At 71.1% G+C, this 54,448-nt stretch carries 58 protein-coding genes (1 of these 58 only partly in view); 29 read left to right on the forward strand and 29 right to left on the reverse strand.

Annotated elements, in window-relative coordinates; translation table 11 throughout:
- Positions 1 to 33 precede the first annotated feature (33 nt).
- Complete coding sequence (locus LCH29_RS09005; protein ID WP_184503541.1) at positions 34 to 564, forward strand: NUDIX hydrolase; 531 nt, start codon at positions 34 to 36, stop codon at positions 562 to 564.
- 49 nt (positions 565 to 613) lie between these two features.
- Here the strand turns inward: LCH29_RS09005 and LCH29_RS09010 are convergent, their stop codons facing one another.
- Positions 614 to 871 (reverse strand): hypothetical protein, encoded by a 258-nt coding sequence (locus tag LCH29_RS09010; RefSeq protein WP_446461164.1) that lies wholly within the window; start codon positions 869 to 871, stop codon positions 614 to 616.
- A 255-nt stretch (positions 872 to 1,126) separates the two neighbouring features.
- On the opposite strand from LCH29_RS09010, the gene LCH29_RS09015 reads away from it, so the two are divergent.
- The gene (locus tag LCH29_RS09015; protein WP_446461165.1) at positions 1,127 to 1,912 is read left to right on the forward strand and encodes an MgtC/SapB family protein; all 786 of its coding nucleotides are present in this window, start codon (positions 1,127 to 1,129) and stop codon (positions 1,910 to 1,912) included.
- A 1-nt stretch (position 1,913) separates the two neighbouring features.
- Here LCH29_RS09015 and LCH29_RS09020 read toward each other — a convergent pair whose 3' ends face one another.
- Together LCH29_RS09020 and LCH29_RS09025 are read right to left on the reverse strand one after the other, a co-directional pair.
- Complete coding sequence (locus LCH29_RS09020) at positions 1,914 to 2,774, reverse strand: 3-hydroxybutyryl-CoA dehydrogenase (protein ID WP_446461166.1); 861 nt, start codon at positions 2,772 to 2,774, stop codon at positions 1,914 to 1,916.
- Between the two features lie 142 nt (positions 2,775 to 2,916).
- Entirely contained in the window at positions 2,917 to 5,232 is a 2,316-nt protein-coding gene (locus LCH29_RS09025; RefSeq protein WP_446461167.1) for a xyloglucanase, read from the reverse strand.
- Between the two features lie 178 nt (positions 5,233 to 5,410).
- Between LCH29_RS09025 and LCH29_RS09030 the strand changes: the two genes are divergently transcribed.
- Positions 5,411 to 6,670 (forward strand): glycoside hydrolase family 10 protein, encoded by a 1,260-nt coding sequence (locus LCH29_RS09030; protein ID WP_446461168.1) that lies wholly within the window; start codon positions 5,411 to 5,413, stop codon positions 6,668 to 6,670.
- A 21-nt stretch (positions 6,671 to 6,691) separates the two neighbouring features.
- Here the strand turns inward: LCH29_RS09030 and LCH29_RS09035 are convergent, their stop codons facing one another.
- Complete coding sequence (locus LCH29_RS09035) at positions 6,692 to 6,898, reverse strand: DUF1918 domain-containing protein (protein ID WP_009713813.1); 207 nt, start codon at positions 6,896 to 6,898, stop codon at positions 6,692 to 6,694.
- 115 nt (positions 6,899 to 7,013) lie between these two features.
- Positions 7,014 to 8,009 carry a DMT family transporter gene (locus LCH29_RS09040; RefSeq protein ID WP_446461169.1) on the reverse strand — a complete coding sequence of 332 codons (996 nt, stop codon included), beginning with the start codon at positions 8,007 to 8,009 and terminating at the stop codon, positions 7,014 to 7,016.
- On the opposite strand from LCH29_RS09040, the gene LCH29_RS09045 reads away from it, so the two are divergent.
- From LCH29_RS09045 to LCH29_RS09055, 3 genes are all read left to right on the forward strand, one after another.
- A complete protein-coding gene (locus LCH29_RS09045; RefSeq protein ID WP_446461170.1) occupies positions 8,008 to 9,453 on the forward strand; it encodes an aminotransferase-like domain-containing protein in 1,446 nt (481 codons plus the stop codon). The genes LCH29_RS09040 and LCH29_RS09045 overlap by 2 nt on opposite strands.
- Before the next feature lie 60 nt (positions 9,454 to 9,513).
- Positions 9,514 to 10,095 carry a histidine phosphatase family protein gene (locus LCH29_RS09050; RefSeq protein ID WP_446461171.1) on the forward strand — a complete coding sequence of 194 codons (582 nt, stop codon included), beginning with the start codon at positions 9,514 to 9,516 and terminating at the stop codon, positions 10,093 to 10,095.
- Between the two features lie 100 nt (positions 10,096 to 10,195).
- Complete coding sequence (locus LCH29_RS09055) at positions 10,196 to 10,720, forward strand: allene oxide cyclase barrel-like domain-containing protein (protein ID WP_446461172.1); 525 nt, start codon at positions 10,196 to 10,198, stop codon at positions 10,718 to 10,720.
- 19 nt (positions 10,721 to 10,739) lie between these two features.
- On the opposite strand, the gene LCH29_RS09060 is transcribed toward LCH29_RS09055, so the two are convergent.
- The 5 genes from LCH29_RS09060 to LCH29_RS09080 form a co-directional block, all read right to left on the reverse strand.
- Positions 10,740 to 11,228 (reverse strand): nucleoside deaminase, encoded by a 489-nt coding sequence (locus LCH29_RS09060; RefSeq protein WP_446461173.1) that lies wholly within the window; start codon positions 11,226 to 11,228, stop codon positions 10,740 to 10,742.
- A 229-nt stretch (positions 11,229 to 11,457) separates the two neighbouring features.
- Positions 11,458 to 12,303, reverse strand: a complete 846-nt coding sequence (gene pheA, locus LCH29_RS09065; RefSeq protein WP_446461174.1) for a prephenate dehydratase — start codon at positions 12,301 to 12,303, stop codon at positions 11,458 to 11,460.
- Positions 12,304 to 12,374: 71 nt separating this feature from the next.
- Positions 12,375 to 12,815, reverse strand: a complete 441-nt coding sequence (locus LCH29_RS09070; protein ID WP_446461175.1) for a nuclear transport factor 2 family protein — start codon at positions 12,813 to 12,815, stop codon at positions 12,375 to 12,377.
- Positions 12,812 to 13,750, reverse strand: coding sequence for an NAD-dependent epimerase/dehydratase family protein (locus LCH29_RS09075; protein WP_446461176.1), 939 nt, complete (start codon positions 13,748 to 13,750; stop codon positions 12,812 to 12,814). The genes LCH29_RS09070 and LCH29_RS09075 overlap by 4 nt, the downstream gene beginning before the upstream one ends.
- Before the next feature lie 16 nt (positions 13,751 to 13,766).
- Positions 13,767 to 16,577, reverse strand: coding sequence for an AMP-binding protein (locus LCH29_RS09080; protein ID WP_446461296.1), 2,811 nt, complete (start codon positions 16,575 to 16,577; stop codon positions 13,767 to 13,769).
- A gap of 428 nt (positions 16,578 to 17,005) precedes the next feature.
- On the opposite strand from LCH29_RS09080, the gene LCH29_RS09085 reads away from it, so the two are divergent.
- Positions 17,006 to 17,299 (forward strand): hypothetical protein, encoded by a 294-nt coding sequence (locus LCH29_RS09085; protein ID WP_154685911.1) that lies wholly within the window; start codon positions 17,006 to 17,008, stop codon positions 17,297 to 17,299.
- 172 nt (positions 17,300 to 17,471) lie between these two features.
- Here the strand turns inward: LCH29_RS09085 and LCH29_RS09090 are convergent, their stop codons facing one another.
- The 3 genes from LCH29_RS09090 to LCH29_RS09100 form a co-directional block, all read right to left on the reverse strand.
- Complete coding sequence (locus tag LCH29_RS09090; protein WP_446461177.1) at positions 17,472 to 18,698, reverse strand: RNA polymerase sigma factor; 1,227 nt, start codon at positions 18,696 to 18,698, stop codon at positions 17,472 to 17,474.
- Positions 18,699 to 18,746: 48 nt separating this feature from the next.
- The gene (locus LCH29_RS09095; protein WP_446461178.1) at positions 18,747 to 19,103 is read right to left on the reverse strand and encodes a YciI family protein; all 357 of its coding nucleotides are present in this window, start codon (positions 19,101 to 19,103) and stop codon (positions 18,747 to 18,749) included.
- Positions 19,104 to 19,371: 268 nt separating this feature from the next.
- Positions 19,372 to 20,469: a hypothetical protein gene (locus LCH29_RS09100; protein ID WP_446461179.1), complete on the reverse strand. Its 1,098-nt coding sequence runs from the start codon at positions 20,467 to 20,469 to the stop codon at positions 19,372 to 19,374.
- A 214-nt stretch (positions 20,470 to 20,683) separates the two neighbouring features.
- Between LCH29_RS09100 and LCH29_RS09105 the strand changes: the two genes are divergently transcribed.
- The 6 genes from LCH29_RS09105 (at position 20,684) to LCH29_RS09130 (ending at position 26,829) form a co-directional block, all read left to right on the forward strand.
- A complete protein-coding gene (locus LCH29_RS09105) occupies positions 20,684 to 21,784 on the forward strand; it encodes a hypothetical protein (RefSeq protein WP_446461180.1) in 1,101 nt (366 codons plus the stop codon).
- A gap of 112 nt (positions 21,785 to 21,896) precedes the next feature.
- Complete coding sequence (gene argC / locus LCH29_RS09110) at positions 21,897 to 22,925, forward strand: N-acetyl-gamma-glutamyl-phosphate reductase (protein WP_446461181.1); 1,029 nt, start codon at positions 21,897 to 21,899, stop codon at positions 22,923 to 22,925.
- Positions 22,922 to 24,079: a bifunctional glutamate N-acetyltransferase/amino-acid acetyltransferase ArgJ gene (gene argJ / locus LCH29_RS09115; RefSeq protein ID WP_446461182.1), complete on the forward strand. Its 1,158-nt coding sequence runs from the start codon at positions 22,922 to 22,924 to the stop codon at positions 24,077 to 24,079. Before argC ends, argJ begins: the two co-directional genes overlap by 4 nt.
- Complete coding sequence (gene argB, locus LCH29_RS09120; RefSeq protein WP_446461183.1) at positions 24,076 to 25,038, forward strand: acetylglutamate kinase; 963 nt, start codon at positions 24,076 to 24,078, stop codon at positions 25,036 to 25,038. Before argJ ends, argB begins: the two co-directional genes overlap by 4 nt.
- Entirely contained in the window at positions 25,035 to 26,237 is a 1,203-nt protein-coding gene (locus LCH29_RS09125; RefSeq protein WP_446461184.1) for an acetylornithine transaminase, read from the forward strand. The genes argB and LCH29_RS09125 overlap by 4 nt, the downstream gene beginning before the upstream one ends.
- A 19-nt stretch (positions 26,238 to 26,256) precedes the next feature.
- Complete coding sequence (locus LCH29_RS09130; RefSeq protein WP_009713772.1) at positions 26,257 to 26,829, forward strand: arginine repressor; 573 nt, start codon at positions 26,257 to 26,259, stop codon at positions 26,827 to 26,829.
- Positions 26,830 to 27,606: 777 nt separating this feature from the next.
- On the opposite strand, the gene LCH29_RS09135 is transcribed toward LCH29_RS09130, so the two are convergent.
- Together LCH29_RS09135 and LCH29_RS09140 are read right to left on the reverse strand one after the other, a co-directional pair.
- Entirely contained in the window at positions 27,607 to 28,596 is a 990-nt protein-coding gene (locus LCH29_RS09135) for a bile acid:sodium symporter family protein (RefSeq protein ID WP_446461185.1), read from the reverse strand.
- 85 nt (positions 28,597 to 28,681) lie between these two features.
- Positions 28,682 to 29,272 (reverse strand): pyridoxamine 5'-phosphate oxidase family protein, encoded by a 591-nt coding sequence (locus tag LCH29_RS09140; RefSeq protein WP_446461297.1) that lies wholly within the window; start codon positions 29,270 to 29,272, stop codon positions 28,682 to 28,684.
- 51 nt (positions 29,273 to 29,323) lie between these two features.
- Here LCH29_RS09140 and LCH29_RS09145 point away from each other — a divergent pair, with 51 nt between their 5' ends.
- Positions 29,324 to 29,710 (forward strand): DUF488 domain-containing protein, encoded by a 387-nt coding sequence (locus LCH29_RS09145; RefSeq protein ID WP_446461186.1) that lies wholly within the window; start codon positions 29,324 to 29,326, stop codon positions 29,708 to 29,710.
- Between the two features lie 15 nt (positions 29,711 to 29,725).
- On the opposite strand, the gene LCH29_RS09150 is transcribed toward LCH29_RS09145, so the two are convergent.
- The 5 genes from LCH29_RS09150 to LCH29_RS09170 all read right to left on the reverse strand — a co-directional run bounded on the left by LCH29_RS09150 (position 29,726) and on the right by LCH29_RS09170 (position 34,167).
- Positions 29,726 to 30,526 (reverse strand): FAD:protein FMN transferase, encoded by an 801-nt coding sequence (locus LCH29_RS09150; RefSeq protein ID WP_446461187.1) that lies wholly within the window; start codon positions 30,524 to 30,526, stop codon positions 29,726 to 29,728.
- Complete coding sequence (locus tag LCH29_RS09155; RefSeq protein WP_123098079.1) at positions 30,523 to 30,969, reverse strand: FMN-binding protein; 447 nt, start codon at positions 30,967 to 30,969, stop codon at positions 30,523 to 30,525. The genes LCH29_RS09150 and LCH29_RS09155 overlap by 4 nt, the downstream gene beginning before the upstream one ends.
- A 14-nt stretch (positions 30,970 to 30,983) precedes the next feature.
- The gene (locus tag LCH29_RS09160; protein WP_446461188.1) at positions 30,984 to 32,354 is read right to left on the reverse strand and encodes a ferredoxin reductase family protein; all 1,371 of its coding nucleotides are present in this window, start codon (positions 32,352 to 32,354) and stop codon (positions 30,984 to 30,986) included.
- Positions 32,355 to 32,680: 326 nt separating this feature from the next.
- Positions 32,681 to 32,998, reverse strand: a complete 318-nt coding sequence (locus tag LCH29_RS09165; protein ID WP_446461189.1) for a hypothetical protein — start codon at positions 32,996 to 32,998, stop codon at positions 32,681 to 32,683.
- A gap of 74 nt (positions 32,999 to 33,072) precedes the next feature.
- Positions 33,073 to 34,167: a hypothetical protein gene (locus LCH29_RS09170; RefSeq protein ID WP_446461190.1), complete on the reverse strand. Its 1,095-nt coding sequence runs from the start codon at positions 34,165 to 34,167 to the stop codon at positions 33,073 to 33,075.
- Positions 34,168 to 34,364: 197 nt separating this feature from the next.
- Between LCH29_RS09170 and LCH29_RS09175 the strand changes: the two genes are divergently transcribed.
- Positions 34,365 to 34,913 (forward strand): hypothetical protein, encoded by a 549-nt coding sequence (locus tag LCH29_RS09175; protein WP_446461191.1) that lies wholly within the window; start codon positions 34,365 to 34,367, stop codon positions 34,911 to 34,913.
- Here the strand turns inward: LCH29_RS09175 and LCH29_RS09180 are convergent.
- The 3 genes from LCH29_RS09180 to LCH29_RS09190 all read right to left on the reverse strand — a co-directional run bounded on the left by LCH29_RS09180 (position 34,897) and on the right by LCH29_RS09190 (position 37,255).
- The gene (locus LCH29_RS09180; RefSeq protein WP_446461192.1) at positions 34,897 to 36,054 is read right to left on the reverse strand and encodes a Cmx/CmrA family chloramphenicol efflux MFS transporter; all 1,158 of its coding nucleotides are present in this window, start codon (positions 36,052 to 36,054) and stop codon (positions 34,897 to 34,899) included. The genes LCH29_RS09175 and LCH29_RS09180 overlap by 17 nt on opposite strands.
- Before the next feature lie 125 nt (positions 36,055 to 36,179).
- Positions 36,180 to 36,425, reverse strand: a complete 246-nt coding sequence (locus tag LCH29_RS09185) for a DUF397 domain-containing protein (protein ID WP_446461193.1) — start codon at positions 36,423 to 36,425, stop codon at positions 36,180 to 36,182.
- Positions 36,422 to 37,255, reverse strand: coding sequence for a helix-turn-helix domain-containing protein (locus LCH29_RS09190; protein WP_446461194.1), 834 nt, complete (start codon positions 37,253 to 37,255; stop codon positions 36,422 to 36,424). The genes LCH29_RS09185 and LCH29_RS09190 overlap by 4 nt, the downstream gene beginning before the upstream one ends.
- 168 nt (positions 37,256 to 37,423) lie before the next feature.
- Here LCH29_RS09190 and LCH29_RS09195 point away from each other — a divergent pair, with 168 nt between their 5' ends.
- Positions 37,424 to 37,873, forward strand: coding sequence for an ATP-binding protein (locus tag LCH29_RS09195; protein WP_446461195.1), 450 nt, complete (start codon positions 37,424 to 37,426; stop codon positions 37,871 to 37,873).
- Here the strand turns inward: LCH29_RS09195 and LCH29_RS09200 are convergent.
- Complete coding sequence (locus LCH29_RS09200; RefSeq protein ID WP_446461196.1) at positions 37,854 to 38,093, reverse strand: hypothetical protein; 240 nt, start codon at positions 38,091 to 38,093, stop codon at positions 37,854 to 37,856. The genes LCH29_RS09195 and LCH29_RS09200 overlap by 20 nt on opposite strands.
- 420 nt (positions 38,094 to 38,513) lie before the next feature.
- Here LCH29_RS09200 and LCH29_RS09205 point away from each other — a divergent pair, with 420 nt between their 5' ends.
- Both LCH29_RS09205 and LCH29_RS09210 read left to right on the forward strand, forming a co-directional pair.
- A complete protein-coding gene (locus tag LCH29_RS09205) occupies positions 38,514 to 38,717 on the forward strand; it encodes a NucA/NucB deoxyribonuclease domain-containing protein (RefSeq protein WP_446461298.1) in 204 nt (67 codons plus the stop codon).
- Positions 38,718 to 38,947: 230 nt separating this feature from the next.
- Positions 38,948 to 39,685, forward strand: coding sequence for an alpha/beta hydrolase (locus LCH29_RS09210; protein ID WP_446461197.1), 738 nt, complete (start codon positions 38,948 to 38,950; stop codon positions 39,683 to 39,685).
- Between the two features lie 112 nt (positions 39,686 to 39,797).
- Here LCH29_RS09210 and LCH29_RS09215 read toward each other — a convergent pair whose 3' ends face one another.
- Entirely contained in the window at positions 39,798 to 40,340 is a 543-nt protein-coding gene (locus LCH29_RS09215; RefSeq protein ID WP_446461198.1) for a Uma2 family endonuclease, read from the reverse strand.
- 139 nt (positions 40,341 to 40,479) lie between these two features.
- Between LCH29_RS09215 and LCH29_RS09220 the strand changes: the two genes are divergently transcribed.
- The 3 genes from LCH29_RS09220 to LCH29_RS09230 all read left to right on the forward strand — a co-directional run bounded on the left by LCH29_RS09220 (position 40,480) and on the right by LCH29_RS09230 (position 44,145).
- Positions 40,480 to 41,676, forward strand: coding sequence for an argininosuccinate synthase (locus tag LCH29_RS09220; RefSeq protein WP_446461199.1), 1,197 nt, complete (start codon positions 40,480 to 40,482; stop codon positions 41,674 to 41,676).
- 85 nt (positions 41,677 to 41,761) lie between these two features.
- Complete coding sequence (gene argH, locus LCH29_RS09225) at positions 41,762 to 43,192, forward strand: argininosuccinate lyase (protein WP_446461200.1); 1,431 nt, start codon at positions 41,762 to 41,764, stop codon at positions 43,190 to 43,192.
- A complete protein-coding gene (locus LCH29_RS09230) occupies positions 43,192 to 44,145 on the forward strand; it encodes an aldo/keto reductase (protein WP_446461299.1) in 954 nt (317 codons plus the stop codon). The genes argH and LCH29_RS09230 overlap by 1 nt, the downstream gene beginning before the upstream one ends.
- Positions 44,146 to 44,664: 519 nt before the next feature.
- On the opposite strand, the gene LCH29_RS09235 is transcribed toward LCH29_RS09230, so the two are convergent.
- Together LCH29_RS09235 and LCH29_RS09240 are read right to left on the reverse strand one after the other, a co-directional pair.
- Entirely contained in the window at positions 44,665 to 45,489 is an 825-nt protein-coding gene (locus tag LCH29_RS09235; protein WP_446461300.1) for an alpha/beta fold hydrolase, read from the reverse strand.
- Between the two features lie 160 nt (positions 45,490 to 45,649).
- Positions 45,650 to 46,324 (reverse strand): lysophospholipid acyltransferase family protein, encoded by a 675-nt coding sequence (locus LCH29_RS09240; RefSeq protein WP_446461201.1) that lies wholly within the window; start codon positions 46,322 to 46,324, stop codon positions 45,650 to 45,652.
- A gap of 260 nt (positions 46,325 to 46,584) precedes the next feature.
- Here LCH29_RS09240 and LCH29_RS09245 point away from each other — a divergent pair, with 260 nt between their 5' ends.
- The 3 genes from LCH29_RS09245 to LCH29_RS09255 all read left to right on the forward strand — a co-directional run bounded on the left by LCH29_RS09245 (position 46,585) and on the right by LCH29_RS09255 (position 49,002).
- Positions 46,585 to 47,742, forward strand: a complete 1,158-nt coding sequence (locus tag LCH29_RS09245; protein ID WP_446461202.1) for a glycerophosphodiester phosphodiesterase — start codon at positions 46,585 to 46,587, stop codon at positions 47,740 to 47,742.
- Positions 47,743 to 47,859: 117 nt separating this feature from the next.
- Positions 47,860 to 48,381, forward strand: a complete 522-nt coding sequence (locus LCH29_RS09250) for a sigma-70 family RNA polymerase sigma factor (protein WP_446461203.1) — start codon at positions 47,860 to 47,862, stop codon at positions 48,379 to 48,381.
- A gap of 117 nt (positions 48,382 to 48,498) precedes the next feature.
- Positions 48,499 to 49,002, forward strand: coding sequence for a GNAT family N-acetyltransferase (locus tag LCH29_RS09255; protein ID WP_446461204.1), 504 nt, complete (start codon positions 48,499 to 48,501; stop codon positions 49,000 to 49,002).
- A 244-nt stretch (positions 49,003 to 49,246) separates the two neighbouring features.
- Here LCH29_RS09255 and LCH29_RS09260 read toward each other — a convergent pair whose 3' ends face one another.
- Entirely contained in the window at positions 49,247 to 49,663 is a 417-nt protein-coding gene (locus tag LCH29_RS09260) for a hypothetical protein (protein WP_446461205.1), read from the reverse strand.
- The gene (locus tag LCH29_RS09265; protein ID WP_446461206.1) at positions 49,656 to 50,024 is read right to left on the reverse strand and encodes a hypothetical protein; all 369 of its coding nucleotides are present in this window, start codon (positions 50,022 to 50,024) and stop codon (positions 49,656 to 49,658) included. The genes LCH29_RS09260 and LCH29_RS09265 overlap by 8 nt, the downstream gene beginning before the upstream one ends.
- Before the next feature lie 106 nt (positions 50,025 to 50,130).
- Here LCH29_RS09265 and LCH29_RS09270 point away from each other — a divergent pair, with 106 nt between their 5' ends.
- The 5 genes from LCH29_RS09270 to LCH29_RS09290 all read left to right on the forward strand — a co-directional run.
- Positions 50,131 to 50,775, forward strand: a complete 645-nt coding sequence (locus tag LCH29_RS09270) for an HAD-IA family hydrolase (RefSeq protein WP_446461207.1) — start codon at positions 50,131 to 50,133, stop codon at positions 50,773 to 50,775.
- A gap of 399 nt (positions 50,776 to 51,174) precedes the next feature.
- Complete coding sequence (locus LCH29_RS09275) at positions 51,175 to 52,218, forward strand: methionine ABC transporter ATP-binding protein (protein ID WP_446461208.1); 1,044 nt, start codon at positions 51,175 to 51,177, stop codon at positions 52,216 to 52,218.
- Positions 52,215 to 53,018 carry a methionine ABC transporter permease gene (locus LCH29_RS09280; protein ID WP_446461209.1) on the forward strand — a complete coding sequence of 268 codons (804 nt, stop codon included), beginning with the start codon at positions 52,215 to 52,217 and terminating at the stop codon, positions 53,016 to 53,018. Before LCH29_RS09275 ends, LCH29_RS09280 begins: the two co-directional genes overlap by 4 nt.
- 26 nt (positions 53,019 to 53,044) lie before the next feature.
- A complete protein-coding gene (locus tag LCH29_RS09285; protein WP_446461210.1) occupies positions 53,045 to 53,872 on the forward strand; it encodes a MetQ/NlpA family ABC transporter substrate-binding protein in 828 nt (275 codons plus the stop codon).
- 169 nt (positions 53,873 to 54,041) lie between these two features.
- Positions 54,042 to 54,448: the 5' portion of a GNAT family N-acetyltransferase gene (locus LCH29_RS09290; RefSeq protein ID WP_446461211.1), read on the forward strand. The gene runs 250 nt beyond the window's last position; 407 of the gene's 657 nt are visible here — the first part of the coding sequence; the start codon lies at positions 54,042 to 54,044; its stop codon lies off the right edge, out of view.

Here is a 54,448-nt window from a genome sequence, read left to right on the forward strand (position 1 = left end):
ATTGCCATCTCTCCGACGGAAGGTGGCCGACCAATGCGATGGAAGAATCTCACGGAGCAGACCGTGTACGAGAACCGATGGTTCCGGGTCAACCTCGCTGACGTCAGACTCCCCGACGGCCGTCATCTGGACCACTACCTGATCCGGTTGCGGCCGGTGGCCGTGGCGACGGTCGTGAACGAGGCCAACGAAGTACTGCTGCTGTGGCGGCACCGTTTCATCACCGACAACTGGGGCTGGGAACTGGCCGCGGGTGTCGTCGAGGACGGCGAGGACATCGAGGGTGCGGCGGCGCGCGAGATGGAGGAGGAGACCGGCTGGCGGCCAGGCCCGCTGCGCCATCTGCTCTCCGTGGAGCCGTCCAACGGGCTCACCGACGCCCGGCACCACATCTACTGGGCCGAGGAAGCCGAGTACGTCGGCCCCCCGGAGGACGACTTCGAGTCGGACCGCCGTGAATGGGTTCCACTGAAGCTGGTGCCCGACCTGGTCGCGCGCGGTGAGGTGCCCGCGGCGAACATGGCGGCTGCCCTGCTGTTGCTCCACCACATCCGCCTGGGCTGATCCCCACCGCGCGGGCCGCGGCGGGCGACGGGGCCCCGGCCGGGAACGGCTAGTGTCCCGCCGCCTGCCACACCGCCAGCGCCAGCGCGGATACCCCCGTCAGCGCGGCGATGGAGGGCAGCGGCCAGCGCCCGTGCTCCAGGACGCGGACGCGCCCGGCGAGTTGGCTCAGCTCTTCCTCCGTCTGCTCTCCACGGTGGTCGTGCAGGATGAGCCGGCCGTCGACGCGGGCGAAGCCCACTTCGACGGTCCGGCGGAGTTCCGCGAGCTCCACGGCTAACGCGGTCTGCTCGGGCTCGGTGGTCACGGGTTTGCTCCCCTTCCGGATGTACGTCCGTACTGCACTGTTCACGCTCCGAGTCAACCGCATCACCAAGGGGTGCGGGAGCGTGTGTGGGGATGGTGTGTGAGTCACCGGCGCACACCCCGTGCGAACAGCGCCGTGCAGCGCCGTGCACCGGAAGGCGAGAGCTTCGTGTGCCGTGCGGCCACCGGAGTGGCGCAACGGCCCGCGGGTAGCGATGGGAGCGAGGAGGACCGGGTAACCGAAGGAAGTGGACGCATGATCGCCGCTCCGATGTGGGACTTCGGTGCTGACCAGGGAGCCCGGCAGTTCGCCGCGCTCGGTATCGCACTGCTGCTGTCCACCCTGATCGGGCTCGAACGGGCCGTGCTCCAGAAGAGCGCCGGACTGCGCACCCACACCCTGGTGGGCGTGGGCAGCGCGCTCTTCATGCAGGTGTCCCAGTACGGTTTCGCCGATGTGCTGAGCCGTGAACACGTCGACCTGGACCCCTCGCGGGTGGCCGCGCAGATGGTCTCGGGCATCGGCTTCATCGGCGGCGGCCTGATCTTCGTACGGCGGGATGCCGTGCGCGGTCTGACCACCGCCGCGACCATCTGGCTGACCTGCGCGGTCGGCATGGCCTGCGGCGGTGGCCTGCCGCTGCTGGCCACCGCCGCCACCGCTGTCCACTTCCTGGTGGCGCGCGGCTATCCGCTGATCACCCGCCATATGCCGGCGATCCTGTCGGCCGAGCAGCGGGAGTTGCAGCTGTCCTACCGGGTGGGCGGCGGACTGCTGCCCCGCGTTCTGGAGTTGTGCACGGCCGCCGGTTTCCGGGTGCTGCGGGTGCGGGTGAACCGGGCCCCGTGGAAGGGCCGGGACCGGCTGACCCGGAGCGTCCGTGCCGAAGGCGAGGAGACCGGGTCCGGCGCGACGGATGTCGTCGAGGTGCTGATCACGCTCGAAGGCCGGGGCGACGTCCTGCGACTGGTCGGCCAGATCACCGAACTACGGGGCGTGCTCACCGCCGACGCGGGCGCGGAGCTGGACACCGCGGAGTGAGTCAGGCGTACTCGTAGAAGCCCGAGCCCGTCTTGCGGCCCAGCCGACCCGCGTCGACCATGCGCAGCAGCAGCGGGGGAGCGGCGTACAGCGGCTCCTTGTACTCGGAGTACATCGAGTCGGCGATCGCCGCGATGGTGTCCAGGCCGATCAGGTCGGACAGCTTGAGCGGGCCCATGGGGTGGGCGCAGCCCATCTCCATGCCGTTGTCGATGTCCTCGCGGTTCGCGACCCCGGAGGCGAACATCCGGATGGCGGACAGCAGGTACGGGATCAGCAGCGCGTTGACGACGAACCCGGCCCGGTCCAGGGCGTGGATCGCGTGCTTGCCGAGCACGCCCTCGACCAGCGCCTCGGCGCGCTTGATGGTCTCCTCGCCGGTGGTCAGCGCCGGGATCAGCTCGACCAGCGACTGCACCGGGGCCGGGTTGAAGAAGTGGATGCCGATGACCTGGTCCGGGCGGGAGGTCGCGACGGCCAGCTTGACCAGCGGGATGGACGAGGTGTTCGAGGCGAGGATCGCGTCCGGGCGGGTCACCACCTGGTCCAGGACCTGGAAGATCTCCGTCTTGATCTGCTCGCTCTCCACGACGGCCTCGATGACCAGGTCGCGGTCGGCGAACTCCCCGAGGTCGGTGGTGAAGCTCAGCCGCTCCAGCGTCGCGTCCCGCTCCTCCTCGGTGATCTTGCCGCGGGCGGCGGCCTTGTCGAGCGAGGTGGTCAGGCGGGTACGGCCGATCTCCAGGGCCTCGCCGGTGGTCTCGGCGACCATGACCTCCAGGCCGGACCGCGCACACACCTCCGCGATGCCCGCTCCCATCTGGCCGCAGCCCACTACTCCGACGCGTTCGATGTCGGTCACATCGTGCCTTTCGCTGAGCTAGCTGTCTGTGTCGATCCCCCTGTCGACCCAGACGTTACCCCCCGGTTAGGCGCGGCGGACGGGCCGGGGCGGCATTGGCACGCCCCGGCCCGACCGTCCTCACGGTGTGCTGATGGGCCCGTTACGACACGTCCCCGCGCAGGATCCCGCGGCCGTTCGTGCCGACGTAGACCCGGCCGTAGACCCGGGGGTCGCCGGTGATGGTGGCGCCGGTCCAGCCCCACTGGTGGGCGTCGTCGTTGATCCGGGTCCAGCTCTTCCCGGCGTCGGTGGAGCGGAAGATGCCGCGCACCCCGCCGATCTTGGCGCTGGTGTAGAGCGTCTGGTACGAGGCGCCCTTGGCGGCCTTGCCGAAGCCGATGGTGTCGGCCTGCTGGACGCCCGGCAGCTTGGTGAAGGTCGCGCCGGAGTCCGTGGAGTGCCACAGCCCGTACGCGCCGGTCGCGGTGCCGCCCGCGAGCCAGATGTCGCCCTCCGCGCCGGGGACGGCCTTGAAGCGCACGCTCTCGGCGGGCAGCCCGGAGGACGCCCTGGCGGTGAAGGTCGCGCCGCCGTCGCTGCTCACGTAGAACGTGCCGGACTTGTAGCCGTAGAACTTCTTCGGGTTCTTGCGGTCGGACTCGACGGTCGCCCCGGCCGGGATGCCGCTCGACGCCGTCCAGGAATTGCCGAAGCCGGTGGTGCGGTAGACGGACGACGCGCCGTCGGGGCTCCAGACGAAGCCGCTGCCGTCCGCCGCCGCGGCCACCGTGCCGCCGCCGGTGACGCCGGGTGGTTCGGTGCCCTGGAACCAGTTGGCGCCGTTGTCGGTCGAGAAGGCGATGCGCGGGGCGGAGTCGTTGTTGCCGACCCGCACCACGGTGTTCGGGCCGGTCTCGGCGTAGTCCAGGCTGGTGCTCGTGGTGAACGACGGCGAGGCGTACATCTTCGCGGGCACCGCGTCGAGGTCGGTGTGGCGGAAGCCGCCGAGGTCGCCGAGTGCGCTCAGCAGCGGGGCGCCGGACGGCGGGCTGGCCAGGTCGTTGACCGCGGTCTCCTCCAGGCCCTTCACCATCGGCGTGATCTTCGCCTGGCCGCCGGAGTCCCACGCGGTCAGGTTCTCGGTGCCGAAGATCGTCGCGCCGGTGCCGTACATCATCCGGTTGGAGTCGAACGGGTCGATCTCCAGCGCCTCCGTCATCCAGCCCAGCTTCGGGGTGACCTCGGGCGGTGTCGGGTTGGTGCCGAAGGACAGCCAGGGGACGGAGGAGATGTCCTGGGTGTAGCGGAAGGAGCGGTTCGGGTAGCTGGTGTAGTCCCAGGCCCGGGTCCAGGTGGCGCCGGAGTCGGTGGAGCGGAAGATCTGGGTGTCCGGCCACCAGGAGCTGTAGCCGGTCACCATGAGGGTGCCGGGCTTCTGGCGGTCGACGGTGAGCCCGCTGTAGCCGAAGGAGGTGTCGGCGTCCGCCAGGGGGCTGATGTTCTTCCACTCGCCGGTCGCCGTGGCGTACCGCCACACCTGGCCCTTGTCGCCGTCGTACGGGCCGCCCTTGTCGCTCGTGGTGAGGTAGAGGTAGCCGTTCTTGGTGTCGAGCACGCCCTTGTGGGAGAGGTAGCCGGTGGGCTGCCCGGGCACCCGCGACCAGGTGGCGCCCGCGTCGGTCGAGCGGTAGACCGTGTTGTCCTTGTCGGCCACGCCCACGTAGACGGTCTTGGTGGCGCTGCCGGACGAGCCGGTGCGCTCGTCGAACGTCACCCACACCACGCCCTGGTTGTCGCTCGCGTAGCCGCTGCTGTCGTTCGGGTCCTGGACGTAGTTTCCGGGGTTCGGGAAGGCGGTCACCTTCGACCAGGTGACGCCGGAGTCGGTGGAGCGCCACAGGCCGTTGCCGCTGGGCGCGCCGAGGTACAGCACGCTGTTCTTGTTCGGGTCGACCGCCAGCCGCTCGCCCATGCCGCGGCCCGGCATGTTGCCGCCGAGCTTGAAGGGGAGCGCCGTCGACTGCCAGGTGGCGCCCCGGTCGGAGGAGCGCAGGATCGCGCCGTTGCCCGGGTCCCAGCTGTTGGTGTACGTACCGGCCGCCACGTACACCTTGTCCGGCGCGACCGGATCGCTGGCCAGGCTGACCACGCCGGTCCAGCCCCAGCGGTCCCAGCCCACCGAGTCCAGCAGCGGCACCCACCGCTTGCCTGACTGGTCCCAGCGGTACGCGCCGCCGATGTCGGTGCGGGCGTAGGCGAGGTTCTTCTCCTTGCGGTTGAAGACGATGCCGGGGACGAAACCGCCGCCGTCGATGCGGACGTTCTTCCAGCCGTAGTTTTCCGCCTTGTGCTGTCGGGTGGGGGAGTCGTCGGGGCGGGCCGCGGCGGGGGCGGCGGCCGCGGTCAATAATCCGCCGACGAGTGCCAGCGCGGCCATGAGCGCGCCGAACGGTGTTCTCCTGCCTCTGCTGCGCACGGGAACTTCCTCTCCGGGCGTGGGGGTCTGGTGTTTTGGGAGCGCTCCCATGCGTGCGTGCTTTCGATGCTAACGGCCGGATGGCCCCGCGAGAAGGGTGAAGTCGAGGGGGACCCATTGCCGCCCGCCCCCAAGGCGCCCATCATCGGCGGGAGTTGCGCCTGAGTGAGGAGTGAGCATGGGTCGGATCACGGGTATCACACGGCGAAGCCTGACGGCCGCGGCCGCCGGGGGGCTGGCCGCGGCCGCCTGGCCGGGCGAGGCGGCGGCGGACCAGGCGGAGGAAGGGGCCGGGGACGGGCGGGGGAGCCGCAGACAGTTCCGCGGGATGTGGCTGGCCACGGTCGCGAACCGCGACTGGCCCGCGCGCCCCGGACTCCCCGCCGCCGAACAGCGGGCCTCGCTGCTCGCCTTCCTCGACACCGCCGTCGAGCGGAGGCTCAACGCGGTCGTCTTCCAGGTCCGCCCCACCGCCGACGCGCTGTGGCCGTCCCCGTACGAGCCCTGGTCGGAGTGGCTGACCGGGGTGCAGGGCCAGGACCCGGGCTGGGATCCGCTGGGCACCGCCGTGCGCGAGGCGCACCGGCGCGGTCTGGAGCTGCACGCCTGGTTCAATCCGTACCGCATCGCGAACCACGCCGACCCCACCAGGCTGCTCCCCACCCACCCCGCCCGGCGGCACCCCGAGTGGGTCGTGCCCTACGGCGGCAAGCTCTACTACAACCCCGGGCTGCCCGAGGTCCGCCGCTTCGTCCAGGACGCGATGCTGCACGCCGTCGCCCGCTACGACATCGACGCCGTCCACTGGGACGACTACTTCTACCCGTATCCGGTGGCGGGCCAGGTCTTCGACGACGACGCGGCGTACGCGCGCCACGGCGCGGGCTTCCCCGACCGGGCCGCGTGGCGGCGGAACAACATCGACCTGCTGGTGCGGGAGACCGGCCTACGCATCAAGCGGCTGAAGCGGAGCGTGCGGTTCGGCATCAGCCCGTTCGCGGTGTGGCGCAACCGCGCCACCGACCCGGTCGGCTCCGACACCCGGGCCGGGGTGCAGACGTACGACGACCTGTACGCGGACACCCGGCGCTGGGTGCGGGAGGGCTGGATCGACTACATCGTCCCGCAGGTGTACTGGAACATCGGCTTCGCGGCCGCCGACTACGCCAAGCTCGTGCCCTGGTGGGCGGAGCTGGTGCGGGGCACCGGGGTCGACCTCTTCATCGGCGAGGCGCTGTACAAGGCGGGCGATCCGGCGCAGCCCGCGCCCTGGCAGGACCCGGCGGAGCTGTCCCGGCACCTCACCCTGTGCGCGGACCACCCGCAGGTGCGGGGGAACGTGTACTTCTCGGCGAAGGAAGTGGCCGCCGACCGCAACGGCGCGATGGCGCGCGTGGTCGCCGACCACTATCCGTGCCGGGTACGTCCGCCCCGCTGAGCCCGGGCAGCGGCCGCGCCGCTACCGCGGCCGCTGTCCGGCGGGCAGGTGACGTACGACGGAGTCGGGTCCCGGGGAGAACAGGCATTCATGACCGTCGTCCTCGTAACGGACGCGGTACGGCGGTTCACCGTGGTCCCCGAGCACTTCGATGATTTCTGCGGTCCGGTCGTGAACTCCGACAACCCTGCCGTGCACCAGCAGCTTGTCGCCTACGGTCGCCTCCATCTGCGTGACCTCCTGTAGTGCGGCTACCCGGAGGGCAATGCGATCCCTGTGGCCAGTCTATGGCCGGTGCACCCGGATCGCGCCCGCCGGGCTCACCCCGGTTCGCGTCTGTTGTTCACCCCCGCTGCGTCACCCCGATGCACACCAGCACGGCGACGGCGGCGATCGGCGCGGCGGGGCCGATGTGTTCGCCGAGCAGCAGCACCGACCACACCAGGGTCAGCAGCGGCTGGGCCAGCTGGAGCTGGCTGGCCCGGGCCACGCCGATGGCGGCCATGCCGCGGTACCAGACCACCAGGCCCACGAACTGCGAGCCCACCGCCAGCCACAGCAGACCGGTCACGGCGTGGCCGCCGAGCTGCACGGGCTCGGCGGACAGCGCGATCGCCGCGCCCGGAACGGCCACCGGGACACACGCCACCAGCGCCCAGCCGATCACCTGCCAGCCCGGCATGGTGCGGGCCAGCCGCCCGCCCTCGGCGTAGCCCGCCGCGCACACCAGCAGCGCGCCGAACAGATACAGATCGCCGCTGGTCAGGGCGCCACCGCTCTGCTGCACCGCGAAGCCGATCACCACCGCGGCCCCGGTGAGCGCCGCCGCCCAGAACCGGCGCGAGGGCCGTGCGCCGGTGCGTACGGCGGAGAACACGGCCGTCGTGAGCGGCAGCAGCCCGACGACCACGGCGGCGTGCGAGGTGGTGGAGGTCTGGAGCGCGAGCGTGGTCAGCAGCGGAAACCCGATCACCACCCCGGCCGCGACCACCAGCAGCCCGGGCCAGTGGCGCCGCTGCGGCGGCGCCACGCGCCGCGCCGCCAGCACGCCCCCGGCCACCAGCGCCGCGAGCACCACCCGGCAGGTGGTCACCGACCAGGGGCCCAGCCCCTCCAGGGCCCAGGCGGTGCCGGGGAAGGTGAGGGAGAAGGCGACCACCCCGAGGGCGGCCAGCAGCGTCCCGCTGCGGGCGGTGCCGTGGGAATCGGCCGCGATGGTGGCGGTGGCGGCAGTGGGCTTGGTGGCGGCGGTGGCTGCGGTGGCGGCGTCCGGCCCGGGGCCGGTGGGACCGCTCACCGCTATCGTGTCGTCGGCAGTAGCGCTATCCTGTGCTCTCATGCAAGAGCGTAGCAGCGTCGCCGAACTGGTCGAATCCCTCCGCCGGGATCTGAACCGCTACTCTCCCGGTGAGAAGCTGCCGTCCAGTCGCGCCCTGGTCGAACGCCACCGGGTGAGTCCGGTCACCGTCTCCCGCGCCCTCGCCGCGCTCGCCGCCGAGGGGCTCGTCGTCACCCGGCCCGGCGCCGGTGCCTTCCGGGCCGCGCCGCGGGTCGAGGCACCACGGGCCGGGGACACCTCCTGGCAGGAGGTCGCGCTGAGCGTCGAGACGCCCGGTGAATCGGTCCCGCGCTCGGTCGACGCCTCGGGCGTCCTGGCCACCCTCGCCGTCCCGCCGCCGGGAATCCTGGAGCTGAACGCCGGCTATCTGCACCCCTCGCTCCAGCCCGAGCGCGCCATGGCCGCCGCCCTGGCCCGGGCCGGTCGGCGGCCCGGCGCCTGGGGCCGCCCGCCGATGGAGGGCCTGCCCGAGCTGCGCGCCTGGTTCGCCCGCGAGATCGGCGGCCGCGGCGGTGCCGTCGCCGCCGCCGACGTCCTGGTCACCGCGGGCGGCCAGTCCGCGCTGACCTGCGCGCTGCGCGCCCTCGCCCCGCCCGGCGCGCCCGTCCTGGTCGAATCGCCCACCTACCCCGGCATGCTCGCCGCCGCCCGCGCCTCCGGGCTGCGCCCGGTCCCCGTCCCGGCCGACGCCGACGGCATCCGCACCGATCTGCTCGCCGAGGCGCTGCGGGCGGGCGGCGCCCGCGTCGTCGTCTGCCAGCCGCTGTTCCAGAACCCGACCGGCGCGGTGCTCTCCGCCGAACGGCGCCGTGAGGTGATCCGGATCGCGCGCGAGGCGGGCGCGTTCGTGGTCGAGGACGACTTCGCGCGCCACCTCGTCCACGAGGACGCGCCCCCGCTGCCCGCGGCCCTCGCCGCGGACGACCCCGACGGGGTGGTGGTCCACGTCCGCTCCCTCACCAAGGTCACCTCGCCCAGCCTCCGGGTGGGCGCGCTCGCCGCCCGCGGCCCGGCGCTGGAGCGGCTGCGCGCGATCCAGGTCGTGGACAGCTTCTTCGTCCCGCGCCCGCTCCAGGAAACCGCGCTGGAACTGGTCGGCGCGCCCTCCTGGCCGCGCCATCTGCGGACCGTCGCCGCCGAGCTGCGCACCCGCCGCGAGGCGCTGGTCACGGCGGTGCGGCGGGAGCTTCCCGAGCTGCCCCCGCCCCATGTGCCACCCGGCGGCTACCACCTGTGGCTGCGCCTGCCGCACGGCACCGACGAGGCCGCCCTCGCGTCCGCCGCGCTGCGCGCCGGGGTCGCCGTGGCCCCCGGCCGCCCGTACTTCAGCGCGGAGCCGCCCGCACCACATGTCCGGCTGAGTTTCGCCTCCGTCGCGGGCACCGGCGAACTCGCCGAGGGTGCCCGGCGGTTGCGTACCGCATGCGACGAGGTGCTCGGATAACGGACACCCTTCTCATACAGGAGCCCACCCCGGGAGCCCGGCAAACCGTACGATGCGCCAATGACGTTTCGGCTGACGCTGGTCGCCGCCGCCGCGACCTCCGGGCGGCTCGGGGAACGCTTCGGCGACGACCGGCCGCTGGACCCGTCGGGCCGCCGCGCCGCCGAGCGCGCCGCGCCCGGCCTGCTGCCGCTGGCCGCGGCCGAGCTGCGCTACTGCTCGCCGTCGCCGCGCAGCCGGGAGACCGGCCTCGCGCTCGGCTTCACGCCGCTCGCCCAGCTCGCCCTGCGCGACTGGGACATGGGCCGCTGGAGCGGCCGTACCCTCGCCGATGTGATGGCGCGCGAGCCGCGCCAGGTCGACGCGTGGCTCGCCGACCCCCGCTCGGCGCCGCACGGCGGCGAACCGCTGGTGGCGTTCATCACCCGGGTCGGCCGCTGGCTGGACACCCGGCCGGCCGAGGAGCACGCCAAGGTGCTCGCGGTGGCGGACCCCTGGGTGGTGCGCGCCGCCCTGACGTACGCCATCAAGGCGCCGCCGCACTGCTACTGGAACGTCGACGTGGCCCCGCTGTCCACCGTCGCCCTCACCGGCCGCGCCGGGCAGTGGCGGTTGCGGGTGGAGGGGGACACGTCGGGCTGACGGCCTCGCGATCACCCAAATGATCTTGTCGAGTCGCCGTTTCCGGTGCGTGCCGCAACGCTGATGCCGAAGCCCCTACGACTTGATGGGAATTGTCATCATGCGTCTTCTCCGGTACCTCGGCCTGAGCGCCGCCACCGCCGTGACCGCTGCCCTCCTGTGCGCCGCTCCCGCCGTGGCCGCCGTCCCGGTGCCCTTCTGGGGCAACGGCCATCCGCCGTACCCCATCGGGCGCGAGCAGGTCTTCAGCCTGGTCGCGCACCAGACGCAGTTCAGCTTCGTCGACGTGGGCACGTCCGGGCCCAGCCAGGGGGACGAGTTCGTCATCAGCGGGGACCTCCTCCAGGGCAGCGCCGTGGTGGGCCACTACGGCGAGGTCTGTACGCTCACCCGGGTCGGCCCCGTCGTCGACTCCTTCGACCAGCAGTGCGTGGGCACGCTCACCCTTCCCGACGGGGACCTCACCATTCAGGGGCTGATCTCCGTCACCGCGGCCGGACCCGAGGCCGACATCAACCTCGCGATCACCGGCGGTACCGGGCGCTACCGGACGGCGCACGGATTCATCCACGCCGTTCCCGTCAACGCGACGGACACCGGCTTCACCGTGCACCTCATCCGCTGACCGCGGCTCCCGACCAGGGTCAGCCCGCGCCGTGGAAGCGGCGGTGCAGCGTACGGACCTCCTCGGCGAGCTCGGCGTACGGCCCCTGCACCACCGCGCCGGGCACGACCTCCCGGATCGGCAGGGTCCGCACCGGCGGCGCGGCCACGCCGAGTTCGGCGAGCCAGCCCGACAGCTGCTCCGACGAGCTGGCGTACACGATGCGGCCGAGCCCGACCCAGCCGTGCGCGGCCGCGCACATCGGGCAGTGCTCGCCCGAGGTGTAGACGGTCGCCGCGGCCCGCTCCGCGGGCGTCAGCCGCGCCGCCGCCCAGCGGGCCAGCGCCAACTCCGGATGACGGGTGTGGTCGCCGCCCGCCACCCGGTTGTGGTCCTCGGCGAGGACGGTCCCGTCCGCGGCGACGAGCACCGAGCCGAAGGGCTCGTCACCCGCCTCCAGCGCCTCGGCCGCCAGCTCCACACAGCGGCGCAGGTGCGGCAGATCGTCCTCGGTCGCGTTGTCGGCCACGATGCCTCCCCGGTGGTGATCAGGCCCGCATCTTAAATCGGTTCCAGTCCGTAGGCCCGGACGGATTTCTCAGAGGGGAGGGAGGCGTTGACCACGGCGGTGCCGTGCCGCATGGTCTCGTCGGCGAAGAGGTCGCGGGCGTTCGGTACGTGTGGTGCGACCCCGGAGAGAGAAGGTCCTGCGCGTCAGGGGGCGAGCAGTGAAGTCACGGAAGTCAAAGCGTTTTACCTCATGCAGGAGAATTAGCGGATTCAGCACGCGGGTAGCTGCCGAGAAAAACGATCCGGCTGTTGCGGCGGCGCAAGGCCGCGACGACCGATCCGACGGGGGGCTCGTCTATATGGCCCTCGCATTCGAGGAGGAAGGAATAGCCGCCGAAGCCGGCACCGCTGGGTCTGGACAGCACCGATGTCAGAGGCACGGAGGTGCGGACGAACTCATGCAGTACGTCGTGGAGGTCGCTCACCTTGCCCGCCAATGGCACGACGAGGGTGCTGCGGTCCGACCCCGTCGGCAAGGACGGTCTTTTGCGTCGGGCGACCTTCACGAATCGGGTCACCGCGTCCGGCCGGGCTCCTATGCTCTGGGCGACGACATCAAGTCCGTACCTCGCGAGCGTCTTTGGCGAGGCGATGGCGGCACTACTCGGAGCACGTGACGTTCCCACCTCGCGGGCGGCCTGCGCGGTCGAGGAGGACGCGACGAAATCAGCGTGCGGGAGGTGGATGTCGGTCCAGGTGCGGCATTGTGCGTGGGCGTGCGGATGCGTCAGCACCCGGCGCACCGAGGAGAGTGAGCCGCCCGGCGGTACGGCGAGTGCGAATTGGACGGGAAGCAGCGTTTCGCCGGTGATACACAGGTTCTCGCTGTGGGCGAGGGCGTCGACGGAGGCGTTTACGGCCCCCTCGACGGAGTTCTCCCAGGGCACTACCGCGGCCTCCGCCGTCCCGCTGCGAACGGCGTCGAGCGCCTGGCGGACGCTCGGGTACGGTGCGGCCGCGCCAGACCGTACCCCCAGGCCGACGAGCGCGGCTTCGGTGAACGAACCGGACGGGCCCAGATAGGCGGTGGTCATCGGACGGAGTCTCCTCGGTGTTGGTGAATCCCATGGGTCCGGCCAGGAGGCCCCGGGCGAACACCGTGGCGTCATGCACCGGCTTGGGGCTGCGGGCTGCGGACCGAGCCCGGGTCGATCAGCCGGAACATCTCCACGGTGTCGAAGTAGTCCTCGAAGTGCACGGCCAGGCCGTCCTTGCCGAGCGTCCAGGAGTGGACGAACCGCAGGGTCGCCTTCCTCCCGTCGCGGGAGGTGACCTCCCGTTCCCCGAGCACCATCACCCGGTCGCCGTCGACCAGGAACTCGTGCGGGGCGAGGGTCATCCCACCCAGTACGTGGGGCACTCGGGCGAGGAACTTCCGCATGCCATCGTGCCCGTGCTCGGGCCCGCCGAGGCCCACCTCGCGCATGCCGTCGGGGTGCACCCAGACGACTTCGGGGGCGAAGCACGCCAGGACGGCGTCGATGTCACGGCGGTGGAAGGCCTCGTACGCGGCCCGTATCCGCTTCTCCACGTGGGTGGCGCTCATACGCAAACCTTCTGCGCGTCCTTCAGCGGAATGTCGGGGAAGTGCGCCCGTAGCGTGCGGCGGATGCCGTCGTGCCACTCGACGGTGCAGTCGCCGATCAGGGAACGCCGCTTGGAGCTGTCGAAGGCGTATGTCTCACGGGTGACGGCGGTCTTCTCGAACTTCGCCTCGACACCTGTGATCGCGGACATGTACGCGGCGCAGTCGGTCATGCCGACCGGCTCGTCACCGCCCCAGTTGACGACTGTCGCGGGCGTGCTCGCGATGCCCCACAGGAGCGGGACCTGGTGCACGAGGTCGTCGGTGTGGATCAGCGATGCCCAGTTCTGGCCTTCGAGCGGGATCGGGAGGGGCTCGCCGGCCAGCATCTTCTTGAAGTACATGACGGGCACACCACCGTAGGAGGCGGGGCCGTACGAGATGTTGAGGCGCGCGATGGTGGTGGGCAGCCCGAGCGTGCGGGCGTACGCGCGGGCGGCGCCCTCCGCCGCGATCTTGCAGATGGGGTACGCCGGCAGCCAGTCGGCCACGCCGTCCAGCGGATCGGTCTCCTTGTACTGGTGGTCGAGTGTCTGGCGCTTGTAGAAGGCGCCGGTCGACACGTGCAGGAAGGCATCCGCCTTGCGGCAGTGGGTCATGAGCCTTCCGACGGCGACCGAGTTGACCTCGATGGCGGTGTCGAAGTCGCCGTCGTGGCCCCGGTGCACCGCGGAGTGCATGACGTGAGTGAAGTCGTCGGGCAGCGAGTCGAGGGTGTCCTCGCCCATGTCCCAGCGATACGTCGTGATGCCCTGGGTACGCAGTTCGTCCTCGACGCCGGGGGTGGCGAAGCGGCCGAGGCACCAGACCTCGTTGTCGGCGGCGAGGGCCTCGGCGACCGGGCGGGCCGCCTGGCCGGTGCCACCGGTGATCAGAATCTTCTTACCGCGTGTCACAGCTTTTCTCCTGCGATTACTCGCCGTTGAGGGACCGGTCGAGCTCGGTCCGGAGGATGGCCTGGAAGGTGGCGACGTGCTGGGGACCCATGAGCGTGTAGTGCTCACCGGGCACGTCGAGGTAGCGGTTCTCCTCGCGGGTGTGCTCGTCCCAGCGTCGGAGCTCGTTGTTGAGCCAGTCCTCCTTGGTTCCGCGCAGCGGGGTCGCGTAGAACACGCTCATCGAGCGCGCGGTGCCGCTCGGGTGGTAGGTGCGGCCGAGTCCGGTCAGGCCGTCGGCGAGGTCGGCCCAGGCCGTGAACCGGGGCAGATCGAGGTCCAGTTCGGCGAGCCGGTCCGGCGGGGCGATCTCGATCAAGTGCTTGAGCTGCTCGTCCTTGCTGAGCGGACGCAGCTGGGCGGGCAGCTCGAGAGCCTGTTGCTTCGAAATCAGCTCCAGGAACATCGCCAGGTTGACGGCGGTCTCGATGTAGTCGAGTTCGTCCATGCGGTACTTGATGTGGGGCGGGAGGTTGAAGCTGCCGAGGAAGTCGACCCGCTCGCCCTCGGCCTCCAGGATCTTGGCGATCTCGAATGCCACCGCCGAGCCGAAGGAGTAGCCGGCCAGTGCGTACGGGCCGTGCGGTTGCCTCTCGCGGATGGCGGCGGCGTACGTACGGGCCATTTCGTCGAAGGATTCGAAGGGCTTCTCGCCGGGGTTGAAGCCGCGCGCCCGCAACGCATAGAAGGGGCGCTCCTGTACGAAGTACTTGGCCAGGTTGACGAAGACGAGGACCTCGCCGACTCCCGGGTGGACGCAGAACAGCGGCGTCTTGTCGCCACTGGTCTGTAGAGGGACGATCGGGTCGTACCCGGCCGGACCTTCCTCCTCGCCCACCGTGAGCCGCTTGGCGAGCTCGCGGACGCTCGGCGCGGTGAGGATGGCGAGAACCGGCAGGTCCGTGGCACCGAGCCGGGTGCCCACCAGCCTCTTCATGCGCAGGATGTCCAACGAGGTGCCGCCCAGGTCGAAGAAGCCGGCCGTGGCGCTGATCGTCTCGGGCGCCATGTCGAACAGTTCGGCGTAGATCCCGGCCAGGGCCTGCTCGGTCTCGCCCGCGGGGGCGTCGTATCCGCCGAGGTGGCGGGTGACCAGTTCGTCGACGGCTGCCCGGTGCGCGGCGTAGTCGCCGGTCTCCAAGCGCTTTCGCATGAGTGAACGCTGGATCTTGCCGAGGCTGGTCTTGGGGAAGGCGTCCTTGGGCAGCGGCAGCAGCAGCGCCGGGCGGAAGCCCCAGGCCATGACGGTGCTGTTGCGTACCGCGATCAGCAGGCGGTGCAGACCGGCCTCGTCATCCGGGTCCAGGGTGGTCGCGAAGGCCACCACCAGCTGCTCGGTGTCGTTGCTCTCCGGGCGAGTCGGGAAGGCTGCGACGTACGATGTGCACACCCCGTCGAGGCCTTCCAGGAGCGCTTCCAGCTCATGGCTGAAGTAGTTCACGCCGTTGACGATGATGCTGTCCTTGCTGCGCCCGACGAGGGTGAGCCTGCCGTCGACGAGGCACCCGAGGTCGCCGGTGCGGAACCAGCCGTCGGTGGTGAACGCGTCCTTGGTGGCCTGCGCGTTGTTGAAGTAGCCCCCGGTAACCATCGGTCCGTTCAGCTGGACCTCGCCGATCTCGCCGTCGGCCAGCACCCGGTCCCCGCCGTCCTCGGTAATCCGGATGGTCAGGCCCGTCACCGAGCGACCCACCGCCGCGAACTCCGCGTCGAGGTCCTGGTCGGGGAAGTCGCGATTGTAGATGCTGCCGGCGCAGGTCTCCGTCATGCCGAACGCCGGCCACAGCGCGCCGCGGTCGAGTCCGTACGGAGCGAGGTTGTCCAGGAAGGTCACGCCGGTGGCCACCGGATTGGCCTCGCCACCGGAGACGATGTGCCGCAGTCCGGACAGATCCAGGGTCAGTTCGCCGGGCATCTCCGCCAGGGCCTGGTTGATCAGGCCGAGCAGGAAGTTGGGCGTGAAGGTCATCGTCACGCGGTGCGCGTCGATGAGCCGGAGGAAGCGCACCGGGTCGCCCAGGATGGTGTTCGGGGTGGTCTGCAGCTGGTTCGCACCGACCGACAGCGGCAGCAGATGCGCCTCCAGCAGGGCAGCGACGTGATCGTACGAGATCCAGTTGAGCGTGATGTCCGTCGAGGTGAGGCCCTGCATCTCGGCCTTGGCCGCCATGGAGGCCAGCAGGTTCGCGTGGGTGAGCATGACGGCCTTGGAGCTGCCCGTGGACCCCGAGGTGAGGACCAGCAGGGCGACGTCCGTGGGCCGGGCATGGGAGATCGTCACGTCCGCGGGGGCGATATCGCACGCATCGGGGGTGAGGTGGTCGAGGACCGCCACCTCCAGGCCCGGGACCTCCGGCATATCGTCACGCAGCCGGGCTGTGGTGACCAGCAGGGGACCGTCGAGCAGGGCGTTGACGTGCGCGAGCTGAGCGCTCCACCGCTCCGGATCATTGCGTAGGGGAACAAGGGGACAGGCGGTCATACCACCGAGCAGACATGCCCAGAAGGTGGACAGGAAGTCCTCCGGCCTCTCCAGCAGCAGAGCGATGGTGCGGCCTGCTTCCGTGCCACGGGCGCGCAGTCCCGCCAGTATCCGGAAGGCTTCGCCCAGCAGTTCGGGGTACCGCTGGAGCCGGCTCTCTGTCACGTCGTCCGCCCCGCAGTACCGCAGCCCGTTGTCCGGGTACTGTTCGGCGGCCTGGAGCAGCAGGTCAGCGAGGTGGTTGGCCTCCGGCCGGGATCGAGGAGCCGTCCGGAAGGTGGTGGGCACGAATCCCTGAATCGTCATCATCGTCCCTCTCCTGAATATACGGAAAGACCCGCGCCGGGCGAGGCGATCCCGGGCGGCGGGGCCGCCCCCGCGTCTCCAGCAGATGGCGAGGGAATTGCGGTGCCGCACCGAGATCAGACGTCGTCCCAGTTGCTCCGTCATTTCCCGTGAGTCATTCAGCGGTTAAATCAGTCCGATAACATAGGCTCTTTGACGGTGAGTCACCGTTATCAGGTCGGCAACCAGAGAGAAACCAGGTCGGGTTGGGAACGTGCTGAGGTTTTCCTTGCAACCCAAGGGCATCAGGCCGTCAGGCTGATTGCTGTGCTGCAAGGAAGGGATAATTCGTGAAGGTTTACCGCCACAAGAACCGAGTCGACCAGGATTCTGTCGCTGCATCAGGCGTGCCGGGACGCCGGCGGTGGGTGGGCTATGCCGGAACGTTGGTGGCTGCGGTGGCGGTCATGGGCGTCGGCGGTGCCGGTACGGCTTCGGCGGCAACGACGACGACCGCGCACGCGGGCGACGCGACGGCACCCGTGTCCAGCCTCACCAGTCCCGTGGGCGAGTCGGTGGACGCACTGTGGCACCACACCGAGATGTACCACCTGAGTGACCCGTCGTGGGAGGTGACCAGCATGCTCACCGACCCCACCGGGAACCTCAAGGTGCACGGCAAGATGCTGGACGACACCCTGTCTCCGATCGTCGAGGCAGGCACCGGGGCCCTCGGCGGCTAGGTTTTCACCGGCCACGGGCGGGAAACCGTGACGTCGGCGGGTCCCGGCAGTCGGGGCCCGCCGACGCGGAAACCTGATGTCGCATGCCATCACGTCAACGCTGACCAGAACAGAACGAGGCTGTACATGCGCAAGGACATGTTGCGAATGCGTTGAAGTTGAAGCCGCCGTCTCAGACCCGCTCGGCCCGCTCCCGCAGCAACCGGCGCTCCGGGGCGTTGCGGGTCAGGGAGGCGGCGCGCTCGTATTCGGCGCGGGCCTCCTCCCGCCGCCCCAGCCGCTCCAGCAGATCGCCGCGGACGCTCGGCAGCAGGTGGTACTCGCGCAGCGCGGGGTCCGCCACCAGGGCGTCGACCAGTTCGAGACCGGCGGCGGGGCCCTCCGCCATCGAGACGGCGACCGCCCGGTTCAGCTCGACCACCGGGGACGGGGTCAGCACGGCCAGCCGGTCGTAGAGGGCGGCGATGGTCCTCCAGTCCGTTTCCTCGTAGCGCACCGCCCGTGCGTGGCACGCGGCGATCGCGGCCTGGAGGGCGTACGGACCGTGGCCCGCGCGGTGCAGGGCCTCGACGCCGCGGCGGATCAGCAACCGGTTCCACTTGGCCCGGTTCTGGTCGGCGAGCAGCACCGGCGCGCCGTCCGGGCCGGTGCGGGCCGGGATGCGGGAGCCCTGGAACTCCAGGAGCGCGGCCAGCCCGTGGACCTCGGGCTCCTTGGGCATGAGCCCCGCCAGCACCCGCGCCAGGCGCAGCGCGTCCTCGCACAGGGCCGGGCGCACCAGATCGGCCCCGGCCGTCGCCGAGTAGCCCTCGTTGAAGATCAGGTAGATGACCTCCAGGACCGAGGAGAGCCGGGCGGCCCGATCCTCCCCGTACGGCACCTCGAAGGGCACCCGGGCCTTGGCCAGCGACCGCTTCGCGCGGACGATGCGCTGGGCGACGGCCGCCTCCGAGGCCAGGAACGCGCGGGCGATCTCCTCCGTCGTCAGCCCGCCCAGCAGCCGGAGAGTCAGGGCGATCCGGGCCTCCGGCGACAGCACCGGATGGCAGGCGGTGAAGATGAGCCGCAGCAGGTCGTCATCAATATCGTCGGGGTCCGCGGGAGGGGGCGGCGGCACGTCCTCCAGCGCCCGCCCGACCTCGGCCAGCTTGCTCGCGTACGTCTCCTTGCGGCGTACGAGGTCGATCGCGCGGTGCTTGGCGGTGGCCATGAGCCAGGCACCCGGCTTGTCCGGGACGCCCGACTCCGGCCACTGTTCCAGCGCGGCGATCAGGGCATCCTGCGCGAGTTCCTCCGCGATGCCGACGTCCCGCACGATGCGGGCGACACCTGCGATGATGCGCGCGGATTCGATCCTGAAGACCGCTTCGACCGTTTCGGTCGCGTTTGCTGCCGTCACGGCCACCCATCAGAGCAGCCGCCCGGTGGTGCGGCAAGCGGAACCGGATCAGCCCTCGTCGATCTCGCGGACCTCGGCGGTGATGGTCCAGTAGTCCTCGTGGGTCTCCAGGAACCGCTTCGTCCACTCCAGCGCCTCGGCCTTGTCCTTGGCCTGGATGAGCGAGTAGCCGCCGATGACCTCCTTGCTCTCGGTGAACGGACCGTCGGTGTAGCTGATCTTGCCGCCGGACCAGGTGACCCGGGTGCCCTCGGAGGTGGGCTTGAGCCCGGCCGTGTCGAGCATGACGCCCGCCTTGGTGATCTCCTCCAGCAGCGCGCCCATGCGCTCCATCAGCTCGGGGCTGGGGCCCTCGGCGGGGGCGTTCTTCTCGTCGATGCGGATCAGGGTCAGAAAGCGCGGCATGGTGACTCCTCGGTCGCCGGGGCGGGGCCGTTCCCCGCCGCTCACCCTTGCGTCGAACGGGAGACGCCGGGATCGACAGCTCCCCGGAAAATTCTTCGGGGAATTTTTCCCGGGGAGCACGGCGACCGGGACGACGGCTGCCGTCAGCCCAGTGCACGGCGCCCGCGTCCGCGGTGGGCCGCTGCTTCCGGACGTTGAGGCGACCGCCGCGACCGCCGACCCGGCCACCACGCCCCGCGCCGCCGTTTCCCCGCCAGGCGCCGGGCCGTCAGCGCAAGTCCGGATGGACGGTGCGGCCGGGGACCTCCAGGTTGGTGCAGCCACGGCGCTCGGCCTGGTCCGCCGCGAACGCGTTGAGGAGGTGCCGTGTCTCGCTCATCGGCAGCACAGGTCGGGAGGTGTCCTGGGCGTAGCTGTCGGCGAGGAAGTTGGCGGACTCCCCGGCACATCGGGCCTTGGCGCGGCCGAAGTTCTCGCCGAGCAACGCGTCGCGGGAACTGTGCCCCTTGGGGATCCGAACGTTGGCCGAGAGCAGCGTCTCGAACGGCTCATTCGCCCAATCGCCGTACCAGCCCGTGAGGCTCACGGCGGACTCGCCCGTCCCGGAGTCGACCAGGGAGCAGCTGGTGATGGGGGCCCGCTCGTCCGTGGGCGCGACCACCTGCCACTCCTCGCCGGACGGGCTCCTGGGCAGGGTGCCCCGGGTCAGCCAGCCGCACATGGTGCCCTCCGCCTGGCTCAGGGACAGCTTCCGGGTGGATTCGACACGGTCCGGCAGCGGCAGCGAGTCGGCCCCGCAGCCGATCTCGGCGTTGGCGCCGTTGGCGATGCGCACGGCCGTGCGCAGTGACTGGGGTGAGGGATCGTCCTCCACGCCATGGGCGTACACCGTGGTGACGAGGCGCGGCTTTCGGCCCGTGGCGTCGCGGCCGAGCTTCGGGCAGTCCTGAATGATCACGGGGCCGAACTTGCCGTAGAAACCGGGGACGGCCCTGGGGAAGGCATAGTGGGGATCGCTCGGGATGGTGAACTCCATGGCCAACGGACCCGGCCGCCCGCCCGTGTCGGTCTGCGCCTCGACCTTGAGGACGAAATGCCGGCCATCGTTCTCGTTCACCCCGCATCTGAGCGGACCGTGCCCGGAGCCGAAGGTGTCCTCGGCGGCCTGGAGCCGTTCGTCCGGCAGCAGTTCGGCGAGGTCGTCGCCCGACAGATGGCCCCCGCACAGCGTCGCGGCGTACCACCAGGGCTGCCACACCGGCTTGGCCAACCAGCCGGCGCCCGCGACGACGGCGAGCACCACCGCCACGATCCCGATTACCCGCCTGCTGGGCAGCCACCGCCACTTACCTACCCCCGTTGCCATGATCTGTGGTCCCTCCTCACCTCAGGGCCTCTCCCTCGAGGGGAGGAGCCTACGTGGGTGCGCTGTGATCGAGCGCTTTCAGCCGGCCAGTTGAGAACGGGTGGCGCCCTCGCACCGTCCGCACAGCCGGGCCGCGCTGTCAGTGCTCCGTGTCATGATGCGGACGCGTCCCAGGGGAGTGGGTCGCTGTCTGCTGATTGCCAGGGGGTTGGGGATGGGTGCGGGTACGGAGTCGGACGGGTCGTCCAGATCCGACGAGGAGTGGGAGCGGTTTCTGCGCGAGTCGGTGGCGGGTGCCGCCGACGCGCCCAAGGAGCCGTCGGCGCGGGCCCGCGGCGTGGCGAAGCGGCTGCGCGCGGAGCCCGGCCGCGAGCCGGAGGGCTGGCGCAGCTACACGCCCGCGCGGCCCAAGCGGCGCACGGGCTGGTACGTGGTCGGAATGCTGGCCTCGCTGGTGCTGCTGGTGGTGGCGCTCGCGCCGGGGTGGATCGTGGACCTGTTGGCCGGTGACGACCCTGACGCCCCGCCGCTCGCGGCCGAGACCGCCCGCCCGACCCAGGCACCCCCGGCGGAGGCGGCCCAGCGCCCCACCACGGACGAGCCGTTCCGCGGTTCGCCCGCGGCGGGCTGGGCGAGCGGAGCGGCGGGGATCACCGTGCCGAAGGCCGGGGCGGTCGGCTGGATGAGCGCGGCCGAGGTCGAGCGGGCCCTCGCCCGCAGCCGGGACTTCCTCGTCGCGTCCGGCCTGGACCGTGGGGTGCTGCGGGGCGAGCGCCCCGAGAAGGCGATCGCACTGATCAACCCGCACCAGAAGGACGTCCAGGGCCTTCTGAAGACCGCTTTCCGCGCCCCGAGCGAGAAGAACGACCCCCTCCTCCTCTTCAGCCGCTTCCAGCCCTCCCGCACCCACCTGGTCGGCGACGTCGTGAAGACCCGGGGCCGGCTCACCTACCGGGAGGGCGAGCGCGGCGCGCTCCAGGTGACCGCCGACGTCACCTTCGTCTACCCGGTCACCCGCGCGGACGCGGGCGGCGACGACGAGATCGTGCGCACGATCGTCCGGCGCGAGCTGGTCCTGAGCTGGGACGACCCTGCCAAGGTGATCACCGAGCCGGGCACGTTCTCGATCGTCTCGTACACGTACGACATGACCAACGGCGGCTGCGGCGCCCCCACGGGCTACTTCACCCCGCCCTTCGGCGCGGACCGCCGGGCGGACGAAGCCGGTACGGAGGTCGACCCGTACGACCGCAGTGCGCCGGTCGGGCGGGACGAGTCCTCCGGGGGCGAGTGCAGGAGGGCGACGCGGTCCTGACCAGGGGCAACCAGAGCGCTCAGTCATAACGGGGCTCGGGGCTGTCCGTGAATTTCTTTGCATAAAGCTGCCGTCGATCGTATAGTCATGCCATCCGTGAGGGAGGATGGCAATGGCGATACGCGCAGCGGTGGCGGGAGCGAGCGGATACGCGGGCGGTGAGGTGCTGCGGCTGCTGCTCGCGCACCCCGAGGTCGAGATCGGCGCGCTGACCGGCAACAGCAATGCGGGCCAGCCGCTCGCGGCCCTCCAGCCGCACCTCCTCCCGCTGGCCGACCGGGTGCTGGAGCCGACCGGGGCCGAGGCGCTGGCCGGGCATGACGTGGTCTTCCTCGCGCTGCCGCACGGGCAGTCCGCCGCCGTCGCCGAGCAGCTCGGCGACCAGGTGCTGGTGATCGACTGCGGTGCGGACTTCCGGCTGGAGGACGCGGCCGACTGGGAGAAGTTCTACGGTTCGCCGCACGCCGGTACCTGGCCGTACGGCCTCCCCGAGCTGCCCGGGGCCCGTACCGCACTCAAGGGCTCCCGGCGCGTCGCGGTGCCCGGCTGCTACCCCACCGCCGTCTCACTCGCGCTGTTCCCGGCGTACGCGGCCGGGCTGGTCGGGCCCGAGGCCGTGATCGTCGCCGCCACCGGAACCTCGGGCGCGGGCAAGTCGCCCAAGCCGCATCTGCTGGGCAGCGAGGTCATGGGCTCCATGAGCCCGTACGGCGTGGGCGGCGGCCACCGGCACACCCCGGAGATGATCCAGAACCTGTCGGCCGCCGCGGGCGAGCGGGTCTCGGTCTCCTTCACCCCGACCCTCGCCCCCATGTCCCGCGGCATCCTGGCCACGTGCAGCGCCCCGGCGAAGCCCGGCGTGACGGCGGGGGCGCTGCGGGCCGCGTACGAGAAGGCGCTGGGCGACGAACCGTTTGTCCACCTGCTGCCGGAGGGCCAGTGGCCCTCCACCGCCGCCGTGTACGGATCCAACACCGCGCTGCTCCAGGTCGCCCTCGACGAGGCGGCCGGCCGGGTCATCGTGATCAGCGCGATCGACAACCTCACCAAGGGCACCGCGGGCGGCGCGGTCCAGAGCATGAACATCGCCCTCGGTCTCCCCGAGGAGCTGGGACTTTCCACGATCGGAGTCGCTCCATGAGTGTGACGGCAGCCAAGGGCTTCACCGCCTCCGGCGTCGCGGCAGGGATCAAGGAGAACGGGAACCCCGATCTCGCACTGGTCGTCAACAACGGACCACGGCTGGCCGCCGCGGGCGTCTTCACCTCCAACCGCGTCAAGGCCGCCCCGGTGCTCTGGTCCGAGCAGGTGCTGAAGGGCGGCCAGGTCTCCGCCGTCGTCCTCAACTCCGGCGGCGCCAACGCCTGCACCGGCCCCCTCGGATTCCAGGACACCCACGCGACCGCCGAGAAGACCGCCGAGGTCCTCGGGCACAGCGCGGGCGAGGTCGCCATCGCCTCCACCGGGCTCATCGGCCTCCGGCTGCCCATGGCCCCCCTGCTGTCCGGCCTGGAGACGGCCGCGGCCGCCCTCAGCGAGCACGGCGGCGAGAAGGCCGCCATCGCCATCAAGACCACCGACACCGTGCACAAGACGGCCGTCGCCCAGGGCCCCGATGGGGCGTGGACCGTCGGCGGCATGGCCAAGGGCGCGGGCATGCTGGCCCCCGGCCTCGCCACCATGCTCATCGTCCTCACCACCGACGCCGACGTCGAGGCCCCCGCGCTGGACGCCGCGCTGCGCGACGCCACCCGCACCACCTTCGACCGCATCGACTCCGACGGCTGCATGTCGACCAACGACACCGTGCTGCTGCTGGCCTCCGGCGCCTCCGGCGTCACCCCCGCCGCGGACGACTTCGCCGAGGCGGTCCGCACCGTCTGCGCCGACCTCGCGCGGCAGCTGATCGGGGACGCCGAGGGCGCCTCCAAGGACATCCGCATCGAGGTCGTTGGCGCGGCCACCGAGGACGACGCCGTGGAGGTGGGCCGCTCGATCGCCCGTAACAACCTCCTCAAGTGCGCCATCCACGGTGAGGACCCCAACTGGGGCCGGGTGCTGTCCGCGATCGGCACCACCTCCGCCGTCTTCGAGCCCGACCAGCTCAACGTGGCCATCAACGACGTATGGGTCTGCAAGAACGGTTCGGTCGGCGAGGACCGCGCGCTGGTCGACATGCGCTACCGCGAGGTGCGCATCACCGCCGACCTGGCCGCGGGCAGCGAATCCGCCGTCATCTGGGCCAACGACCTGACCGCCGACTACGTCCACGAGAACAGCGCCTACTCCTCATGAGCGAGCCGAATGCGTCCCCGAAGGCGGACCAGTCCCCGAAGGCCGACCAGCCGACCGCCCGCAAGCACACCGCCCAGCCCAAGGCCCGCATCCTCATCGAGGCGCTGCCCTGGCTGACCCGGCACCACGGCAAGACCGTCGTCATCAAGTTCGGCGGCAACGCCATGGTGGACGAGGAGCTGAAGGCCGCCTTCGCCCAGGACGTCGTCTTCCTGCGCCACGCCGGGCTGCGCCCGGTCGTCGTCCACGGCGGCGGCCCGCAGATCAGCGCGCAGCTCGACCGGCACGGCCTGGTGAGCGAGTTCAAGGCGGGCCTGCGGGTCACCACCGACGACGCGATGGACGTCGTACGGATGGTGCTGGCCGGTCAGGTGCAGCGCGAGCTGGTCGGGCTGCTCAACCAGCACGGCCCGCTCGCCGTCGGCATGACCGGCGAGGACGCCCATCTGATGTCCGCGACCAAGCACTTCGCCGACGTCGACGGCGAACAGGTGGACATCGGCCGGGTCGGCCGGATCACCGACATCGACACCGGCGCCATCAAGGCGCTGCTGGACGACGGCCGCATCCCGGTCGTCTCCTCCATCGCGCGCAGCTCCGACGACGGCCACGTCTACAACGTCAACGCCGACACGGCGGCGGCCGCGCTCGCCGCCGCCCTGAACGCCGAGACGCTGATGGTCCTCACCGACGTCGAGGGGCTGTACGCGGACTGGCCCCACAGCGACGAGGTGATCAGCCAGCTCGGCGCGAGCGAGCTGGAGAAGCTGCTGCCGGAGCTGGCCAGCGGCATGGTGCCCAAGATGCAGGGCTGTCTGCACGCCGTACGCAACGGCGTCACCACCGCGCGCGTCATCGACGGGCGGGTGCAGCACTCGATCCTGCTGGAGATCTTCACCGACGAGGGAATCGGCACGATGGTCGTGCCGGACGCGGAGCACGAGGGGGCGGACCAGTGAGCAACGCGGAGCTGACGCAGCGCTGGCAGGGCGCGATGATGGACAACTACGGCACCCCGCGCGTGCCGCTCACCCACGGCGAGGGCGCCACGGTGTGGGACGCGGACGGCAAGGAATACCTCGACTTCGTCAGCGGTATCGCCGTCAACTCCCTCGGCCACGCCCACCCCGCCGTCGTACGGGCCGTATCCGACCAGGTCGCCACGCTCGGCCACGTCTCGAACCTCTTCGTCGCCGAGCCCCCGGTGGCGCTCGCCGAGCGGCTGCTCCAGCTCTTCGGCCGCGCCGGGCGGGTCTACTTCTCCAACTCCGGCGCGGAGGCGGTCGAGGCCGCCTTCAAGATCGGGCGGCGGACCGGCCGTACCCACATGGTCGCCACCACCGGCGGCTTCCACGGCCGCACCATGGGCTCCCTGGCCCTGACCGGCCAGCCCGCCAAGCAGGAACCTTTCGTTCCGCTGCCGGGCGACGTCACCCATGTGCCGTACGGCGACGCCGAAGCGCTGCGCGCGGCCGTCACCACCGACACCGCCCTGGTCATCGTGGAGCCCATCCAGGGTGAGAACGGCGTCGTCGTCCCCCCGGCGGGCTATCTGGCCGCCGCCCGCGAGATCACCCGGGCCACCGGCACGCTGCTCGTGGTCGACGAGGTACAGACCGGAATCGGCCGTACCGGACACTGGTTCGAGCACCAGGCACAGGGCGTCGAGCCCGACGTCGTCACCCTCGCCAAGGGCCTCGGCGGCGGCCTCCCCATCGGCGCCACCGTCGCCTTCGGCGCCGCCGCCGACCTGCTGACCCCAGGTCAGCACGGGTCCACCTTCGGCGGAAACCCCGTCTCCTGCGCCGCCGCCGTCGCCGTCCTCGACACCATCGAGGCCGACGGAATCCTCGACCGCGTCAAGCGGGCGGGGGAGCGGCTGCGTGACGGAATCGAATCGCTCGACCACGCTCTGATCGGCCACGTCCGTGGCGCGGGCCTGCTGCTCGGTATCGTGCTCACAGAGTCCCTCGCGCCGCAGGTGCAGCAGGCGGCTCAGGACGCGGGACTCCTGGTGAACGCGACCGGGCCGGACGTGGTCCGGCTCGCGCCGCCGCTCGTCGTCGGCGACGACGAGGTGGACACCCTGCTCCGGGAGCTGCCCGGCGTCCTGACGGCCGTCCTGAACGCCGCGCACGGGGGCCATGGGGAACGATGATCCGGAGACTGACGAGACGATGACCGAGGCGCAGCACACCGACGCGGCGAACGACACCGCCCACGACGCCGACGGGAACCACAACGGGCCGTCCGTGCCGCAGACCCGCACCGCCCGCCACCGCCGGATCGTGGACATCCTGAACCGGCAGCCGGTCCGCTCCCAGAGCCAGCTCGCGAAGCTCCTCGCCGACGACGGGCTCTCCGTCACCCAGGCGACGCTCTCCCGCGACCTGGACGAACTGGGCGCGGTCAAGATCCGCAACACGGGTGGTGAGCTGATCTACGCGGTGCCGAGCGAGGGCGGGGACCGCACCCCCCGCGCCCCGCTCGGCGAGTCGGCCAGCGAGGCGCGGATGGCGCGCCTCGCGGCCGAACTCCTCATCTCGGCCGAGGCCTCCGCCAACCTCGTCGTCCTCCGCACCCCGCCCGGTGCCGCCCAGTTCCTGGCCTCGGCCATCGACTCGGCCGAGCTGCACGTGATCCTCGGCTCGATCGCGGGCGACGACACGGTGCTCCTCATCAGCCGCGACCCAGCAGGCGGCCAGGCCCTGGCCGACCACCTCCTCCGCCTGGCCCAAAAGGCCCGCTGACCCGGGCGGGGCCCACGTTTTCGTTGCCGGGTGCGCGCTGGGGCGCCGCCCCTCGGGGTTTCGTCGCCGGGCGCGGCCCGGTGGCCGGGGCCCTGCCCCCTGGGGTGTCGTCTCCGGGTGCGGCCCGGTGGCCGGGGCGCTGCCCTCTGGGGTTTCGTCGCCGGGTGCGGGCTGGGGCGTTGCCCCTTGGGGTTTCGTCGCCGGGCGCGGGCCGGTGGCCGGGTTGTGCCCACCCGTTCCTCCCCCAGCTACCGCTGGGAGGTGCCACCTCCGCGGAACGATTGCCCACAACTGGGTTCCACATCCAGCCCGTCCGGCGATTGAAGACCGCGGCGCAGGGGTCGGAGCTGCCGCCACGGGCCTGGGCCCGGACCGTGCCCGACTACCCAGCCCCTCCGGCGTTCGGGGACTACCCAGCCCTTCGGGCCTGTGAGGGGCGTGGGCCGGGGGCGGAGATGCCCCGTTACCCAGCCTCTCCGGCGTTTGAGGAGCGGGGTCCAGGGGCGGAGCCCCGGCGGGGGTCCGGGGGCGGAGCCCCCGCAACCGGGGCCGGGGCGGACCGTGCCCCACTACCCAGCCCCTCCGACGTTGGGGGACAACACCCAGCCCCTCCGGCGTTTGAGGAGCGGGGGTGCAGGGGGCGGAGCCCCCGCAACGGGGCTGGGGCGGAGCCCCGCCGTCCCGCCCTCCGGCGTTCGGGGACAACCCAGCCCCTCCGGCGATTGAGGAGCGGGGGCCGGGGCGGGGCCCCGGTTTCGGGGAGGGGCGGGGTGGGGGCTAACCCGCCTCCGCCCGGCGCGCCCGGTGGGCCATCCACGCCGCCACCACCGACCCCGACACGTTGTGCCACACGGAGAAGACGGCCGCCGGAAGGGCGGCGAGAGGGCTGAAGTGCGCCGTGGCGAGCGACGCCGCCAGCCCAGAGTTCTGCATGCCGACCTCGAAGGCCATCGCCCGGCTCGCAGGCGGCCCCAACCGGGCCACCTTCCCCGCCGCGTATCCCAAGGCCAGCCCCAGCCCGTTGTGCAGCACGACGGCCAGCAGCACCACCCCCGCCGCCGACCGAATCGCGTCCGCGCTGCCCGCGACGACCACCGCCACGATGAACCCGATGGTCACGGCCGACAGCCACGGCAGCACCCCCAGCACTCGCCCGATGTAACGCCCCGCCACCAGCCGTACGACCAGTCCGCCCACCACCGGCAGCAGCACCGTCTTCAGGATGTCGGTGACCATCGACTCCGCGTCCACGGGCAGGAATTCCCCGGCCAGCAGCAGCGTCAGCGGCGGGGTGACCAGCGGCGCGAGCACCGTGGAGACGGTGGCGACCGAGACGGACAGGGCGACATCACCCCGCGCCAGATACGTCACCACGTTCGACGCCGTCCCGCTCGGCGCGCAGCCGACCAGGATGACACCGGCGGCCAACTGCGGGGACAGCCCGAGCCCCTGGGCGATGAGCCACCCCAGCCCGGGCATGATCACGTAGTGCGCGACCAGCCCGAGCGCCACGGCCCAGGGCCGCTTCAGCACACCGGTGAAGTCCTGCGGGGTCATGGTGAGCCCCATGCAGAACATGATCACGCCCAGCAGGTACGGCACCTGCGGCGCCCAGCCGGTGAAGGCGCCGGGGGTGCTCAGGCCCGCCACTCCGGCGGCGAGGACGAGGAGGGGGAAGACGGTGACGGCCCGCCGGGCCGCCCGGTCGGCGGGCCCGGGGCCGGACTCTGCGGAGTCCGTCGCGGGACTCTTGGATTCGGATCGCACCGCGTGATCGAACGCCGCGCGAGCCCCGTAACGCAAGACCGTCTCGTTATGTGGTCGCTACAAGGAAGCCGTCACGAGGAAGCCGTCACAACGACAGCGGCGGCAACGGAAGCGGCAACCCCGGCAGCCCGTCCAGACTGCTGGCGACATGGTCCTTCCGCTCGCAGTAGGCGGTCAGCTTCGTCTCGTCGTCCTCGCGCCGAAACCGCTGGGCATGCAGCGTGCGGTCCTCGCGGTAGTCCATGAAGGGCACCGCGTACCCGCACGTGTCCCGGATCAGCTCAGCGGTCACCACGATCACGGCCCGCAGCCCGTGCGTGTGCACATCGACAGACGGAAAGTGCTTGACCAGCTCGGCGAAGCGCGGGTCGTCGCGGAACACGGGCTCACCCCGCCCATGCACCCGCACGATGTTCGGCGGCCCGTCAAAGGCGCACCACATCAGCGTGATGCGGCCGTTTTCCCGCAGATGGGCGATGGTCTCCGCGTTGCTCCCGGAGAAGTCCAGGTAGGCCACGGTCAGTTCGTCGAGCACGGCGAACGACCCCGACACCCCTTTGGGGGAGAGATTCACGGTGCCGTCCCCGGCCAGCGGAGCAGTAGCCGTGAAGAAGATCTTCTGCTGTTCGATGAATGTGCGAAGTCTGCCGTCGATACGTTCGTACTCTTTGCCCATGTGGCGCATTATCCGCCCAGGTCGAGGCCACAGGGATGGTTCGATGGAGACATGGCAGACAAAAACGGTCGGCGGGACCGCCCCGGGATCCGGGTCCGCCGCGTATACGACACCCCGGAGCCGGACGACGGCACCCGCGTCCTGGTGGACCGGATCTGGCCGCGTGGCCTCGCGAAGGCCGACGCCCATCTGGACGAATGGGCCAAGGCCGCAGCTCCCTCCACCGAGCTACGACGCTGGTACGGGCACGAGCCGGAGCGGTACGCGGAATTCGCCCGGCGGTACCGCGCGGAGCTGGCCGAACCGGAGCGCCGCGAGGCCGTGGACCATCTGCGCGAGCTGGCCGGGCAGGGCACGCTCACGCTGCTCACGTCCGTGAAGGACCTGAGCCACGGCCACGCGGGTCTCCTGGCCGACGCCGTACGCGGCCACCGCTGAGCACACACCGTCTGGTCACGACACGCACAGCTCAGCCGAGAAACGCGTGAAACCGCTCGTCTGCCACGTCGTCCCCTCCGCCGTCACCACGAACGCCTCCGCGCCCGGCTGGCGCTGAAGCCACGGGCGGGCGCGCTCGGCGCCCATCGCGCAGGCCGCCGTCGCCCAGGCGTCCGCCTCCGTCAGGCTGGTGCCGACCACCGTCACGGAGACGAGGCCGTCCGCCGGGGGGCGGCCGGTGTGCGGGTCCAGGATGTGGCAGCCGCGCTCGGCCGGGCCGGAGGTGGCCACGGCCAGCTCGCCGTGCGCCTCGACCACCGCGAGCAGCTCACCGCGCCGCATCGGATCGGCGATGCCGACCCGCCACGGGCCGCCGTGCACCTGCACGTCGCCGCCGCCGTTGACGCACACCGAACCGGCGCCCGCCGAGGCCAGCATCCGGGCGGCGCGTTCGACGGCCCACCCCTTGACCAGGCCGGTCGGATCGGGCCGCCCCCCGGCGTAGTGCGGGCTGAACCAGCCGTCGCTGCGGTACGTGAACTCCTCGCACAGCTCCAGCACGTCCCGTACCTCCGGCTCGCACTGCGACAGCGTCAGCTCCTCGCGCCCGAGACGGCTGATCTGGCTGTCCCGGCGGTACGTGGAGAACAGCTCGTCCACCCGGTGCAGCCCCACCACGGCCCCGTCCAGCGCCGCCAGCACCCGGGGCCGGTCGGCGTCGTGGACCTCGCGCAGGTCGAAGGAGAAGACGGTGCCCATGACGTGCTCGACATGGCGCAGCGGCTCGGGCTCGCCGTACTCGTCGTAGGACGTCATTTGGTACCCGCCTTGTCGAGAGCGCTCTGGAGGGACTTGGCGTAGCCCTCGCTGGTGTACGTCGCACCGGACACGGTGTCGACCTTCGCGGCGGAGACCGCCTGCTGGTTGAGCTGGGGGATGGAGTCCTTGGCGATCTGTTCGCTGCGCGGCCCGGAGTTCGGCGTCTTGACGGCCTGCGCGGCGGTGATCTTCCCGCCGCTCATGGTGACGCTGACCTGCACCGGCCCGTACTGCGTGTCGACGACGTCACCGGTCAGGGTCTGCCCCCCGGCGGCCCCCGAGGGCGCCGTGGCCGCGACGGGCGGCGGCGCCTGCCCGGCGGGCGGCCCGGCGACGTTCTGGCCGCCGGCGGGCTGCTTCAGCGCGAGCAGCGCCACGACACCGGCGACGGTGGCGGCGGTGCCCAGCAGGATACGGCGCAGCGGATGCTTCCTCTTCATGGCTCCACCTCAGGTCACAGCTCGAAGGATTCATGATGGATACGGCGGTCCGGGACCCCGGCGTCGTGCAGCGCCTCGTACGCGTGCTCGGTCAGGCCCGGGGGCCCGCACAGATAGACGTCGTGCTCGTCGATGTCCGGCAGCAGCGCCCGCAGCCGTTCGGCGCTGATCTCCGGCCGGGCCCCGTCGGGGCCGTTGACGGCGTAGAGCAGCCGGGCGTCCCGCTCGGCCGCGATCTGCTTCAGCTCGCCCCACAGCGCCAGGTCCTCGACGGTCCGGGCGCGGTAGAGCAGGGTCAGGTCGCCGCCCTTGCCGGGCAGCGTCTCGAACAGGGCCCGGATCGGGGTGATGCCCGCCCCACCGGCGATCATCAGTACCTTGCCCTGGCTGCGGCGGGACGCGGTCATCGCCCCGTACGGCCCCTCGGCCCACACCCGGGTCCCCGGCTTCAGCTCGGCGAGCCGGGTGCTGTGCCCGCCCACCGCCTTCACGGTGATGCGCAGCAGATTGGGCCGGGGAGGGGCGGACAGCGAGTACGGGTGGGAACCCCACCGCAGCTGCGGGGCCAGGAACCGCCACCGGAAGAACTGGCCCGCCTCCGCGCCGATCCGGTGCAGCTTGCGCCCCTTGATCAGCACCGAGACGATCCCGGGCGCCTCCTGGACGACGGCCTCGACCTTCATCCGGTGCCGCAGGTTCAGCCGCAGCGGCACCAGCAGCCGGTACCAGATCGCCAGCGCGCTGACCGCGCCGTACAGCACGTACCACGCGGTCTGGGCCGTCATGTCGCCCACGAACTCGGCGCCGTTGCTGAGCTGGTGCCAGAAGGTCAGGAAGACGGCCGCGTAGGTGAGCAGATGCAGGTAGTACCAGACCTCGTACGGAAGCCTGCGGCGCACCATCCCGGCCGAGATCAGCCCGATCACCACGAGCGTCACCGTGCCGATCGTCGCCTCGAGCATGTCGGGGAAGGTGAGCACCATGGTCTCGGTCTGCTCGACGAACGAGACGCCGCCCTGGGTCGCGTACCCCGCGATGATCAGGCCGACATGAGCGAGGATCAGGCACAGCGCGTACCGCCCGCTCATCGCGTGCCACCGCGCCACCCGGTCCGACCCCACCCGCCGCTCCAGCGCGGGCACCCGCGCCATCTGGAGCACCACCAGCGCCAGGACGTACCCGGCGAGCAGCCCGCTGAGCCGCCCGGCGCCGTTCAGCCAGGCGGCGTTGCCGGTGACGTTCGGGGTGTTGAACCACCACAGGGACAGCACCGCCGCCGCCCCTGCCCAGCTCAGCAGCACCAGCGGCACGGCGGGGGAGCGCCGTGGCCGAATCTGGCGCAAGGCCAGCCGTCGACCGGCCCGGCTGTTCAATAGCGTCGTCACGGCCCGTCCCCTTCCTATGGGCTCCGGTGCACAGGGGTACGGGCGGGAACGGGCGATGACTCAAAGGCCGACGGAATTCACAAGTTTGCGGTGCGAAGACGTCCGCTGACGCAGGTGTGGCGCGATGTGCGGCCGGACGATGGCCTCGGCGCTGCGGGTCTGCTCCCGATCGATAGCCCATGGGCTCTCAATGCGGGTCGAGTTCGCATCAGCCGAGCCTGGATGGTGGCGCTGGCGAGTCTGGGCGGGCTCGGCGTCGCCGCCGCGCCGCAAGCCGCAGCTGCCGGGTCGCGGCTCGTCGAGCACGGCCGCGTATACGGGCCGGGTCAGCCGCCGGCCTCTCCCCGGCGATAACGGCTGAGGTAGCGACGCGCCTCGCGTCGGCCCGCGTACCGTTCCCCGCGGTTGCGGGCCTTGTCGTACCGCTGCACCTCCCGGACGCAGCCGCGCCTGCCGCACCCCGAACAGCAGGTGCGGGCGAACAGCAGCGCGGCGGGGTCCTCCCACCGGCAGCGGGTGTCCGTCTCCTCTCGCGTAGGGCGCGGCGGCAGATCGCAGGCGTCGTAACGGTGATCGTGGACCGGCCGTGGGTTGTGCTCGGCGTGGCGCACCCACAGCGGCTTGGTCCTGTCCGTACGGGACATCTCGTTCCTTACCGGAACCCGCCGCCCGTGCTCCCGGACCTTCCGGGCGGGCGGCTAGATCCGGATTCGCCTCTTCACAACGCGCCCTCCTTCCCCTGCGTCCGCGACGACTCGCCCCAGTCGGGATACGTGTCGGCGCGGCATGAGCGACAGGCGTCCCCGTGAGCTGGGTCGTAGAAGGCGCCACAGGCGCAGCGGGGCCAGCCCAGGCAGGTGGGGCACTGGGTGTAGGGGTCGGTGACGGGGCGGCCGCAGGTGCCGCCCCGGCCTTCGCATTCGCGGTGCGGCGGGCGGTAGGTGACCGCTTGCGCCGGGGTGCGGTTGGTGGCCGTGGGCGCCGCCTGTGTCCGATCGTCGTCGGGCCGGTCGTCATCGTCGGAGTGGCGGGGGTCGGGGCCGTGGCCGGGCAGGAGCCAGCCGCCGCGGCAGACGCCGCACGGCTGGTCGTCGTCGGTCGGCCGGTCGGCCGGGGCGGGGTGCCAGCCGTCTTCGCACCGCCCCGCACACGGGGTGGCCGCCAGCAGCCACATCGCGACGTCGTCGGGCCGGTACCCGTCCTCTCCTGCGTCGGCTTCGCGTTCGAGGGGCCGGTTGGCCCAAGTGGTCCACCAGCGGCGCTCGATCCGCGCGATCAGCCGGGCGGCGGGCCGGCGGAGCAGTTCGTCACGGACGGTCTGCACAACGGCCGGGGGCACGCCGCCTCCGCAGGCGCGCAGCAGCTTGCCCGGCAGCGCGGAGAGTACGGCGCGGACGGGATCGGTGGTGGTGGCCGTGTTCTGGCAGGCGGCGCATTGGTCCCAGGAGCGGGGGTAGTAGGTGCGTGCCCAGCGGCGGTGCTTGTCCTTGCGCTTGTCGGGCGCGACGCGGGTGGTGGTCCCGGCGGAAGCGGGGCGCTCGGGCAGCGGGGCGGAGCAGGTGCGGCAGCGGCCCTGGCAGCCGCGGCACGGCCTGCCGTCCTGGTCGGTGACGGCCTGGCACACCGGGCACTCGCGGCGGCAGACCTGGCACAGGTGGTCCTCCGGATGCGGCTGCGGCAGCCAGCGGTGCTCACCCTGGCAACGCACGCACCTGCGGGTGTCGATGTCCTCGAGGTGGGTGGGGAGGACCGGTCGGCCAGGGCACTGGTCGCACTGGACGACGGGGCGGTCGGTGTTGCGGTGCAGGATCATGCGGCGCTCCCGGCGTGGTGGGCGGAGGCGAGTTCCCAGCGTAGCGGGTGGTGACGGAGCGCCAGATAAACGGCCCGGTCCTTCAGGGGTCCTTCAAAGGGCGTTCAGGGGTCCTTCAGGGGGCCCTGCGGGTAGAGAAGGGTGCGGGTTTCGGGATCGTATGATCGCTGACCACGTCATTCTTGGTGAGGAACGTCATGTCGATGCCGCCCCAGCCGCAGGGGAACCCGTACGCCTCCGCGCCGCCCCAGGGGAATCCGTACGCCACACCGCACGCTCCGTACGGTCCGCCGCAGCAGCAGCCCCACTACTGCCGGCACCCGCATCCGGCCGATCACGGCCAGCCGATGGGCGGGGTGCCGCAGGTGCCCGCCTGCCGGGTGTGCTCGTCGTATCCGGCGGCGGAGGTCACCATCCGCAGCCACGTCGGCCTGCTGCTCATGATGCGGTTCAAGAAGTGGGAGGGCCCGTTCTGCCGGACCTGCGGCACGGCGCTGCGCCGCGACGCGACCACCGACACCCTGTGCCAGGGCTGGTGGAGCCCGTTCTCCGCGGTGATCTTCAATCCGTACACGATCATCCACAACCTGGTGGTCCGCGGGAAGCTCAACAAGCTCCCGGAGCCGGGGCCCGCGATGTACGGTGCGCGCCCCGACCCCGGGAAGTCCGTGCTTCAGCGCCCGTTGTCGTACGTGGCGCTGCTGCCCATCCTCTGGTTCCTGTACCTCGTCATCGTGCAGCCGTAGCGGACCGGTCGGCGGGTGCCGCCACGCCCGCCACGACGATGGCCAGCGCCACCAGCAGCGCGCTCACCCAGACCGGCGAGCGGTAGCCCAGCCCCGCGCCCAGCGTGAGCCCGCCGAGAGCGGGACCGACCGCCGCCCCCACATTGAGGGCGGCGGTCGCGAACGCCCCGCCCAGCGCGGGCGCTTCGGCCGCCGCGTACAGCGCCCGCGTGATCAGCGTCGAGCCGACACCGAACGACAGCATCCCCTGTACGAGGACCAGCACGACCGCCACGCCGGGCCGGTCCGCGCCCACCGACAGCAGCAGCCAGCCGACGAGCAGGGCGAGGCCACCCGGCACCAGGACCAGCATCGGCCGCGCGTCGGACCACCGCCCGGCGACGGTCACCCCGGCGAACGACCCGAGCCCGAAGAGCGCCAGCACGGCGGGCACCCAGGACTCGCCGAAGCCGCTCACGTTCGTGACGAGCGGCGACAGAAAGGTGAACGTGCAGAACGTGGCGGCGTTCACCAGCATCCCCAGACCCAGCGTCACCAGCAGCCGGGGGCTGCGCAGCGCGCGCAGCTCACCGCGCGCGCTCGGCACCTCGACCGCTTCGGTACGCGGCACCGACCGCACGATGGCGAACAGGGCCGGTACGGAGACGAGCGCCACCGCCCAGAACGCCGAACGCCACCCCCAGACCTGCCCCAGCAGCGCACCCGCCGGAACCCCGGCGACACACGCGAGCGTGACCCCGCCCAGCAGCGCGGACGTGGCCCGCCCCTTGGAACGGGGCTCGACCATCCCGGTCGCCGCCGCGAGCCCCACGGCCAGGAACCCGGCATTCGCCAGCGCCCCGAGCACCCGGGTGGTCAGCAGCACGGCAAAGCTGGTGGTGACCGCGCCGACGACATGGACGGCCATGAAGGCCGTCAGAAACACCAGCAGCGCGCGACGCTGCGGCCACCGCATGCTGAGGAGCGCCATCAGGGGCGCCCCCACGATCATCCCCACCGCGAACGCCGAGGTCAGCGCGCCCGCGGCGGGGATGGACACGTTCAGATCGCTTGCGATGTCCGGCCCGAGGCCGGACAGCATGAATTCGGATGTGCCTTGGGCGAAGACCGCCAGTCCGAGCACATAGATGGCAAAAGGCATGAAGGCTCCACACACCGACATGAAGACGGAAAGAAATGCGGAGACCGGTAGCCCGGTGATGAAGGCGCCACCGAACGACCGGTGGCTAGAGCCTGGATGCCTCGGGACTGGACATGGCGGTTAGGTTAGCGGTTCGCCGTGTGGGCGACGAACGCGGCCCATGCGGTGGGGGAGAAGGCGAGTTGGGGCCCCTGCTTGTCCTTGGAGTCCCGGACGTGGACGGTGTTCTCCGGGCAGGTGGCGACCTCTACGCAGCTGTCGCCGTCGCCCCCGCTGTACGTGGACTTGTGCCAGGAGAGGGCGACCTCGACGCACTCGCCGCCGTCGCCTCCGCTGTAGCTGCTCTTGAACCAGGCCAGTTCGCTGCTCATAGCGCTCCTCGGATCTGCTTCAGCAGGCTCACGGAGTCCTCAGGGGTGAGAGCCTGTGAGCGCAGTTTCGCATACCGCATCTGGAGCACGCTGACCTCTTTCCGCTCAGAGATCAACTGACCGCTTCGCTGGCCTTCCGAGTAGCCGAACCACTCGTTGTCCGCGGTTTCCAGCAGTTGAATGGAACCGTCCAGCCCCGCGTGATGCTCCTGGACGATCGGCATGAGCTGGATCTCGACGTTGCGAAGCTTCGCGCATTCCAACACGTGGTCGATGAGTTCCCGGGCCGTCTCCACCCCTCCGGTGCACCGTCGGAACAGCACTTCCTCGACGATGAAGCTGAACGCCGTGTTCGGCCTCTCCTTGAGCAGGCGCTGCCGCTCCTTTCGGGCTACGAGCTGGATTTCGATCTGCTCGTCGGCCAACGGAGGGACTCTCTCGCGAAAGACCGCCCGCGCGTACGCCTCGGTCTGCAACAGACCCGGTACAACCCGACACTCGTACGTACAGAGGCTGATCGCCAGCTCCTCCAGCCCGGCCCACTGCCGGAACCACGCCGCCAACCCCGGCTTCCGCACCAGACACTTCGCTGCTGCCCGCAGCACCCCGAACGCATCGAGAACGTCCTCTGCCCGATCCACGTACTCCCGTTGCGGAAATCGCCGCCCCTGTTCGATCGAGGCCTGGGTCTGGACCGAGTACTGGAGCAACGGGGCCAGTTGCTCCTGGGTGTAGCCCGCGCGTTCTCGAAACACCTTGACGATCGCCCCGAACGTCTTGAGGCTGTCCGAGGACTCCGGTTCGTTGTTCATGCCCGCGTTGTCCGCCATCTGCGGCCACCTCCGGTGGTGCCATCCGTACTGAACCTGACTATCGGCCCAACTCGGCCATGGTCACGGTCCGTTATGCGTACAGTCCACCACGCGTACTCGTACAGTGACGCAGCGTACGAGAAGCCGATCTGGTCCGGTCATGCGTCGAGCCGGAACGGTGACGCCATGCCAATCCCAGCGCATCCCCGCACGACTTCTGACCAGTTCACTCATCGCTTCAGCTCCACCCGCCGTGGGGCCAGGCTCGCCCGACTGCTGGTGCTCCAGCAGCTCGACGCATGGGGATTTCCCTACCGCGGCGAGTCGTCCGACCTCATCACCGCGATCGTCGCCGAACTGGCGGCCAACGCCGTCACCCACGGCCGCGTCCCCGGCCGGGACTGTGAGGTCCGGCTGACGCGCACCGCCACCACTCTCCGCGTCGAGGTCGCGGACACCCGTACCGAGGACCGGCCGCCCATCGACGGCACGCCCGTCGCACCGCCGCCCGACTCCGAGACCGGCCGGGGCCTGCTGCTGGTCGCGGGCCTGGCCGCGCGCTGGGGCGTGGCCGAACGGCAGGGGCCGGGCAAGACGGTCTGGGCCGAGATCGACCTCACTTGCGGTCGAACGTGATCGGATAGGACACCGTGGAGCGCGGCACCGGCTTCTTGGTGCTCTTCCCGGTGTCCTTCTTCCCGTCGTCGTTCTGGAAGTGAACGGGATACCGCCCGGTCTGACGCGGGTTGGGCGACTTTCCGTCGCCATCCGTCTCGACATCGCCCCGGCCGTTGATCCACAGGACCCCCACCACGACCACGCCGAGCACGATCATCTGGTTCTTCCGATCCGCCACCGACTCTCCCTCGGTCCGCAGATGAGCCCCCCGCCCGCCAGTCATGGTGACACCACCGCACCGGCGCCGACCAGGGCCATAAGTCGGCTTGTCGACGCAGGACGGTTCGCGTCGCTTGCCTGAGGGCGGCGACGGTCGGCTTGTCGCGATTATTGGGCAGCCAGGCGAGGGCCAGCCGCCACGGTTCGAGGTCGACGACATCCACGTAGGCGACGCCGGAGCGGGGGTAGAGCCAGCGGGTGCTCTCCGGTGGGAGCTGGATCCCCTTCCCCATGGCGATCAGGATCAGCGCGCTCTCGTAGTCGGTCACCGCGTGGGGGCCGTAGCGCACGCCGAGGCCAACCGGCAGACGAAGCCATCCGCGACCGCCAAGATGAGTGGAACGGCCCCGACGACCTGCCGCCCAAGGACGTGCCCGAGATGCAGGCCGACGAGTACCCCTTCGCGACCACCGAAGAGGGGCTGTCCCGGGCCCGTTCCGAAGACGGCATCCTGGACGGCTCCGTGGCCTGGACCCACGGCAATCAGAACGGCACCGCCGGCAACCGGCTCCAGGACTTCTACCGCACCGACCGCATCCTCTTCGGAGGCAACGACGAGTTCTGGGTCAACATCGAACCCTGACGGCCTCGGCCTTCAGGCGAGTGGCTCCGTGGCATCCGGCCATGGAGCCTCCGTAAAAACCGTTGGCGGACCACGGCGGACCGCTGCTACTTTTCCGGAGGCCGTGCGAGAGAACGAGGAGGTGGTACCCGTGAACGTATCGACATGGGTGCTCCCCTCCGGGGTCACGGTCGGGCGATAGGCAGGTCGTCCGGGAGCGCCGTCTCTGCGCACTCCCGAAAGGCACGACCATGCGATTCACTTCCGAACAGCGCCTCGACGACGGCGCCCTCGAGCGCGCATTCACTCTCGGTGAGATCCCCGGCATCCTGTGGACGCCCGGATCCGCATCCGCATCCGCACCGGCGCCGCTGATCCTGCTCGGCCACCCCGGCGGACTGCACACGATGTACCCCCGACTGGTGGCCCGGGCCCGGCACTCCGCGGCGGAGGGCTTCGCCACGGCCACCATCGAACTCCCCGGAAGCGGTGACCGGCCCCGTTCTGCCGCCGCCGAGCAGGCCCGCGCCGACCTGCACCGGGCGCTGAACGCAGGCGAGCCGGTCGGCGAGGACGTCGTGGACCGGCTCGTCCTGCCGCTGGTCGAAACGGCGGTCCCGGAATGGCAGGCCGCCCTGGACGCCCTCCTTGCGCTGCCCGGGATCGGCGGCCCGGTCGGGTACTCGGGGGGAGTGATCTCCATCGGGATCCGGCTGGCGGTGGTCGAACCGCGCATCGCGGCCGCCGTGCTGTTCGCCGGGAGTTTCGTGCCGCGCGCCCTGTTCGAGGAGGCCCGGCAGGTCACCATTCCGCTGCACGTCCTGCTCCAATGGGACGACGAAGGCAACGACCGGCAGCGGGCCCTGGACCTGTTCGACGCCTTCGGCTCCGAGGAGAAGACGCTGAACGCCAATATGGGCGGGCATACCGGCGTCCCGCAGTCCGCGGGTGACGCCGCGGCCCGGTTCTTCACCCGGCATCTGCGGTAGCCCTTACAACCGCCCCGACCGCGCCGGTACCGGCCATCGGGGGGCGGTGCCGGCCGGTCGGGGCGGCGCCGGGCCGCCGGCGCCGCACGGGCCCGGAGGCTGAAGCTCAAGCTCAGCTCTTGCGCTTGAACTTGTCGGTGGGAATGTCCACTGTGCTGCCGTCCATCAAGTGGAGGGTGACAGTCTCGCCGTAGGCGTAGTCGTCCCGGGATGCGTAGGTGTCGCCCTTCGGGCGGGTCAGCAGGGTGCACTGGCCCTGGAATGGATCGATGATCAAGTACGTCGGGATCCCGAACCGGGCGTATTGCCTCAGCTTGATCACGTAGTCGTTGTCGTCGTCCTCGGTGGAGACGATCTCCACTGCGGCCAGCACGTCGTCGTACGAGTACGGCTCCTTGGCCCCGTCCTTGAGGATGGTCACGTCGGGAACGCGGGGCGGCTCGCCGGGGAATTGGATCAGCACGTCGGACAGGAGTCGCTCCTCGGCGATACCCGATGCCTCGGCGGCGTTCTGGACGCGGCGGATGGTCCAGCTCTGGACGTCGCTCTGCGGCGTCATGACGATGTGGCCCCCCACGACCTCGATCTTGAAGCCCTCGAACTGGGCCGCAGCACGCTCAGCCGCCTCCCAGAGGATGTCGTCTTGCACGCTCATGCTGGCTACCTCCCCTGTCGGGCACCTGATAGCGGCATCGTAGCGCCGCCCGCCGACAACCCTCACCTGCCGCGTTGACGAAACATACGGGCCAGTGCATACTTATGCCAGTCAGTGCATGGACCGTAAGGAGAAACCCGTGACCGAGCGCGTCGTACTCGCCTACTCGGGCGGCCTGGACACCTCCGTCGCCATCGGCTGGATCGCCGAGGAGACGGGCGCCGAGGTCATCGCCGTTGCCGTGGACGTCGGCCAGGGCGGTGAGGACCTGGACGTCATCCGTAAGCGCGCGCTCGCCTGCGGGGCGGTCGAGGCGGAGGTCGCGGACGCCAAGGACGAGTTCGCCGACGAGTACTGCCTCCCGGCGATCAAGGCGAACGCCCTGTACATGGACCGCTACCCGCTGGTCTCGGCGCTCTCCCGGCCCACCATCGTCAAGCACCTCGTCGCCGCCGCCCGGAAGCACGGCGCCACGACCGTCGCCCACGGCTGCACCGGCAAGGGCAACGATCAGGTGCGGTTCGAGGCGGGCATCTCCTCCCTCGCGCCCGACCTGAAGTGCATCGCCCCGGTCCGGGACTACGCGATGACGCGGGACAAGGCCATCGCCTTCTGCGAGGCGAAGAGCCTGCCGATCGCGACCACCAAGAAGTCCCCGTACTCGATCGACCAGAACGTCTTCGGGCGGGCCGTCGAGACCGGCTTCCTGGAGGACATCTGGAACGCGCCGATCGAGGACGTGTACGAGTACACCTCGAACCCGGCCACCCAGCGGGACGCCGACGAGGTCATCATCACCTTCAAGGCGGGCGTCCCGGTGGCCATCGACGGCCAGCCCGTGACCGTCCTCCAGGCCATCCAGCAGCTCAACGAGCGGGCCGGGGCGCAGGGCATCGGGCGGATCGACATGGTCGAGGACCGGCTGGTCGGCATCAAGTCCCGGGAGATCTACGAGGCCCCCGGCGCCATCGCGCTGATCACCGCCCACCAGGAGCTGGAGAACGTCACCGTCGAGCGCGAGCTGGCCCGCTACAAGCGGCAGGTCGAGCAGCGGTGGAGCGAGCTGGTCTACGACGGTCTGTGGTTCTCGCCGCTCAAGCGGGCCCTGGACGGCTTCGTCACCGAGGCCAACGAGCACGTCTCCGGCGAGATCCGGATGACCCTCCACGGCGGCCGGGCCGTCGTCACCGGCCGGAAGTCGGAGCAGTCGCTGTACGACTTCAACCTGGCGACCTACGACACGGGCGACACCTTCGACCAGTCGCTGTCCAAGGGCTTCATCGAGCTGTTCGGGATGTCCAGCAAGATCGCCGCGAAGCGGGACCTTCAGCAGTAACCTGCGTAGCAGACGTAACCCACACCGCCTTCCCGCCGCCCGGCGGGGAGGCGGTCGCACACCCACAGCCTTGAGGAGCAACAGCGTGAGCAACGGCAACAGCGGCGACGTCCGGCTCTGGGGCGGCCGCTTCGCCGACGGGCCCGCGGAGGCACTGGAGAAGCTCAGCGCCTCGGTGCACTTCGACTGGCGCCTGGCGCCGTACGACATCGCCGGTTCCCGTGCCCACGCCCGGGTGCTCCACGCGGCCGACCTGCTGACCGCCGACGAGCTGGAGCGGATGCTGGAAGGGCTCGACCGGCTGGAGGCCGACGTCGCCTCCGGCGACTTCACCGGCACCATCGCCGACGAGGACGTGCACACCGCGCTGGAGCGCGGGCTGCTGGAGCGGCTCGGCCCCGACCTCGGCGGCAAGCTGCGCGCCGGGCGGTCCCGGAACGACCAGATCGCCACCCTCTTCCGGATGTACCTGCGCGACCACGCCCGGATCATCGGCGGTCTGATCGCCGACCTCCAGGAGGCCCTGGTCGGGCTCGCCGAGGCCCACCCGGACGTCGCGATGCCCGGCCGCACCCACCTCCAGCACGCCCAGCCGGTGCTCTTCGCCCACCACGTCCTCGCCCACGTCCAGGCGATGTCGCGGAACGCGGAGCGGCTGCGGCAGTGGGACGAGCGGACGGCCGTCTCGCCGTACGGATCGGGCGCCCTCGCCGGGTCCTCGCTGGGCCTGGACCCGCAGGCCGTCGCCGCCGACCTGGGCTTCGAGCACGGTTCGGCCGCCAACTCGCTCGACGGCACGGCCGCCCGCGACTTCGCCGCCGAGTTCGGCTTCATCACCGCGATGATCGGCATCGACCTGTCGCGGATCGCCGAGGAGATCATCATCTGGAACACGAAGGAGTTCTCCTTCGTGACCCTCCACGACGCGTTCTCGACGGGTTCGTCGATCATGCCGCAGAAGAAGAACCCGGACATCGCCGAGCTGGCCCGTGGCAAGTCCGGCCGCCTCATCGGCAACCTCACCGGGCTGCTGGCCACGCTGAAGGCCCTGCCGCTCGCGTACAACCGCGACCTCCAGGAGGACAAGGAGCCGGTCTTCGACTCCTGCGACCAGCTGGAGACCCTGCTCCCCGCCTTCACCGGCATGATGGCGACGCTGACCGTCAACCGGGAGCGGATGGAGGAGCTGGCACCCGCCGGGTTCTCGCTGGCCACCGACATCGCCGAGTGGCTCGTCCGGCAGGGCGTGCCGTTCCGGGTGGCGCACGAGGTCGCGGGCGCGTGCGTCAAGGAGTGCGAGCTGACCGGGATCGAGCTGGACCAGCTCACGGACGAGCAGTTCGCGAAGATCTCCCCGCATCTGACGCCCGAGGTGCGCAGCGTGCTGAACGTGCCGGGCGCGCTGGCCTCGCGCAGCGGGCGGGGTGGCACCGCGCCGTCGGCCGTGGCCGCGCAGGTGGCCGAGGTCAAGACGGACCTCGCCGCGCAGCGGGCGTGGGCGGACGCGAAGCGCTGATGTCCGCCTCCCTCGCCACTGCTGCCGCCGCCACGCCGGTGTCCCGGATCGGGCTCGGCCTGGCCGCGGTCGGCCGCCCCGGCTACATCAACCTCGGCCGGGACCGTGACCTCCCGGCCGACCGCACCGTCGAGGCGATGCGGCGCCGCTCGCACGAGCTGCTGGACGCCGCGTACGCGGCGGGGGTGCGCTACCTGGACGCGGCCCGCTCCTACGGGCTTGCCGAGGAGTTCCTCGCCGACTGGCTGCGTGCCCGGCCGGAGACGGCCGGGGATGTGGTGATCGGCAGCAAGTGGGGCTACACGTATGTGGCCGATTGGCGCATGGACGCCGACGCGCACGAGGTCAAGGACCACAGCGTCGCGACGTACGACCGCCAGCGCGAGGAGACCCACGCCCTCTTGGGCGACCACCTAGCCCTCTACCAGATCCACTCGGTAACGCCTGACAGCCCTGCCCTCACCGACCCCGCCCTCCACGCCCGGCTGGCCCGGCTCGCGGCGGAGGGTGTCACGGTCGGCATCTCCACCAGCGGGCCCGCGCAGGGCGACGCGATTCGCGCCGCGCTGGAGGTGGAGGCCGATGGGGAGCCGCTGTTCCGTACGGTCCAGAGCACGTACAACCTGCTGGAGCCGTCGGCCGGGCCCGCGCTGGCGGAGGCGCATGCGGCGGGGCGGGCCGTGATCGTCAAGGAGGCCATGGCGAATGGCCGCCTGGCCGGGGGCGGGGCGCTCCGGCATGCCGCCGAGGAGTTGGGCACCACGCCGGATGCCATCGCCCTGGCGGCGGTCCTACGACACCCCTGGGTGACCGTGGCCCTGTCGGGCGCGGCGACGGTGGCGCAGCTGCGGTCGAACCTGACCGCGGCGGGTCTCCACCTTCCGGACCTGGAAGACCTGGCGGAGCCCCCAGAGACATACTGGCGAACGCGCTCGACCCTCCCCTGGTCCTGACCGGGGCTAAGTCCCCCACCCCGCCCCTCCCCGAAACCGGGGCCCCGCCCCGGCCCCCGCTCCTCAATCGCCGGAGGGGCTGGGTTGTGGGGCCGTCCGCCCCGGCCCCCATGGCGGGGGCTCCGCCCCTGCACCCCCGCCGGGGCTCCGCCCCAGGCCCCCGCTCCTCAATCGCCGGAGGGGCTGGATGTGTAACCCGGTTGTGGGCAATCGTTCCGCAGGGCGGAACGGGTGGGCACAACCCGGCTGCCGGGCCGCGCTCGGCGACGAAGCCTCGGGGGCAGTGCCCCGGTCCGTACCCGGCCGCCGGGCCGCGCCCGGCGACGAAACCTCGGGGGCAGCGCCCCGGCCCGTACCCGGCCGCCGGGCCGCGCTCGGCGACGAAACCTCGGGGGCAGCGCCCCGGCCTGCACGCGGCCACCGGCCCGCGCCCGGGTTTGGGGCGGAGCCCCAGCGGGGGCCGGGGCGGAGCCCCGGTTCGGGAAGGGGCGGGGTGGGGAACAGGCCCCCGGCCAAGCGCTACGCGTCGTCCGCCGCCGGCAGCGACCCCAGGAAACGGCCCACCGCCCACGCGTACTCCTTCGGCGCGTCATCGTGGATCCAATGCCCGCACCCCGCGAACTCCCGCAACGTGGTGCGCGGCCGCCGCCGCGCCATCTCGCGCGCATGCCCCGGCGGCAGCAGCGAGGAATGCTCGCCGTGCATCAGCAGGGCAGGGCAGGCCGACCCGAGCCATTCGGACCAGAAGTCGCCCCGCATGGCCTCCTGCGAGGCCATCATGTGGGCGGGTTCGAACAGCAGCCGCCATCCACCGGTCGCCCGATCCGGCTCCGCGCTGTCGAGGAAGTACGACGCGTCGTGGATGCCGCGGGACTCGATCTGGGCGCGCAGGGCCTCCCGGTCGGCGGCCCAGGTCGGCCAGCCGGAGACGTCGAGCACGGGGTGGGCGACCACCGGACGGTCCGTCACGGCGCCGATGTCCTCGATGACGAGGGCGCTCACCAGCTCGGGGTGGCGCGCGGCGAGGGCGTACGCGGCGACCGCGCCCGTGGAGTGGGCGACGATCGGCACCGGTCCGTGACCCAGTTCGTCCAGCAGGGCGGCGGCGTCGGCGACGTACTCGTCAAGGGTGAACGGCCCGCCGCCCCCGGTCAGCCCGTGTCCCCGCTGGTCGAGCGCTATCACCCGGTACGCGGAGCCCAGGGCGGCGGCCAGGGGCGCGTACATGCGGCCGCGGCCGAAGTGCCCGTGGAGGGCGAGGACCGGGGTACCCGGTCCGCCGAAGTCGGTGAGGGCGAACCGGCGACCGCGGAGGGACACGAAGTCGGGGGAAGGCACGGTCATTGTCGTCACCCGCGGCACGGTAGTGGTCGTTCCCGGCGCGAGACCAGTGCATCGGGGCGCCCTACCGACGGTGATAGGCCAGTGACCGAAACGACGTGAAGAAGGGCGGAAGCTGACACTTCGTTGTCGGCTTCCGCTCGCTTCCGGCTCGTCGCCCGCCTCAGGCCGCTGCCTTCGCCTTCGTGGCGTACATGTCCACGTACTCCTGCCCGGACAGCCGCATGACCTCGCTCATGACCTCGTCGGTCACCGCCCGCAGCACGTACCGGTCGCGGTCCATGCCCTCGTAGCGGGTGAACTCCAGCGGCTCACCGAAGCGCACCGCCACCCGCCCGGGCCGCGGCAGCCCCTTGCCGCCCGGCTGGAGCCGGTCGGTGCCGATCATCGCGAATGGCACCACCGGCGCGCCGGTCATCAGGGTGAGCCGGGCGATGCCGGTGCGGCCGCGGTAGAGGCGGCCGTCGGGGGAGCGGGTGCCCTCGGGGTAGATGCCGAAGATCTTGCCCTCCTCCAGCACCCGGCGGCCGGTCATCAGCGCGGCGACGCCGCCGTGCCCGCCGTCCCGGTCGACGGGGATCATGCCGACGCCGGTGAAGAACCAGGCCATCAGCCGCCCCTTGAGACCCTTGCCGGTCACGTACTCGTCCTTGCCGATGAAGAAGACCTGGCGGTCACAGACGAGTGGCAGGATCACCGAGTCGATGAAGGTGAGGTGGTTCCCGGCGAGGATCACCGGACCGGAGCCGGGAATGCGCTCCGCGCCCTCGACCCGTGGACGGAACATCAGGCGCATCAGCGGACCGAGTACTGCCTTCAGGAACACGAAACGGGACAACGGGCCCTCCGGTCGGGGTCAAGGTCGGGGGCGCTCGCCGTACGGACCGTCAACCCAGGTCCGTACAACAACGCCGATGAGGACGATACTCGCCGGTCATGTCGCCGCGCACACCGGGTTCACCCACCTGATACGCAGTGTTGACACCCGTTTCCCACGCGTTTCGTCGCAGGACTCCCGTAAGAAAGGCACACCCACCTACCATCAGCCCGTCCTCTGACAGGAATTGACGGTGCTGGACACCAGAGCGAGGAGTGCTCATGGAGCGCGAACAGCGCGAGCAACAGCCCGGGCGGCGCGCCCTTCTGGGGGCCGCGGCCCTCGGTGCGGGAGCGATGGCCCTGGGCGGCGCGGGCACGGCCACCGCCGCGGAGGCGGGCGCCACGGGGAAGCCCGGGCCCGTGCGCGGGCTGCCGGTGCCGACCGTGATCGGCCACCGCGGCGCGTCGGGCTACCGCCCCGAGCACACGCTCGGCTCGTACCAGCTCGCGCTGGACATGGGCGCGGACATCGTCGAGCAGGACCTCGTCCCCACCAAGGACGGGCATCTGGTGTGCCGTCACGAGAACGACATCACGGCCACCACGGACGTCTCGGCCCATCCGGAGTTCGCCGACCGCAAGACCACCAAAACGGTCGACGGCACCAAGCTGACCGGCTGGTTCACCGAGGACTTCACGCTGGCCGAGCTGAAGACCCTGCGCGCCAAGGAGCGCATCCCCGGCACCCGCCAGCGCAACACGCTCTACGACGGCCGCTGGGAGGTGCCCACCTTCGAAGAGGTGCTCCAGTGGGCCGAGCGCGAGGGCCGCAAGCGGGGCCGGAAGGTCTGGCTGTACGTCGAGACCAAGCACCCCACCTACTTCCGCAAGCTCGGACTCGGCCTGGAGGAGCGGGTCGCCAAGCTGCTCCGCCGTTACGGACGCCACACGAAGGACGCGGCGCTCTTCCTCCAGTCGTTCGAGCCGAGCAGCATCCAGCGGCTGCGCAAGCTGGTCGACACCCCGTCGGTCGTGCTGCTGTCCACCATGACCAGCCGCCCGTGGGACTTCGTCGAGGCGAACGACCCGCGGACCGTCGCGGACCTCGTCAAGCCCGAGGGCCTGAAGTGGATCGCGAGCTACGCCCAGGGCATCGGCCCCGACCTGTCGGTGATCATCCCGCGCACGCCCGACGGCAAGCTCGGCACCCCGACCAGCGTGGTCAAGGACGCACACGCGGCCGGGCTGATCCTGCACCCGTACACCATGCGCAATGAGAACACGTTCCTGCCCGCCGACTTCCAGCGCGGCACCGACGCCAACGCGTACGGGGACGCCTTCGGCGCCTTCAAGGCGTACTTCGACACCGGCATCGACGGGATCTTCTCCGACAACCCGGACACCGCGCTCCTCGCCGCTGCGGACTTCCGTAAGTGAGTAAGGGCTCCGGCGGGCCGCGCCGTGCGCGTCAAGGCGCGGCCCGCCGCCACCCCGGTCGGGTGAGAGGCCCGGGGCCCGGCAACCACCCGCCGAGCGCGTCACGTCCCGCCCGGCATGGACCTTGTGGAGCAACTGCGTCCGCTGCTCGCCGCCGAGGCGGCGGCCGAGGCGTACGGCGCGGGGGTCGAGCCCGCCGAGCTGGAGCAGGCCGTCTGGCTACGGCTGCTGGAGCGCACCCGGGACAGCGGCCCGCCGCCCCAGCCCGCGCGCTGGCTGCGCCGCGCGGTCCGCGCCGAGGTGCGCGGGGCCCGGCGCCGGGCGCGCCGCGAGGTCCCGTACGACCCGGTGGGCGACGGCCCGCCGAGCGGTCCCGAACCCCGCCCCGCCGAGCACGCCGCGCTCACCGCCGAGGCCGGGCGGGCGCTGCGGGCCGCGGTGCGCAAGCTGCCCGGCCGCTGCCCGAGGCTGCTCGGGACGATGCTGTCCCGGTCCGATCTGACATATCGCGAGATCGCGCGCGAGTTGGGTATCTCACAGGGCAGTCTGGGCCCGGTACGTTCCCGATGTCTGGGTTGCCTGCGCAGAATGCTCACGGCGGAGGTTGCGGCTCCTGAACCGTGGGGAAAGGAGCGTTAGACAATCGGCGCCCGGGAGGCGGCCACCACCCTGTGGCGTCTCCCAACCAGGCAATCAACCCCGGTCGCCCCTACCCTCAGGCGGCCGGTGGACCGAGAAAAGGGGAGGCATGCGCACATGGGCATGAGCGTGACCATCTCCGCGGCGACCGCGGACGACGCCGAGCAGATCCTCAAGCTCCAGTACCTGTGTTACCAGGGTGAGGCCGAGCTCTACGGGGACTACTCCATCGAGCCGCTGACGCAGACGCTCGACGACCTGCGCGCCGAACTGGGCGAGGGCTGTGTGCTGGTGGCCCGGCTCGGCGAGGAGGTCGTCGGCTCGGTCCGGGGCGCCGTCGACGACAAGGGCACGGCCGCCATCGGCAAGCTCATCGTCCACCCGCGGATGCAGCGGCACGGCCTCGGCGGGCGGCTGCTCGCGGCGATCGAGGCCCAGCTCGCGGAGGAGCGCGCCGCCAAGCGCTACCGGCTGGCCACCGGCCACCGCAGCGACGGCAACCTCCGGCTGTACCGCAAGTACGGGTACGCCCAGGTCGGCACCGAAGAGGTCAACCGCCGCCTGAGCGTGGTCACCCTGGAGAAGGACGCCTCCATGTCGGCCTTCGCCGCCAGCGCGTAGCGCCTTCGGCGGCGAGCGGCTGGGGGCGGGCTCTGCCCCCTGGCCGCTCGCTGCCGGGTGCGGGCCGGTGGCCGGGTTGTGCCCACCCGTTCCTCCCCCAGCTACCGCTGGGAGGTGCCCCCTCCGCGGAACAGTTGCCCACAACCTTCCAGCCCCTCCGGCGTTTGAGGAGCGGGGTCCGGGGCGGAGCCTCCCACGCGGCGGAGCCGCATATCGATACTGCGGGAAGGGGCGGGGTGGAGAACTACCCCTCGCGGCGGGAACGGCGGAGCCACATGAGGCCCGTCACCGGCAGGAAGATCGGGATGAACAGGTAGCCCATCCCGTAGTCCGACCACACCGTCTGGTCGGGGAAGGCCGAGGGGTCGACGAGGGTCCAGGTGCCGACCGTCAGCACACCCAGCAGCTCCGCCCCGCAACACACCATCGCCGCCTTGCGCGCACCCTCCCCGCCCCGCACCAGCGAGACCGTGATGAAGGCGTACACCACGGCCGACACCGCCGAGAGGATGTAGGCCAGCGGCGCCTCGTCGTACTGGGCGATCAGCTGGTAGATCGAGCGCGACGCCGCGGCCACCGTGAACACCCCGTAGAGCATCACCAGCAGTCGCCCGGGCCCCTGCCCGAGCCCCGTACGCCCACGTTCGGCTGACTCAGCCACCCACGCCTCCCCAGATGTCGTACAGCCGTACCTCCAGCACGGCCAGCACCACGGCCGCCGCCGCGACCGTCGCCGAGCCCCAGCGGGTCCGCTCCGCCAGCGACATGAACGCGGCGATCGGCACGGCCAGCGCCGAGCCGATCAGATACGCGATGAAGATCGCCACGCCCTGCTCGGGGTCGTCGCCCTGCGCCAGCCGCACGATCCCGATGACCAGCTGGACGATCGCCAGCAGGGACACCACGGCCATGCCGATGAAGTGCCAGTCCTTGGTGGGCTGGTCGCGGTAGGCGGCGAAACCGCACCACGCGGCGAGCGCGAGGGCGGTCGCGCCGAGCACGGCGGTCAGCACGTCGATCAACGGGACCTCCGCGCGGTGCGGTCCCGCACACAGGGGGTGACAACCATGGGACGACTGTAATCGGCCCGAATGACCGCGTTGCGATCGGCCCCGTACGCTGCGCCCCATGAAGATCACCGCTGACGCGCTGCTGTTCGACAACGACGGAACCCTCGTCTCCTCCATGGAATCCGTGGTCCGCTGCTGGACCCGCTGGGCCGAGGAGTACGGCGTGACGGAGGAGTTCGCCCGGGTCGAGCTGCACGGCCGCCCGGCGGCCGACATCATCGGCGATCTGCTCCCGGCCGAGCGCGTCGCGGAGGCCCGCCGGCGCATCGACGAGCTGGAGGTCGAGGACGTCCCGGGCGGGGTGCGGCTGCTGCCCGGCACCCTCGATCTGCTGGCCGGGCTGCCGCGGGAGCGCTGGGCCGTGGTGACCTCCGCGGGCCGGGCGCTGGCCGAGGCCCGCCTCGCCGAGGCCGGGATACGCCCCGGACTGCTGATCACCGCGGACGACATCACCCGCGGCAAGCCGGACCCCGAGCCGTTCCTGCTGGCCGCCGGGAAGCTGGGTGCCGACCCGGCCCGCTGCGTGGTCTTCGAGGACGCCCCGGCCGGGCTCGCCGCCGCCCGGGCCGCCGGGATGCGGACCGTGGCGTTGACCACAACGACCAGCCGGGAGGAGCTGGACGCCGACGTCGTGGTGGCGGACCTGTCGGCCGTGTCGGCACGGGCCGTCGACGGGGGAGTGGAGATCGTCGCGGGGGAGTGACCCCCGAACGGAAACGACCCCCTATTGTCCACAGATTGGTCTTCTCTGTCCGTCATGCGGACAGGTTTGATCGGCCCGTCAGGGTCTCTGGTTTACTGACGGCCATGACCACGACGAGCTGCCGCACCCCTGCGACCGAGGCGATGAAGACGCCCGGTGCTCGTTGTCGGTGTCGAATGTGTGACCGCTGAGGGCCCCCGCCTGAGCCTCGCGCCCCGAAGCGCGACCCGCTGAGCCATGTCCGCGCGCCCGCGTGCGGACCGGCCTGCCCCGCGCGTCACCGGATCCCGAGCCGCGCCCACACACGCGCACGCCCTCGGCCCGCCCACGCCGCTTCCGTAAGGAATGAACCGTGCCCGGCGGCACAACCGCCCTGCACTCAACAGTGACGGAAACCCTGTGATCACCACTACGGACCTGACAAAGGTCTACCGCTCACGAGGCCGCGAGGTCACCGCCCTCGACGGCGTCGATCTGCATGTCCGCGAGGGTGAGGTGTACGGCGTCGTCGGTCAGAGCGGCGCCGGGAAGTCCACCCTCATCCGCTGCGTCAACCTCCTGGAGCGCCCCACCTCCGGCACGGTCACCGTGGCCGGCCAGGACCTGACCGCGCTCGCGGGGCGGGGCACGCGTGCCGGTTCCGCGCTGCGCCAGGCGCGCAGCCGTATCGGCATGGTCTTCCAGCACTTCAACCTGCTCTCCTCGCGCACGGTGCGCGACAACGTCGAGCTGCCGCTGGAGATCCTCGGCGCCTCCGGCAAGGAGCGCACCCGCAAGGCCCTGGAGCTGCTGGACCTGGTCGGCCTCGCCGACAAGGCCAAGGCGTACCCCGCGCAGCTCTCCGGCGGCCAGAAGCAGCGCGTCGGCATTGCCCGCGCGCTCGCGGGCGACCCGAAGGTGCTGCTGTCCGACGAGGCGACCTCCGCGCTCGACCCCGAGACCACCCGCTCGATCCTCCAGCTGCTGCGCGACCTCAACCGGCAGCTGGGCCTGACCGTGCTGCTGATCACGCACGAGATGGACGTCGTGAAGACCATCTGCGACTCGGCCGCGCTGATGAGCGACGGTCGGGTCGTGGAGTCCGGCAAGGTCACCGACCTGCTGGCCACCCCCGGCTCCCAGCTGGCCCAGGAGCTGTTCCCGGTCGGCGGGGTGCCGTCGGCCGAGGACCGCACGGTCGTGGACGTGACGTTCCAGGGCGAGGCCGCGGCGAAGCCGGTGATCTCCCAGCTGTCGCGCACGTACAACATCGACATATCGATCCTCGGTGCCGCGATGGACACCGTCAGCGGCAACCAGGTCGGCCGGATGCGCATCGAGCTGCCCGGCCCGTTCGAGGAGAACGTCGTGCCGATCGGCTTCCTGCGGGAGCAGGGCCTCCAGGTCGACGTGGCCGATGTGGACGCGTCGCAGACCGCCGTGCTCAAGGAGGGCGCCAAGTGACCTGGTCCGAGATGCAGCCCCTGTTGCAGCAGGCCTGTCTGGAGACGCTCTGGATGGTCGGCTGGTCGGCGGCCATCGCGATCCTCGGCGGGCTGCCGCTCGGTGTGCTGCTGGTGCTCACCGACCGGGGCGGCGTGCTGCCGAACGTGGTCGTGAACAAGGCCGTCGGCCAGATCGTCAACATCGCGCGCTCGATGCCGTTCATCATCCTCATGGTCGCGCTGATCTCCTTCACCCGCGCGATCGTGGGCACCACCATCGGCCCCGCGGCCGCGATCGTGCCGCTCGCGATCGGCGCCATCCCCTTCTATGCCCGCCTCGTGGAGACCTCGGTGCGCGAGGTCGACGGCGGGCTGGTGGAGGCCGTGCAGTCGATGGGCGGCTCCACCTGGACCGTCGTACGCAAGGTCCTGCTGCCCGAGTCGCTGCCGTCGCTGATCTCCAGTGCGACCACGACGATCGTCGCGCTCATCGGCTACTCGGCGATGGCCGGAACGGTCGGCGCGGGCGGCCTGGGCGACCTCGCCGTCCGGTACGGCTACCAGCGGTTCGAGACCGAGCTGATGTGGATCACCGTGGCCATCCTCGCGGTGGTCATCTCCGTCATCCAGTTCGCCGGTGACCTCGCGGCCCGCGCGCTCTCCCACCGCAGCCCCGCCTCGGCCGCGCCCCGGCTGGTGCTGCTGCGCTCCCGGAAGCCCCGGAACGGTGAGACCGCCGGGACCCCGGCAGCCGACCCGGCCGATGATGCCGGGACCGCCGAACAGGGCGAGCCCGCCCCGCTGACCAAGACTCCCTGACGACCCATCCCCGAAAGGCACTTTTCGTGCGTAACAGCCTCAAGACCACCACCGCCCTGTTGGCCGCCGCCGCGCTCGCCGCCGGTGCCGCCGCCTGCTCCCCGCCCAGCAAGGGCGGCACGGACAAGAACGGCCCGCTGCTCGTCGGCGCGAACCCCGTCCCGCACGCCGAGATACTCAACTACGTCAAGGACCATCTGGCGAAGAAGGAGGGGCTCAAGCTGGAGGTGAAGGAGTTCACCGACTACAACTCCCTGAACCCCGCCACCCAGGACGGCTCGGTGGACGCCAACTACTTCCAGAACAAGCCGTTCCTCGACGACTACAAGAAGAAGCGCGGCGGCGACATCGTGCCCGTGGTCACCGTGCACCTGGAGCCGCTCGGTCTCTTCTCGCACAAGGCCAAGAAGGTCGACGACCTCGAGAAGGGCGCCACCGTCGCCGTGCCCAACGACGCGGTGAACGAGGCCCGGGCGCTCCAGCTGCTGGACACCCACGGCGTCATCGAGCTGAAGAAGGGCGCCGGGACCGAGGCCACGCCCAAGGACATCGCCGACAACCCCAAGGGCCTGAAGTTCAAGGAGCTGGAGGCGCCCCAGCTGCCGCGGTCCCTGGACGATGTGGACGCCGCTGTCATCAACGGCAATTACGCCATCCAGGCCAAGCTCAACCCCGCCAAGGAAGCGCTGATCCTGGAGTCCCCGGACAACAGCCCCTACGGCAACTTCCTCGCCGTGAAGAAGGGCAACGAGGACGACCCGCGGGTCAAGAAGCTCGCCAAGCTCCTCACCTCCCCGCAGGTGAAGAAGTTCATCAAGGACAAGTACGACGGATCCGTCCTCGCGTCGTTCTGACCCCTACCATTCTGAAAAACGGCCGACTGAACACGCAAGGCTCCGCATCCGGGCGACAATCGGATGCGGAGCCTTCCGTTTCCGCACCCCGTGCTGCATTTAGCAGGAGCGATGCTGCATGCTGGGCTCTTCGCCACGACTTTGATACGACCCGGTTACGGAGCGGCGCATGACATCCACTTTCCCGGACATCTCCATCAGCACGGAACGGCTGGTGCTGCGCCCGTTCGAGGAAGCGGACCTGCCCGCGCTCACGGACATGATGAACGACGAACTCGTCATCACCTGGAGCCGGGCCCCCTACCCGTACACCCACCGCGACGCGCGCGACCAGGCGATGCGGCTCGCCCCCGCCGAACGCACCACAGGGCGCGGAATCGTCTTCGCGATCGCCGAATTCCTCACCCAGCGGCTCGTCGGAATCATCCATCTGCGCAACACCGACTGGAAGGTCCTGGGCGCCGAGATCAGCTATATCACCGCCCCCTGGGCGCGCGGCGAGGGCTATGCCGTGGAGGCGGTGCTGGCCGTCGCCCGCTGGCTGTTCCAGGACCAGAAGTTCGAGCGTATGGAGCT

The organism is Streptomyces sp. BRA346, assembly GCF_052851135.1.

What these genes read in the sequence shown, in the direction of transcription:
- LCH29_RS09005 (WP_184503541.1), top strand. Translation starts at nt 34, where the DNA reads ATGCGATGGAAGAATCTCACGGAGCAGACCGTGTACGAGAACCGATGG.
- LCH29_RS09015 (WP_446461165.1), top strand. Translation starts at nt 1,127, where the DNA reads ATGATCGCCGCTCCGATGTGGGACTTCGGTGCTGACCAGGGAGCCCGG.
- LCH29_RS09030 (WP_446461168.1), top strand. Translation starts at nt 5,411, where the DNA reads ATGGGTCGGATCACGGGTATCACACGGCGAAGCCTGACGGCCGCGGCC.
- LCH29_RS09035 (WP_009713813.1), bottom strand. Translation starts at nt 6,898, where the DNA reads ATGGAGGCGACCGTAGGCGACAAGCTGCTGGTGCACGGCAGGGTTGTC.
- LCH29_RS09045 (WP_446461170.1), top strand. Translation starts at nt 8,008, where the DNA reads ATGCAAGAGCGTAGCAGCGTCGCCGAACTGGTCGAATCCCTCCGCCGG.
- LCH29_RS09040 (WP_446461169.1), bottom strand. Translation starts at nt 8,009, where the DNA reads ATGAGAGCACAGGATAGCGCTACTGCCGACGACACGATAGCGGTGAGC.
- LCH29_RS09050 (WP_446461171.1), top strand. Translation starts at nt 9,514, where the DNA reads ATGACGTTTCGGCTGACGCTGGTCGCCGCCGCCGCGACCTCCGGGCGG.
- LCH29_RS09055 (WP_446461172.1), top strand. Translation starts at nt 10,196, where the DNA reads ATGCGTCTTCTCCGGTACCTCGGCCTGAGCGCCGCCACCGCCGTGACC.
- pheA (WP_446461174.1), bottom strand. Translation starts at nt 12,303, where the DNA reads ATGACCACCGCCTATCTGGGCCCGTCCGGTTCGTTCACCGAAGCCGCG.
- LCH29_RS09070 (WP_446461175.1), bottom strand. Translation starts at nt 12,815, where the DNA reads ATGAGCGCCACCCACGTGGAGAAGCGGATACGGGCCGCGTACGAGGCC.
- LCH29_RS09080 (WP_446461296.1), bottom strand. Translation starts at nt 16,577, where the DNA reads ATGACGATTCAGGGATTCGTGCCCACCACCTTCCGGACGGCTCCTCGA.
- LCH29_RS09095 (WP_446461178.1), bottom strand. Translation starts at nt 19,103, where the DNA reads ATGCCGCGCTTTCTGACCCTGATCCGCATCGACGAGAAGAACGCCCCC.
- LCH29_RS09100 (WP_446461179.1), bottom strand. Translation starts at nt 20,469, where the DNA reads ATGGCAACGGGGGTAGGTAAGTGGCGGTGGCTGCCCAGCAGGCGGGTA.
- LCH29_RS09105 (WP_446461180.1), top strand. Translation starts at nt 20,684, where the DNA reads ATGGGTGCGGGTACGGAGTCGGACGGGTCGTCCAGATCCGACGAGGAG.
- argC (WP_446461181.1), top strand. Translation starts at nt 21,897, where the DNA reads ATGGCGATACGCGCAGCGGTGGCGGGAGCGAGCGGATACGCGGGCGGT.
- argJ (WP_446461182.1), top strand. Translation starts at nt 22,922, where the DNA reads ATGAGTGTGACGGCAGCCAAGGGCTTCACCGCCTCCGGCGTCGCGGCA.
- argB (WP_446461183.1), top strand. Translation starts at nt 24,076, where the DNA reads ATGAGCGAGCCGAATGCGTCCCCGAAGGCGGACCAGTCCCCGAAGGCC.
- LCH29_RS09130 (WP_009713772.1), top strand. Translation starts at nt 26,257, where the DNA reads ATGACCGAGGCGCAGCACACCGACGCGGCGAACGACACCGCCCACGAC.
- LCH29_RS09140 (WP_446461297.1), bottom strand. Translation starts at nt 29,272, where the DNA reads ATGGGCAAAGAGTACGAACGTATCGACGGCAGACTTCGCACATTCATC.
- LCH29_RS09145 (WP_446461186.1), top strand. Translation starts at nt 29,324, where the DNA reads ATGGCAGACAAAAACGGTCGGCGGGACCGCCCCGGGATCCGGGTCCGC.
- LCH29_RS09150 (WP_446461187.1), bottom strand. Translation starts at nt 30,526, where the DNA reads ATGACGTCCTACGACGAGTACGGCGAGCCCGAGCCGCTGCGCCATGTC.
- LCH29_RS09155 (WP_123098079.1), bottom strand. Translation starts at nt 30,969, where the DNA reads ATGAAGAGGAAGCATCCGCTGCGCCGTATCCTGCTGGGCACCGCCGCC.
- LCH29_RS09165 (WP_446461189.1), bottom strand. Translation starts at nt 32,998, where the DNA reads ATGTCCCGTACGGACAGGACCAAGCCGCTGTGGGTGCGCCACGCCGAG.
- LCH29_RS09170 (WP_446461190.1), bottom strand. Translation starts at nt 34,167, where the DNA reads ATGATCCTGCACCGCAACACCGACCGCCCCGTCGTCCAGTGCGACCAG.
- LCH29_RS09175 (WP_446461191.1), top strand. Translation starts at nt 34,365, where the DNA reads ATGTCGATGCCGCCCCAGCCGCAGGGGAACCCGTACGCCTCCGCGCCG.
- LCH29_RS09180 (WP_446461192.1), bottom strand. Translation starts at nt 36,054, where the DNA reads ATGCCTTTTGCCATCTATGTGCTCGGACTGGCGGTCTTCGCCCAAGGC.
- LCH29_RS09185 (WP_446461193.1), bottom strand. Translation starts at nt 36,425, where the DNA reads ATGAGCAGCGAACTGGCCTGGTTCAAGAGCAGCTACAGCGGAGGCGAC.
- LCH29_RS09190 (WP_446461194.1), bottom strand. Translation starts at nt 37,255, where the DNA reads ATGGCGGACAACGCGGGCATGAACAACGAACCGGAGTCCTCGGACAGC.
- LCH29_RS09195 (WP_446461195.1), top strand. Translation starts at nt 37,424, where the DNA reads ATGCCAATCCCAGCGCATCCCCGCACGACTTCTGACCAGTTCACTCAT.
- LCH29_RS09205 (WP_446461298.1), top strand. Translation starts at nt 38,514, where the DNA reads ATGCAGGCCGACGAGTACCCCTTCGCGACCACCGAAGAGGGGCTGTCC.
- LCH29_RS09210 (WP_446461197.1), top strand. Translation starts at nt 38,948, where the DNA reads ATGCGATTCACTTCCGAACAGCGCCTCGACGACGGCGCCCTCGAGCGC.
- LCH29_RS09215 (WP_446461198.1), bottom strand. Translation starts at nt 40,340, where the DNA reads ATGAGCGTGCAAGACGACATCCTCTGGGAGGCGGCTGAGCGTGCTGCG.
- LCH29_RS09230 (WP_446461299.1), top strand. Translation starts at nt 43,192, where the DNA reads ATGTCCGCCTCCCTCGCCACTGCTGCCGCCGCCACGCCGGTGTCCCGG.
- LCH29_RS09235 (WP_446461300.1), bottom strand. Translation starts at nt 45,489, where the DNA reads ATGACCGTGCCTTCCCCCGACTTCGTGTCCCTCCGCGGTCGCCGGTTC.
- LCH29_RS09245 (WP_446461202.1), top strand. Translation starts at nt 46,585, where the DNA reads ATGGAGCGCGAACAGCGCGAGCAACAGCCCGGGCGGCGCGCCCTTCTG.
- LCH29_RS09250 (WP_446461203.1), top strand. Translation starts at nt 47,860, where the DNA reads ATGGACCTTGTGGAGCAACTGCGTCCGCTGCTCGCCGCCGAGGCGGCG.
- LCH29_RS09255 (WP_446461204.1), top strand. Translation starts at nt 48,499, where the DNA reads ATGGGCATGAGCGTGACCATCTCCGCGGCGACCGCGGACGACGCCGAG.
- LCH29_RS09270 (WP_446461207.1), top strand. Translation starts at nt 50,131, where the DNA reads ATGAAGATCACCGCTGACGCGCTGCTGTTCGACAACGACGGAACCCTC.